We start from the raw sequence: 57,671 nt of genomic DNA on the forward strand, positions 1-57,671 counted from the left end.
TCGAGTCCATTTAGGCCCATTCAAAAATTTTTTTGTTTTTTTGGGGAAGTACTCAAGTGGCTGAAGAGGCGCCCCTGCTAAGGGTGTAGGTCGGGAAACCGGCGCGAGGGTTCAAATCCCTCCTTCTCCGTTTTTTATATATCTGGCCCGTTGGTCAAGCGGTTAAGACACCGCCCTTTCACGGCGGTAACACGGGTTCGAGTCCCGTACGGGTCATGCTGAGACGTTTTTAACGTCTCTTTTTTTTTGCGTTAAAATAGAATTTTCATAAATTTTTATGATAAATAAGGTATTTATTAGTGACACATGCTTTTTTTCTGTTATAATCAGGTCGTTGCAAGTTCCCGATAGGCTCTGAAAAAGCTCAGAGATTCCTTGTAACCGAATAAAAATTAGGGGGAATATTTATAATGGAAGAACGTCGTTTATTTACATCAGAATCAGTTTCAGAAGGACATCCAGATAAAGTTGCTGACCAAATCAGTGATGCAATCTTAGATGCGATTTTGGAAAAGGATCCGAAAGCCAGAGTTGCATGTGAGACATCTGTGACAACTGGGCTTGTTTTAGTTTTTGGAGAAATTTCTACGAAGGCTTATGTAGATATCCAAAAAGTTGTGCGTGAGACGATCAAACGGATTGGCTACACAGAATCTAAATTTGGTTTTGATGGGGACAATGTTGCTGTTTTAGTCGCGATTGATGAACAATCACCGGATATCGCACAAGGTGTGGATGATGCCTTGGAAACGCGAGGAAAAGAAGAATTATTGGATGATATCGGTGCTGGAGACCAAGGCTTAATGTTTGGGTTTGCAGTGAATGAAACACCGGAATTGATGCCTTTACCTATCTCACTGAGTCATCATTTGGTGAAACGTTTAGCTGATTTGCGTAAGTCTGGAGAAGTAGCCTATTTTGGTCCTGATGCAAAATCTCAGGTTACCGTTGAATATGATGAACAAGGCAAACCTCAACGGGTGGATACCGTTGTCATCAGTACTCAGCATAACGATCAAGTAGATAATGAAACTATTCAAAAAGATGTTATGGAAAAAGTGATCAAACATGAAATTTCAGCAGAATTATTGGATGAAAAAACAAAATATTTTATTAATCCGACAGGCCGCTTTGTGATTGGTGGACCTCAAGGAGATGCCGGCTTAACTGGCCGTAAGATTATCGTTGATACGTATGGTGGTTATTCACGCCATGGTGGTGGTGCTTTCTCTGGAAAGGACGCAACGAAAGTCGACCGTTCGGCTTCTTATGCAGCTCGCTATATTGCTAAAAATATTGTAGCTGCTGAATTGGCAGAAAAAGTTGAAGTACAGCTTGCTTATGCGATTGGGGTTGCTCAGCCAGTTTCTATCTCAGTCAATACTTTTGGAACGGCAAACGTTTCTGAAGCTGATTTGATTGCTGCAATTCGTGAAAATTTTGATTTGCGTCCAGCAGGGATTATTGAAATGCTTGACCTATTGCGTCCAATCTACAGTGATACAGCTGCTTACGGTCATTTTGGTCGAACAGATGTTGATCTGCCTTGGGAGCATACAGATAAAGTGGCTGCGTTAAAAAATAGTTTGAATATCGGATAAATCGTACAGACATAAATTTTTATGGAGTTCACGAGGCGGTTTCTATTGATCATGGATCGGTAGAGCTGCCTCTTTATTTGCTTTAAAATTGGTTTATTGAAAGAAATAGTAGGAATATGAGATAAATTTGGAGGAAAGAATGAACAGAAAAACGAATGTTAAGGTTGTGACGGTGGGGATTTTTATCGCGACGTTCATGTCGGCGATCGAAGGGACGATCGTGACTACGGCAATGCCGACAATTGTAGGTAGTTTGCATGGAATTGAAATTATGAATTGGGTATTTTCGATTTATTTATTAACGAATGCAATGATTACCCCAATCTATGGCAAGTTGGCTGATAAAATCGGACGTAAACCGATTTTTATTGTAGGTATTTTGTTGTTTGTTTTAGGATCGGCATTATGTGGTTTGTCGAATGAGATGCTGACATTGATTATTTCCCGCGGAATTCAAGGCGTGGGTGCTGGAGCCATTATGCCGGTGTCATTGACGATTATTGCGGATCTCTATGATATTGAAAAAAGAGCGAAGGTGTTAGGGTTAACCAGTGCAGCCTGGGGGATCGCCAGTGTCTTTGGTCCGCTGGCTGGTGGTTTGATCGTAGATACTGTTGGTTGGCACTGGATTTTTATCATTAATGTACCGATTGGGTTAGGCTTGATTGCTTTACTACAATACTTTTATATTGAAGAGAAAAAGATTCGTCAAGCTAAGAAGATGGACATCTTCGGGAGCTTGTTTTTGATGCTGACTTTAGTCAGTTTGTTGTTAGGCTTTCAGTTGTTGGGTGATGAAGGAATCTCATTAGCAGTGATCGCTTTATTTGCTATCAGTATTGTTTCACTGATTTTGTTTATCCGAACGGAGCGCCGAGCGGAGGACCCAGTAATTAATTTGCAATTATTTAATAATCCGACTTTTGCCAGTGTGAATGTGGTAGCGGCTTTAATCAGCGGGTTCTTAATGGGCTTAGATGTGTATATTCCAATGTGGATGCAAGGTGTATTGGGAAAACCGGCGGGACTGGGTGGTTTGGTGCTAGCACCGATGTCGTTGGTCTGGATGTATGGCTCCTTTTTATCAGGCCAGTTGCTATCTAAGTATTCGGCGAAGCGGATCATTGTGATCGGGCTGCTGATTATTTTATTAGGCGGAGGGACCTTAGTGGCATTGCCGCAGCAAAGTCCCTTCTGGCTCTTCTTTATTATTACTGGTGTTTTAGGTGTGGGCTTCGGCTTAGCGGTTACGACAACAACGGTGGAGGCCCAAGCCAGTGTTCCAAAGGAAGAAATTGGTGTCGCCACTTCTTTCAATACATTGTCTCGCACGATCGGACAGACGGTTATGGTTTCACTTTTCGGAATTATTCTGAACATAGCCAATGCTCAGCAGCTGACACGTGCCGGAATTCGTGATCAGGATATTATGAATCGGCTGATCAATCCTCAAACGGCGCTGCAGATTGAAGTGGGGCTAAGAACAGAATTACGAAAGGTTCTCTTTGATAGTCTTCATTGGATCTATGTAGCTGGTCTGCTATTGATTATTTTTGCTTTGATTTTTAGTTTTATGGTGGGTAAGCAATCAAAGCGTGTTAAACTAAACGGACAGGAATAGAACAGGAGGATTTTGATGGCCTTTTTACAAGTCAATGTGTATTCAAACGTTTTACAAATGGAAGTGGCGATGAATGTTATCTTGCCACAAACAACCCATAAAAATATCGGAACCGAAACGGTCGGGGTGACAGAGGATGTACCGGTGATGTATTTGCTTCATGGAATGGGGGGCAATCACAGTGTCTGGGAACGCCGAACATCGATCGAACGTTATGTGGCAGAGTATCAGATGGCGGTGATAATGCCGTCAACTGATTTAGGCTTTTATACGGATACCACCTATGACATGAATTACTGGACGTTTGTTTCAGAGGAATTGCCAATGATCGTTCATGAATTATTTCCGCAAATTACGAATAAGCGGGAAAAAACCTTTGCGGCGGGACTGTCGATGGGAGGCTATGGCGCATTGAAACTTGGTTTAGCGAAGCCGGAGCATTTTGCGGCGGTGGCGTCTTTATCCGGAGCAGTTGTTTTAGCTGATGTAAAGAGTTTATTACTCGTACGTAATGAAGCGTATTGGCAAGGCGTTTTTGGTCCCTTAGATCACATCCAAGGATCAGTTAACGATCCCTTGAGATTATTGGATGAGTTAGTAGCAAGTGGCCAAGAAGCGCCTCGCTTTTTCTTGGCTTGTGGAACCGAAGATGACTTGTATCCAGCTAGTCAATATATGGCTCATAAACTGGAGCAAAAAAATCTGGTGGTGACGTTTGAAGAAGGTCCAGGAAAACATGATTGGATTTTCTGGGACGCTTGGATTCAACGTGTTTTGGCTTGGTTTAATGAACAATAGTAAAAAGGTCAAAGAAATCTGATAGTCGGATTTCTTTGACCTTTTCATATTTTATCTAGACTCAATCTTTACGGATTTTTGAGACGTGTTTGCTGCGGCCGCCAATTTTCGCGGCGAATTGATCGGACTCTTGTTTACTTGTGAATACGAGCAGTTTTCCAGGGTCTTTTTCACGGGTGCGCTGACCTTCTTTACCAATGTAACCATGTAGAACTTTGACAACATACATAAGATCACCTGCTTTTTTAAGTTAGATTATAGTATACGGATGGCTGAAGAGAAAGCAATTCTTATGCCTATAGGGGTTACTAAATAAGGAGCTGGGACATTAATTTGTCTCAGCTCCTATTTACGTATAAACGGTGGTGACAGAAGTAGCTTCTTCGGAACTAAGCCGAAATTTCTTGGAGCTGAACACTCTTGTCCTAACCTCGTTTTTATGAGCCATTTTATGCGCGGGCTTCGACGCATAATAAAATGGGCGGGTTGTTTTTTTGATTGATGAATTGATAATTCAAGACGCTGTATTTTTCTTGCGGCAGGTTTTGGCAATAATTGAGAACTTCGTGTTTTTCGGCTTCACCGCCGGCATGGCCATAATAAATCACTACGATCATGCGCCCACCGATAACTAAACGTTTTAAAATGGCATCCATTGCTTTTTTAGTTGTTTCAGGCAAGGTGATGATCTGTTTATCCCCCTTAGGTAAATAGCCGAGATTAAAGATTGCGCCTTTGATCGGTTGCTCTGCTGGAATTTTTTCTTCGATGGTTTCATGTCCAGCGAGATAAAGGGTCGTCTGATCGATGGCTGGACCTAATTTTTCCCGTGTATTCTTTAAGGCTTGTGCCTGAATATCAAAGCCGTAGACGTGACCGGTTGCTCCAACGAGCTCTGCTAAGAATAGCGTATCGTTGCCATTACCCATCGTGGCATCAATGACCTGATCGCCTGCTGTGATAATTTCTTTTAATAATTGATGACTAAAGCGTAAGGCTGTTAGTAGCATGCGTGAATTCACCTCGTAACGCAAATTTTCCTTGGTAAGAGTCGCGGCGAATCAATTCTTGGTCAATCGCGTTTAAGACTTCCCATTTTTTGAGACTCCACATTGGACCGACTAACGAATCCCACGGGGCATCGCCAGTTAAGCGATGAATAATGATGTCTTGCGGGATCATTTCTAATTGGTCGCAGATCACCGAGACGTAATCGTCTTTACTCATTAGCTGCAGCCGCCCTTCGGCATAATCTCGTAGCATCTTTGTGTTACGCATCAAATGAAGCAAATGTAGCTTGATTCCTTGAACATCGGAATCTAAAATCGTGCGCCGAACATTTTCCCGCATCATTTCTAATGATTCCCCCGGCAAGCCATTGATTAAATGGGTGCAAACATTGATATTGTGTTTTCGCAGACGAGCTACCGCATCTACATAGGTAGGATAGTCATGGGCGCGATTAATCAGGTCACTAGTTTTTTCATAAGTCGTTTGCAAGCCAAGTTCGACCCATAAGTATAAGCGCTGATTCAATTCGGCCAAATAATCTACGACTTCCGGCGGTAGACAATCCGGTCGTGTGCCGACAGACAAACCGACGACACCAGGAAGATTCACGACTTGCTCGAAGCGTTCGCGAATCACCTCGACCGGTGCATGGGTATTGGTAAAGTTTTGAAAATAGACGATGTATTGATCGACGTGAGGCCACTTTTGGTGCATCATGTCAATTTCTTTATGAAATTGCTGCGGCAACGGATCACTTGGGGCGACGATCATGTCGCCGGAACCAGAGACACTGCAAAAGGTGCAGCCGCCGTGTGCAACGGTTCCGTCACGGTTGGGACAGTCAAAACCGCCGTCCACCGGTACTTTAAAAATTTTCCCGCCGAATTCTTGCCGCAGCGCGTAATTCCATGAATGATAGCGTTTGTTGTCATCGTCACTATAAGTAAAGGTCATTTTTTTCTCCTAATCGTTTGCAGATCGTAAACTAATTTTTTTTCTTTGTAATAGGGATAGGTAAATAAGAGCCAGCTGCTGCCAAATAAGAAGCCGGCGAGCACATCGCTGGGATAGTGGACACCGAGATAGATCCGGCTGACGATGATGCTGAAGATCAGTAAGCCAAGCACGATCTGGACAAGCAAGCGAGGAACTTTTTCTTTAAAAAATAGTCCTGCCACAAAAATCAAGGTGCCGTACAACAAAGTGCTGGCAGTCGCGTGGCCGCTGGGAAAGCTAAAGCTGTGTTCTGTCACTAAATGAGGCAGGATCGTCGGCCGAGCACGGTGGAAGAACAACTTTAACAAATGGTTGCCGAGCCCGCTGATCAACGCCATGCTCAATGCCAACCACAATGCCGTGATTTTTTGCTGATTGAAATAGAACAAAGCGACAAATACGATGGATAAAATCACCACGGTAATCGGATTGGCGAATTTTGTTACCCATAGAAAGTAGCTGTTCATTTGCGGGGACAACCCGTGAACCGCGTGAATGATCCCGCGGTCAAAGCCGTTTAGCGTCTCTGGATAAAAACGGATGATATAGCACAATGCCGCAAAAAACAGCAAAGCGAAACTGCCAGTTAATTGGTAGATGGATTTATTTTTCATAAAGTTATTTGATTCAACCTTTCTTTAGCTGAAGATTTATTTTTGATCCGCAAAACTTGCGAGTCGAACTGGGAACTATTATAACATGATTCCTAGCGGGGACAATTTTTTTGCGGCCTTCTTAAGGCGAATTCAATTGAATAATATTTTGGAATCTGCTAAGATAAAACTACTTTGAATATTATTGCTTGGAAGAGGAGTAGTAGAAGCGAACGCATTTCAGAGAGCGCACGGGGCTGAGAGTGTGCATGCGGACATTCGAACTTACCTTGGAGCATGATCGATTGATCCGGCTAGAGACCGTTAGCTCTTTAGAGGTCTGTCATCGACAGATAAAAATAGGTGGTACCACGTTGATAACGTCCTATGAAAGTTCTTTTTGAGCTTTCGTAGGGCGTCTTATTTTTATTCAATGGTTGGCTGATTCCACCGGATGATTAATGTATACAAATAAGTTCATATATTAGGAGGCGCAACATGAGTTACGAGCACAAAACGATTGAAAAAAAATGGCAAAAATACTGGGCGAAGCACAATGTGTTTAATACCCAAGATGATCCGGAGAAACCAAAATTTTATGCCTTAGATATGTTTCCTTATCCGTCTGGTCAAGGCTTACACGTAGGGCATCCGGAAGGGTATACAGCGACAGACGTGATTGCACGCTTGAAACGGGCACAAGGCTATAATGTGTTGCATCCAATGGGTTGGGATGCTTTTGGTTTGCCGGCGGAGCAATATGCGCTAGATACAGGCAATGACCCAGCGGAATTTACGAAGAAAAATATCGAGACTTTCAAGCGTCAAATCAATTCACTTGGTTTTAGCTATGATTGGAATCGTGAGATCAACACGACGGACCCTGAGTATTATAAATGGACGCAATGGATCTTCGAACAAATGTATGAAAAGGGCTTAGCTTATGAAGCAGAAGTGCCGGTTAACTGGGTACCTGAATTAGGCACCGTTATTTCTAATGAAGAAGTGATCGATGGCAAGAGCGAACGGGGCGGCTATGATGTCATTCGCAAACCGATGCGTCAATGGATGTTGAAGATCACAGCTTATGCGGATCGTTTACTAGATGACTTAGACGCGCTAGATTGGCCGGAAAGTATCAAAGATATGCAACGAAATTGGATCGGTCGTTCGATCGGTGCGAATGTGTCTTTCAAGATTGAAGATAGCGAAGAAAGCTTTACCGTCTTTACGACTCGTCCGGATACATTGTTCGGTGCAACTTATGCCGTCTTGGCACCAGAATTAGACTTGGTCCAAAAAATCACAACGCCTGAACAAAAAGCGGCGGTTGATGCTTACATTGATGAAGCATCGAAAAAATCGGAATTGAATCGGACGGATTTAGCCAAAGAAAAAACCGGTGTCTTCACTGGCGCTTATGCCATCAATCCAGTCAACGGCGAAAAAATGCCGATCTGGATTGGGGATTATGTCTTGGCTTCTTATGGAACCGGCGCAATCATGGCGGTTCCCGCTCATGACGAGCGTGACTATGAATTCGCGAAAACATTTGGCCTACCAATCGTGCCTGTTTTAGCAGGCGGCGATGTCGACAAAGAAGCCTTTACTGGCGACGGTACCCACATCAATTCTGAATTCTTAGACGGCTTGAATAAACAAGAAGCTATCGATCAAATGGTCGCTTGGTTAGAAGAACACGAATGTGGCAAAAAAGAAATCAGCTACCGTTTACGTGACTGGTTGTTCTCTCGTCAACGTTATTGGGGCGAACCGATCCCCGTGATCCATTGGGAAGACGGGACGACCGGCTTAGTACCTGATTACGAATTGCCGTTGGAACTGCCAAAAACCACAGACATCAAACCAAGTGGTACCGGGGAATCACCGTTAGCGAATATCGACGAATGGGTCAACGTGGTTGATCCAATCACCGGGAAAAAAGGGCGCCGTGAAACCAATACGATGCCACAATGGGCCGGCAGCTCATGGTATTACTTGCGCTTTATCGATCCTCATAATAAGGAAGCTTTAGCAGATTATGAAAAACTAGAACGCTGGATGCCAGTCGATCTTTATATCGGTGGAGCAGAACACGCGGTGTTGCATTTATTGTATGTCCGTTTCTGGCATAAATTCTTGTATGACATCGGTGTAGTGCCAACGGATGAACCATTCCAAAAATTATACAACCAAGGCATGATCTTAGGACAAAGCTTCCGTGACAGCCGTGGCGCGTTAGTCCCAACCAATAAAGTCGAAAAACGCGACGGCAAATGGTTCAACGTTGAAACGGGTGAAGAACTAGAAGAAGCGCCAGCGAAGATGAGTAAATCATTGAAGAATGTCGTCAACCCTGATGATGTCGTAGAAAAATATGGTGCAGATACCTTGCGGATGTATGAAATGTTCATGGGCCCATTGGACGCTTCGATTCCTTGGAGTGAAAATGGCTTAGAAGGCTCACGTAAATTCTTGGATCGGGTATGGCGTTTGATCGTCGATGAAAATGGCAAAATGCGTGATCATATCACCACCTTAAACGATGGTTCATTGACGAAAGTCTACAATCAAACGGTTAAAAAAGTTACCGAAGATATGGAACACTTGCATTTGAATACCGCAATCTCTCAGTTGATGGTCTTTGTGAACGATGCCTATAAAGCTGAAGCGTTAACCTATGAATATGTTGAAGGCTTCGTCCAATTACTAGCACCGATCGCTCCCCATATCGCCGAAGAATTGTGGGCGATCCTAGGACACGAAGGCGGCATTTCTCATGTGGCTTGGCCAACCTATGACGAGGAAGCTTTAATTGAAAATGAGATCGAAGTGATCCTACAAGTCAACGGCAAAGTCCGGTCAAAAGCGATGGTAGCTGTCGATCTAGCTAAAGATGAATTAGAAAAACTAGCAATGGCAGATGAACATATCCAACGCAACCTCGAAGGTAAAACGATTCGTAAAGTGATCGTGGTGCCGAATAAATTAGTCAATATCGTAGCCAATTAAAGAATTAGAGGTTGGGACAGAAGTGTTCAGCTTCAAGAAATTTCGGCTTATTTCCGAAGAAGCTACTTCTGTCACACCGTTTATACGGGAATAGGAGCTGAGACAATTAATGTCCCAGCTCCTTTTTGACCTTATAAAGCAAGGATAAAATTTTCACCTAAATAAATCGTTTTATAGCAGGTAGATCGATGTCTGGCTTCATGAACTAGCTTTAGCTGGGGGAGGTCGCGAAAGCCTTTCTTAATTTTGAAAAAAATATTTCTTGGCCTGAAATTATGCTAGCATGAAGAAAACGGAAAAGAGGGATTTGATGGCACCATTAACGGAGTTGTTAGGGATTCAATACCCGATCTTGCAAGGGGCGATGGCTCATATTGCCCGTTGTCCATTGGTCGGCGCAGTTTCTGAAGCGGGGGGACTGGGAATTATCGCTGCTGGCGGTTTAAGCGGGACAGAACTACGAGAACAAATTCGTAAGACACAGCAACAGACGAAAAAACCATTTGCGGTGAATTTGATGCTGCAAATGCCAAACATCGCGGAACAGGTGGAGATTTTGATTGAAGAAGACGTTAAGATCGTCACCACCGGAGCCGGCACTCCAAAACCTTATATGGAAGTATTGAAGCAAGCGAGGGTCAAAGTTTTTCCGGTCGTACCGTCAGTGAAGCTGGCGCAAAAAATGGAACAGCTGGGAGCAGACGGTGTGATCGCCGAAGGAATGGAAGCCGGCGGACATATTGGTGAAACTACGACAATGACTTTACTGCCACAAGTAACGCAGGCGGTGAAAATTCCGGTGATCGCCGCTGGCGGGATCGGTGACGGTCGCGGTCTGGCGGCGGCTTTTGCGTTAGGCGCACAAGGAATTCAACTGGGAACGGCCTTTTTAACTGCTATGGAATGTCCGATCCACGAAAATTATCGACAGGCGATTATCCAAGCGGATGTTACCGCAACTACCGTGATTCGCAACCAAGCAGGTGGAGCGCTGCGAGGCTTGAAAAATGCATTGACGGAAGCCTATCTGGAAGAGCCAACGAAGGATGTCTTTTCATTAGCAGCGTTAAAGCGGGCCGCCGATGATGGAGAAATCCAGCAAGGAATGGTAATGGCTGGTCAAGTTGCCGGTCTTTTGACAGAAGTAAGATCTGCACAAGAAATTATCGAAACGATTTACAAGGAAGCAGTAGCAATCAGTCGCAACAGTGGGATAAAGTAAAAGGAGCTGGGACATTAATTTGTCTCAGCTCCTATTCCCGTATAAACGGTGTGACAGAAGTAGCTTCTTCGGAAATAAGCCGAAATTTTACAAAAATTTGAGGAGCACCAAGTAGGAACACTCAACATCAACGCTAGAAGCGGTGTGTTTCCTAGTCATTTTCGGAAATTCCTTCTTATTTCTTGAAGCTAAACACTTCTGTCCCACCCTCTTTGATAAATGCTTCTGCTAAATGATAGTCGCCTTCATAAGGAAGATTTTCTCCATGGACTGTCATATATTTGTCGGTCCCTTTGCCGGCTAGGATGATCGCGTCATTGGGTCCGGCTTGTTTGATGGCTGCTTCAATCACTGCTTTGCGGTCAGCCTCAAAGCGAACGACCACGTGTGGATTATTAATGGCTTGCTGAATTTCTTCGGCGATCTTTTCAGGCGCTTCGAAATTTGGGTCGTCGCTAGTCAAAAGTGCCACGTCGGCATATTCACCAATAGCTTGGCCTAAACCTGCGCGCCGGGACTCGGCCTTATTGCCAGTCGAACCGGTGATTACGACGATCTTGCCGTCTGGATGCTGTTCTTTGGCGAAGGACAGCAGTGATTTCATACTTAAATAATTATGGGCGTAATCAACATAGATATGAGCGCCGTTAGGTTTTAATAAAAGATTCATGCGACCGGGAACTAATGCTTTAGCCAAGCCTTGGCGCCCTGCTTGTTGATCAGCACCGACTAAGGCACTGGCGATCAAAGCGGCTGCGGCATTTTCTTTATTGAAATCGCCAGCTAATAAAATTTCATAATCGCCGTCTAATTGGAAGCGATCATTTTTACTAGTTAAAGCAAAGGTCAGCGGATGTTCCAATGGCTGAACGTGGTAATCAGCTTTCTCGTTGCCGTAAGTAATTACTGGTAGTGATTGTTTTGCTGCCAGTTCTTGTAATAAATCAAAATGATCAATCTCATTTTGCAAAATGACTTGCCGTGAATTAGCGATTAATTGGCGTTTACAGTAGAAGTAATCTTCAAAGGTCGGATGTTCGATAGGACCAATATGATCCGGTGAGATATTTAAAAAGATTCCGACATCAAAGGTAAGCCCATAGACTCGCGCCACTTTATAGGCTTGGGAAGAGACTTCCATGACTAAGTGAGTCATGCCATTTTCCACCGCTTCGGCCATCATGCGATACAAGTCTAACGATTCCGGGGTAGTTAATTTTGATTTGAAAAAAGTCACGCCGTCTAAGGTTGTATTCAAAGTAGATAAAAGAGCGGTCTTTTTATTCGTCGTAAGATCTAAGATTTGTTTCGCAAAATAGGCCACCGTTGTTTTGCCTTTAGTACCGGTGATACCAATCAGTTGTAATTTTTTTTGCGGATAATCGTAAAAGGCCATACTCAGGACAGCCAAAGCTTTGCGAATGTCCGTTACGATGATCGCTAAGTCTGCCGGTACTTCGTAAGGCTGTTCGGCGATGTAACAAGTCAGACCCGCGCTGAGTGCTTGTTCAAGATAGCTTTGTTGGAAGTTATTGCCTTTACAAAAAAATAAAGTGTCTTGATCGACTGCTCGTGAGTCGTAGGAAATAGCTTCAAAGTTTTTTTCTAAGGGAGCCGTCAACGTCCATTGTGTCGGCGTGATGAACTCTCGTAATAAATGTTCTTCCTCAAGGATCTGTTGAATTTGGGTAAGTGTCAGCATGTCGAGACCTCCATAATAATAGTCTAGGCTATTATAGCATAGCTGAGAACAGAAAAAGTAAAGAGTGATTGTCATGGGAACGATTTCGTTTTACTATAGAGTAATGAATAGGAGGAGACCATGAAAAAGACACGACCGAGCGATCTAAGCTACCAAGAAAAAATGATCCAAGGCTCTGCTTGGCTTTCGGTAGGAAGTATTTTTTCCCGCTTGATCGGCGCAATTTATATTATTCCGTGGTACGCCTGGATGGGAGAAAACGCCCGTGCGGCAAATGGATTATTCAATATGGGCTATACCTTTTATGCGTTGTTTATGATGATCTCCACGGCGGGATTGCCTGGAGCAATCGCCAAGCAAGTCGCCCGTTACAATTCCCTAGGAGAATATCGCACGAGCCGCCGCTTATTGATTAAGGCATTGCAGGTTACGGCGATCTTAGGCATCATTTTTGGTGGGCTAATGTTTTTATCCGCACCATTGTTAGCGCAATTATCTGGCGGCGGTCAAGCCCTAATCCCGGTGATCCAGTCTTTGAGTATCGCGGTGATTGCTTTTCCTTGTATGAGCGTCTTACGAGGCTATTTTCAAGGCCAGCAGGATATGCGGCCGTCAGCGATCTCGCAAGTCGTGGAGCAGGTTATTCGCGTCGTCTATATGCTGTTGAGCGTTTTTATTATTATGAAGGTACTGGATGGCGATTATTTAAATGCGGTGATTCAATCGACCTTCGCAGCGGCGGTGGGAATGATCGGCGCTTATGGGGTATTGCTGTTTTATTGGTTCAAGGACCGAGAACATAGTGATTTGCAGCTGAATTATAGCTTGAATAAGGTGACCATCGACACGAAAAAACTATTGCTGGAAACGGTGCGGCAAGCAATTCCATTTATTTTATTAGGCGGCGGGATCACTTTTTATAAACTGATCGATCAAGTGACTTTTATCCATACGATGGATGCCAATACGAATTACAGTCACAAACAATTAGTTGATCTCTATGCCTTGTTTAGTGCCAATCCAGATAAATTGACAATGGTGGTAGTCGCGTTAGGAACCTCTTTGGCATTGACTAGCTTGCCGATGTTGACCGAATTATTTACCCAGCGAAGACGGCCGGAGCTGGCCAAGCTGGTGAATACCAATATTCAATTATTCGCCTTTATTATGTTGCCGGCTATCACAGGCATGATCCTGCTGGCTTATCCGCTAAATACCGTCTTCTATTCCGCGGATGTTTTAGGAAGTAAAATCTTAGTTGTTGCCTGTATTACTGGATTGATCTCTGCCTTGTTTATGATGTTGTCCACCACGCTGCAAGGAATCTCACATAGTCGCATCGCGGTGCGCTATTGGCTGGCTGGCTTATTGCTAAAAGTGGTGATCCAAGTGCCATTGATCCAGCTGTTTGAGGTTTACGGTCCCTTACTGGCGACGGCTATCAGTCTAAGTTTGACCTGCGGCTTGTCTCTTTGGAAGTTGCGCAAAGTCGTGCGGGCGAATTATCATTTAGCCTTTCGTCGTTGTATCTTAATACTGATTTTGACAGTGTTGATGCTGATCGTTGCGTTAATCGTGCGACAAGTCAGCTATTTAGTCTTAGACCCAGCATCTCGAGGACAGGCGTTGATTACATGCTTGTTGACGGCTGGAGTAGGCGGCTGGGTTTATTTTTATTTGACACTGAAGATTCGGTTAGTCGATAAATTAGTGGGACCACAAGGAAAAAAATGGCGACATCTATTAAGAATAAAATAAGAAATACTTCTGCTTGCTATGGTGAGTGGAGGTATTTTTTTGTTATAAAGTCTTATTGGAATTCAAATATCAAAAAAAATATTTGCAAAATAATTCAAAAAAAAACAGCGACGGCCTCTTAAGTTTCATTACAAAAAGATTTCAATGTTGCTGAAAATAATTTTTGTAACACAAGAAGAAAACAGTTACAAATGCTATAAAGCGTTTGATATCAAGAAATTCTTCAGTAGTAAATAAAAATAATATATTTCAAAGCGACACACGAAGAGAAGTTTTGTTACATTGTTTCATATTATTGTAATGAATTGTCACAATAATATTACCCATGAAATACAAAAGGATGATAAAGTAGCTCTCGTAGTCAATAAGACAGAAGAAAAAGACAAGATGAAAATCGGAGGAAGTTATATAATGAAATTAGGGAAAACAGTTCTTTTTAGTACAGTATTAGCAGCAGGCGCAGGGTTAGCGATGGGAGCTACAGATGCACATGCTTCAGAAACTTATACTGTTCAATCAGGCGATACGTTATCAAAAATCTCTCACAAATTTGCTGGGAATGATAGCTTAGTTAATACTATCGCTAAAGCAAACAAAATTTCTAATGTAAACATGATCTTTGCAGGTCAAGAATTGACCATCGATGGTGACGCAAAAGCTGAAGCAGCTCCTGCACAAGAAACAAAGGCAGCAGCACCAGTACAACAAGCAGCGCCAGTTCAAGAAACACAAACGGCTCCTGTGCAACAAACACAAGAAGCAGCACCAGTACAACAAACAGCGCCAGTTCAAGAAACACAAGCGGCTCCTGCAGGAAATTCTTCTTCAGCTAAAGAATGGATCGCACAACGCGAATCAGGCGGCTCTTACTCAGCAACAAACGGCCAATACATCGGACGTTACCAATTGTCAGCTTCATACTTAAATGGTGACTACTCTGAAGCAAACCAAGAACGTGTAGCTGACCAATATGTGACTTCTCGCTACGGTTCATGGGAAGGCGCTCAATCTTTCTGGCAAGCAAACGGATGGTACTAAGATAAAAATAAGTTGAACACTCAAGTCCTTACGACTTGGGTGTTTTTTTAAGTAGAATAGAGAATTTTTTGCAAAAAACACTTGACAATCTCTAAATAAAATGTGAATATAATGAGCAAATAATGAAGCGTTGAAGAGAAGAGTAATTGATAAGTCAGCGAGTACAGAGACCTCGAAGGGTGAGAACGAGGATTGCGAAAGTCAATGAAGATGAGCTCTGAGCATTTTGTTTCGTTCACGCGAAGCAAACGGGAAGCGACCGATATATCGCCGGGTATCAACAGGTACCGTTGAGGCATTTTCCGTGAGGATGATGTAAACGAGGGTGGTATCACGAAAACATTCGTCCCTTTATTTGTTGCAGTAGCAATAAGTAAAGGGATGGATGTTTTTTTATTGTTCAGAGTTGGTTCTTCGATGCAAAAAAAGAAAAAATGGAGGAATTTTTTATGACTAAACGTACATCATCACCTTTTCGCTTTGACATCGTAGGCAGCTTTTTACGACCGGAAGAATTAAAGTCGGCACGAGCAGATTTTGAAGCGGGTGAACTCACTCAAACAGCTTTGACTAAAATTGAAGATGCCGCAATTATCGATCTCATCCATAAGCAGGAAAAAATTGGGTTAAAGGCTGTTACTGATGGTGAGTTCCGTCGCAGCTGGTGGCATTTAGATTTCTTCTGGGGACTTCAAGGTGTTGAATTTTTTGTTCCTGAGCATGGATACTTTTTTCATGGCGAAGAGACGCGTCCGGGAACAGTCATTGTTACCGGAAAGATTTCAGGCGAAAAACATCCCTTCGTCGAGCACTTTAAATTTACCCGGGCGCACACGAGTGAGGGGATCGAGGTCAAACAAACGATTCCTGCTCCGGCTCAAATTTTGGTGGAACTATTACGACCGGATGTACTTCCTAAAGTTCGTCAAGTTTATCCCGACAACGAAAGCTTGATCGAAGACATTGTCACAGCCTATCGCCAAGTAATCGCTGATTTATATGCCGCCGGCGCTCGCACGATTCAGTTGGATGATTGTACTTGGGGTGTTCTAGTGGCTCCGTTGCCGGCTGGTTTTATCTCAGAGGATGAGAAGCCGGAAAAAGTTGTCCGTCAAGAATTAGCACAGCTGTATTTGGAAATCAATAATGCGGTTTTAGTGGATCAGCCGGAAGATTTAACATTGAACACCCATGTGTGCCGGGGAAATTATCACTCAACGTGGGCAGCTAGCGGCGGATACGAAGACGTGGCGGAGCCCTTATTCACTGATGAGCAGGTCGATGCTTATTACTTAGAATATGATAGCGAACGCTCTGGCGGTTTCGAGCCTTTAGCGAAGGTTACAGGAGCGAAGAAAGTCGTTCTAGGGCTAATCACTTCAAAAGATGGGAAGCTCGAAGCCCGGGAACAAGTCATTGCTCGCATCATGAGGCCGCACAGTATCTGCCGTTAGATCGTTTGTACTTAAGTCCGCAATGCGGCTTCGCTTCAACGGAAGAAGGAAACATTTTAACAGAAGAGCAGCAATGGAAAAAAATTGCGTTGATTAAAGAAATCGCTGAAGAAGTTTGGAAGGATTAATTAAAAGGCTGAGACAGATTTTGTCTCAGCCTTTTAATTAGAACTACTTTTACCACAGTCCCGGAAACGCTTGGACTGTGATTTGTTGATTGCTAAAAGGATGGATCAGATGCAGCTCATAGGCGTGGAGCATCAAGCGACCGTGGGGATTTTTACTGTACAGAGGATCACCAACTAAAGGATGTCCGATACTGGCAAGATGAACCCGGATTTGATGGGTTCGGCCAGTCTCTAGCTGGCAATAAACGGCAGTTTGCTTGTTTAATTGGTGAGCGACGGTCACATGAGTCACTGCCGACTTGCCGCCTTTTGGATCGATCCGTCGTTTGCGGCGATCGTGGCGGTCGCGACCAATTTTTTGATTGATGGTCTGATCGTTTTTGAGAACGCCATGAACGATTGCTTGATAGCGACGATAGATTTTTTTCTGTTCTAATAAGCGGCCTAAAATAGGTAATACAAACGGATTTTTAGCAAACAAAATCGCGCCGCTAGTTTCTTTGTCTAAGCGGTGAACGACATGGGGCTGCGTGTTCGGCGCTAAATAAGCGGCTAAATGGTTTAATAAGGTATCTGTTTCCTCCGGCTGATTTGGATGAGTCTTCATACCGGCTGGTTTATTGACGATGATCAAATGCTCATCTTCATAGAGAACGTGGATTTTTGTCTTATTGCCTAAGCTGATGTGTCGTTCAGGATAATCACTTGCTTCCACAGTGATACCGATGATATCGCCGGGATGAACCGGCATTTGGAAATGACATAGTTCGCCGTTGACAGTGATGCCTTTGCGGGTCCGAATAAAATGGCGAACTTTTCTAGGTACCAGCCATTCGTTTTCTAATAAGTCTTTGACGGTCATTTCAGTAAAATCATCAGGCAGAGTCATGGTAAAATTCATCAGGTTACTCCTTGTAAAAAATTTCATTGGACTTATTGTATCACTTTTAACGGATATTTAAGAAAAAAGACAGTAATTCCTTGAGGTGTCATGCTAAAATAGCTCCATGTGTGTATCGGTCTCAAGCCCCACGCAGCGAGAGGAAGATTTATGGTACACTGTGTCTGAATTTTGTAGAGAATGGAGATCGAAAAATGGATTTTCAGGAATTTTGGCGCAAGTTTAAAGATGGAGCAAAAGTTTTTTGGCGACAGTTTCGCAGCGGGACCAAAACCTTTTGGCAATGGATCAAGCCTTACTTGATTCGTTTTCATCACTGGCGCAAACGTATTTGGAAAAAATATCATATTAATAAAATTTTGCTCTTATTAACGTTAGTCGTTGTTTTAGTCATGAGTGTCTATTTATTTATTTTAGCGAAATCAGTGGACGTTGAAACATTACAATCGAGTCTGAAACAATCGACCGTCGTCTATGACGAAAAAAATGAACAGGCCGGTAGTCTTTACGGACAAAAGGGAACTTATGTGGAGAGTGACCAGATTTCCCAAAATTTAAAAGATGCCGTCGTCTCCACCGAGGACCGCAACTTTTATAATCACCATGGGTTTGACATCAAAGGGATCGCACGGGCGGCTTTAGGGCTAGTCACCTCTGGGCATATTACCGGTGGCGGAAGTACCATCACCCAGCAGCTGGCGAAAAATGCCTACTTGAGTCTCGATCAAACGTTGGAACGAAAGGCCAAAGAAATTTTTATGGCGATCGAGATTGAAAAGAAATACGATAAAGATCAAATTTTAACGATGTATCTGAACAACGCCTATTTTGGGAATGGTGTCTGGGGCGTGCAAGACGCTGCCCGGAAGTATTTTGGGGTAGATGCGAACCAAGTGACTGTCGGCGAAGCGGCAACAATCGCGGGAATGCTGAAGGGTCCGGGGATTTATAATCCGATCGATCATTTAGATAATGCAATCAACCGACGAAACACGGTACTGTCGGTGATGGTGGAAAATGGTAAATTGACTCAAGAACAGGAAAATCAGGCGAAAGCCACTGATCTTGGCTCGGAGCTGAGTGATACTTATACCTCTGCGGATGCAGGTTATCGATATCCTTCTTATTTTGACGCAGTGATCGATGAAGCAGTGGAAAGATATGGCATGTCGGAAAAAGATTTACTGAACAAAGGCTATAAAATCTATACCTCATTAGATCAGGATTATCAAAAGCAAATGGAAGCTGTCTATCAAAATAATGCAAACTTCCCAGCCGATGCCGCAGATGGAGCGATGCCGCAATCTGCTTCAGTAGCCTTGGACCCTAAAACCGGCGGCGTCCAAGCATTGGTGGGGCGACGGGGCGAGCATATTTTCCGCAGCTACAATTTCGCGACTCAGATGCAACGTTCACCAGGTTCAACGATGAAACCGTTAAGTGTCTATTCGCCAGCGCTAGAATCTGGCTACAAGCCTGACAGTATCTTAAAAGACGAGCCTCAGTCCTATTACAAAGCGAAAAACTACGATGGCACCTATCAAGGTGAAGCACCGATGTATCAAGCAGTGGCGCAAAGTTTAAACTTGCCAGCAGTATGGCTATTGCATGAGATAGGCTTGAACAAAGGCTACAATAAAGCAGAAGAATTTGGCATTCCTTTAAGCAAATCGGATAAATATTATGGTCTAGCGCTAGGTGGTTTGGAAAAAGGCACGTCACCGATGCAAATGGCAGCCGCTTATGGTGCTTTTGCTAATCAAGGCCGAGTGTATCAACCGCACTTAGTAACGAAAATCATTGATTCTACTGGCGCTGTTTTAGTCGACAATAGCTCACCGAAATATGATCAAGTCATCTCGAAGGAAGTCGCCAATGAAATGACCAGTATGCTGTTAGGTACTTTTTCAAACGGAACAGCTGCACAAGCGGCACCTGCTGGCTTCACTGTTGCCGGCAAGACCGGGACAACCGAAACCAATTTTGACGCGAATAAAGTCAACGACCAATGGATTATTGGTTATACACCAAATGTCGTGATCTCAACTTGGTTAGGTTTCGAAAAAGTCAGCGAGACGCATTATTTAAGCGGTACGAGCGGTTCGGAGGTCGGTCAGGTCTTCAAGGCGGAGGCAGAATCGATCTTGCCATACGCCGGTCAATATTCCTTTGATGTAGCTGACGCCTATGCGACCGGTGGAAAAGTTGTGGCTGCCGATCAAGTCAATCAAAATGGTCAAGATGTGGATACGAACAAGTGGCGCGAAGAATTGAAAGATATTGGCGGCAAGGCCAGTGAAGGAGCAGCCAGCTTCTTTGAAAAAGCCAAGGAAGGCGCCAATAGGTTAAAAGAAAAAGGTCAAGAATTGTGGCGTCAGTATCAACCAGGAAATTAGGGTATGAACCCGTTTCCATTCATGTTACAATAAAAAAGTAACTTTTATAGAAAATGAGGGATTAAATAATGGCAAATATTTACGATTCAGCAAACGGATTAGAACGTGAAATCCGTGAACTACCAGAATTCAAATCTTTAGAAGAAGCATTCGCAGAACTTAAGAAAAATGAAGCAGCATACGCAGCCTTTAAAGACTTCCAAGCTTTCCAACAAAGCTTGCAAGAAAAACAAATGCGCGGCGAAGATTTCAGCGATGAAGATGCTGAAAAAGCACAAGCGTTAGCAGAAAAAGTTCAACAAGAAGAATTGATTAACGAATTAATGGTGAAGGAACAAGCCTTCAGCGTGATCGTTAACGACTTGAACCGCATCATCATGACACCGATCCGTGAATTGTACGAAGGATAATTGAATAGCAGAAAAAGAGTTTGTGACCATTTACGGTTACAAACTCTTTTTGAATTATTAAGGGAGTATAATTTTTTACCATTGAAAAGACTGAATCAACAGCGTTAGCAGTGGCCTACTTAGCGCACGAGCTTGTTCGCTTATTGCTAAAAAAAGCTGAAGGAGATCGTGTAGCCTTTCTTACGAACAATATTGTAAGGTGAGGAAAAAGACCAGAAATTTCACTTGGAACTTGCTATACTTCCAACTATAAGGCTATAAGGCTATAAGGACGGCGAGTGAAAAATGAAAAAAAGTATTTTGGCGGTGGCAACGGCTGTTATCGTGATAGCAGGCGGCATGATTTGGTACACCCAAGGAACGAGTCACGAAACAGAGAAGGCTGTCTCAGCGGACACAGCAAAAGCTTCAACCAGCTCAACGATAAAAGAAACCGTAGAATCGATTGAGCCAAAAAAAATTCCAAAAGTTACGTTGCCAGTGACGGACAACCAAGAACTAGATGCTTTCTTAAAGGGACAGCGTTTTTCCGGGACAGCTTTGGTGGTTCGAAAGGGTCAGGTTATTTTGAATCAATCTTATGGTTTGTCGAATCAGGAAAAACAAATAAAAAATACAACCACCACTCGCTATTATATTGGTTCTGCCCAAAAGGCGATCATCGCAACCGCAATTTTACAATTAGAGCAGGCCGGCAAGCTAAGCATCAATGATCCGATAGCCAAATATTTGGCTAATTTTCCGAATGGACAGCAAATCACCTTGCAAAATCTTTTGAACCACACCAGCGGACTGACTGGACGGAAAGAAGGCAGCGAAAAGATTTTACCGCAAAAGATCGTGGAAGAGATCGAAGCTGCCGGCAGTGACTCGGCGATTGGAACCTGGCATTATTCAGACAGTAATTATGCCGTATTGGCTTATTTGGTGCAACAGATCAGTCATCAAAGTGTCGCCGAATATGTCCAAGCTAATATTTTTAAGCCTGCGAATATGCAAGATTCCGGCTTTTATCAAAGTACCGATCCAATCGAAAATTTAGCAGAGAGCTATAAAGAAAAAAATGGTCAAGTCGAAAAAGCGGAGCTACCGGATCTTTCTCAATTATTCGGAGCAGGCGATATCTACACGACAGCGACAGATTTTTATTTATTCGATCAAGCTTTGATGCAAGGAAAGTTGATCAATCCAGCGGAGCGAGAAAAAATGCTGACAGCCGGCAGCGACTCGACTTATGGGATGGGCTTTTATGTCAATCCCGGCAGCTATTCTAGTCATGGTGTATTGGGCGGCTTCAATACCATCAATACTTTTACTCATACCGGATTGACGGAGATCATTTTGTTAGCGAACACGAATCAAGTAGACTCCTTAGGTCAAACCGCGGATCATATTTATGAAGTATTGAATCAAATGGAATAAAAAAAGTTAGAAACGGTCACTCGTTAGGAGCGGCGTTTCTAACTTTTTTGACTATAAAGAAAGTATAAAATTTTCAAATGAATAAATCGCTTTACAGCAGGCGTATTCAAGTCCGGCTTCACGAACTAGCTTTATCGGCAATAAGCCAAACGATTTCGAAATTTGAGCAGCATCAAGTAGAAACTGTTCAACGTCAAAATTAAAACTTTGTGTTTCTCAGTCATTTATCAAAAGTTTGGTCTGATTGCTCAGCTGACTCCTAATTAGGGAATCATTTTTCTACTCTCAATAAAGCAAGCAGAAAAACTGGCAAAAAGCTGAGGGAGTTCGCGAAAGCCTTTTTTACTTAAAAGAATTTTTTGAATTGATCCATCAACCCGTCAAATTTTCCTGACTTCAATAGCACTTTGGCTTTGTCATAGTAATCGCCTAATTCATCTTTATGGTCTTCGATAAACTCTTTAGCTTTCTCGATATTTCCTTCATTCAATAGTTCTTTGATTTTCTTAACTAGTTCGTCTTTGTTCATCTGTCTCGCTCCTTTTTTGTGCTTTCATTTTAGTTGATTTTGCTTTTTTTTTCGAGGATTTACCATTCCAATATCTTCAGTGAAAGACGAACAAACTTTCGTTTTTTTATGGTAAAATAAATAGGATTAAGTTTCAGCTGTTCTCTCGAAATCGGTAAGAGTGAGAAGGCTGTTACTAGCTACTTTGGATTGATAAGGAGGAGAGGCAATGAAATTTTTACACGCAGCGGACCTGCATTTAGATCGCTCCTTTGAAGGGTTGACGAAGGTGCCGGAAGGCTTTCAGCAAGAACTGACGGCGGCCAATCAAAAAATGCTGCAAAATATTGTTAATGCGGCGATTGATCAAGCGGTCGATTTCATTTTATTGGCAGGGGATACCTTCCACCAAAATCGCCCCACATTAAAAACACAACGCTATTTCTTTCAGGAGATGGGCCGCTTAACAGAAGCGCAGATCCCGGTCTTTATGAATTTTGGTAATCATGATTTTTATCAAGCAGATCGTTATTGGTTTGCTTTTCCTGAGAATATCCAACTATTTGTGGATGAACAAGTCGAAACGAAACAACTAGTGACTAAAGCGGGAGAGCAGATTGCGATTACCAGCTTTAGTTATCAGCATCCGACGATTGAAGCTGCAATGATCGAGGACTTTCCTGTTAAAGGCGCGGTCGATTTTCATATTGGAATTTATCATGGCGGACAAATGCCCTACGCCCCGGTTCAATTATCGGAGTTATTAACAAAAGGCTATGATTATTGGGCACTGGGACATATTCATGTGCCGCAAGTTTTAGCGAAAGAACCTTACGTGATCTATCCTGGAACACCCCAAGGGCATACCCAAAAAGAAGTGAACTTGGCTGGAGTGACACTGGTGGAATCGCAGGGCAAACGTCTAAGTTGCCGGACACTTTCGGTTGAAGCCATTCGTTGGGAAAAACGTAGAATTTCTTTAGCCGGTCTACGGCAACCACGAGAAATTTTTTCATTGGTGCGAAAATTATCCGCAGAGCTACCTACCTTGTTACATTTGGAATTTAGTGAGACAGAAGGGATCGGTGATGAGTTAGCTTATCAAATTGCTTCAGGAGAATTATTAGAAGCGCTACAAGAGGAAGTCGATTCAGGGATTTTTCTCTGGCAATTGACACTAGCTGATGCTCCGGTGACGCGACCTTATTTGGCGGTGGAAAAAAACTTGATTGATCAGCTAATAGCTACTTATCAGGAGCCGGCTGTATTTAGCGACTTACTAAGTGAATTGGAACAAAATCCGCAGCTACATCGCTTAATGGATCAAGCATTTAAAGCGACTACGATCGAAGGATTAAAAGAAAAAATGGCGCAAAGCTATCAATTTAGGAGGGAAGCTGATGTGGATTAAAAAAGCGGAGATCACCAGCTTCGGCAAGTGGCGCCAGCAGACGTTTTTATTTGAAGCAAAAAATCAGCTGGTTTACGGCTTGAATGAAGCCGGCAAATCGACGTTGTATCAATTTATCCAAGCGATTTTATTCGGTTTTCCTACCAAGCGTAAAAAGGGTCAAGATTATACCCCCAACGATGGCAGCGGCTTTGGCGGCCGTTTGCTGCTGGTTCATCCAGTTTACGGAACGGTGACTGTTGAGCGGTATAAAACGAAAAATAAAGGCAAGGCGAAGATTTGGCTAGCTGATGGTCAACAAGGAGAAGAAGACTTGCTGGAAAAAATTCTCTATCCGTTAAACCTTCAGCTGTTCCGCCAAGTTTTTACGTTTCAACAAGAACAACTGCAGCAATTAGAAACACTGAACGAAGAAAATTTGCATGAGGCGTTGATTTCTCTAGGGCTTTCCGGCAGCAATGAATTATTCGAACAACGTTTGCAGCTGAAAAATAATTATGAAAGTCTTTATCGCCCCCGTGGTCGTAAACAACCCTTGAATTTAGCATTACAAAATTATCAAAGCTTGCAACAAAAGATCAAAGAAAAGGAAGCCCAAGAAGCGGGCTATCAGCAATTAGTCCGACAAGCCGATGAAGAAAAACTGCAAGTGTCTCGTCAAGCCGGGAAGAATCGTCAGCTGCAAGAACAGCAACTAGCCTTGGAACAGCAACGGCTGAATTGGTCTGCCTATGCGGAATTCTTAGCGCTGAAAAAAATGAATCTGGATTTGTCAGCGACTGAGACGGAGCAAGCACAACTACAGGAATTTTATCAAGAATACCAGCAATTAATGAAGGAACAGGAAAAATTACACAGCGCCTTGCAGCAGCATAGCGGCAACCAGGAATCAGCCCGTTACTATTTCTATTTAGAAAACGAAACGAAGATTCAGCAATTATTGACTGAACAAGTCGCTATTAACCGAATGCTAGATGAAGAGCAACGGATTGCGGTGAAGCTGGCGCAAGCCAGTGAACTTCCGGCAAAGTGGCAGCAAACGCCGCCACGACCATTTTCTGATGAGGCAGCGATTCACCAGCTGTTCGCCTCGTTACGAGAGGTACAAAAAATATTTGGAGAACAACAAATTCGGCAGCACTTAGTCAAGGAGCAGCGTGATCAAGCCGAAGCCAGTCTCAATGACTACGAAAAAAAGCATCCGGAACTTTTTAATCCCCAAAAGGATGTTCCATGGCTGTTGATCGCGGCGGGTGTAGCAATAGCGGTAGCCTTCATACTGCCACTACCCTTTCGCTACCTTTTGATTGTGGTGGGAATCGTTTGCGGAATCGCCGGCGGATTGAAGCGTAAGAAGCCGGCAGACAAAGGAACTTGGCAAGAAAAATTAGGCCAGTTGGATATTTATGAAGGCCAGCTGGCGGAAATCACTGAAAAAAATGCTTTGAGTCAGCAGAAAGAGCAGCAGCTGCTTGCACAAATTCAAAAAGAATTGCAGCAACGAAATTTCACTAGCGGAGTTCAGGAATTTTCGGTCATCCAAGAAAATCAACAAGCTCAAAATTATTTAGCCCAGCTTCAATCTAGTGCGGAACTGGGAGAACGACAATCCGCTTTGCGTCAAAAGTTGATGCAGCAAGAGCAACGCTTTGACTTTTTAGCCGAGTGGTTACCATTGCATGAAAAAAATTTATCAGAGAAGTTTGTAACATTAGCTACCTTTGTGAAGGAAATGGAGCAGATTCGTTTTGCTCAGACTTATCAGGAAAATACAGTCTTGCAACAGCGTATCCATGAAACGCAAAAGCAGCAGCAACAATTATTAGAACAGCAGCAAGGCTTGTTGGAAAAATTTCAATTGGCGTATCCGTCAGAGATCCCAGCCTTTTTACAGCGGGAAACAGAGCTTAGCCGTAAGCAAACACGTTTGCAAGAATTGACGAAAAGCGTGGCGCCATTGTTTGCTGAAGAGACTAGCCTGGCAGAAATTGAGCAGTCTTTGGGTAGTTTACAACAGGAGCTTCAAACGGGGGAAGCCGAGCTGTTGAAGTTGCAAGAACAAGAACAACGCTCCCGTTTGCAGATTCAGCAAATGCAAGCTGATGGCACTTTAGATACGTTTTATCAGCAGGCCAGTCAACAGCAGGCGCTAGTTGAAAAATTAACGACGGAGTATGCGGTGGCGAAGCTGGAAAACCAATTGCTGCAAGACATCGCGACAGAGCTGTCGGAACAACAACTGCCGGAATTATTAAAGCAAGCGACTAGTTATTTCCAACTGCTGACCAATAATGAACACAGCCGCTTAGATTTTGTTGAAGGACTATTGACGGTGGATCAGTTGAGCCTCTATAATCTTTCCACCGGGACGAAAGATCAGGTGATGATGGCCTTTCGTTTTGCTTATTTAGCTTTGCAGCAAAACCATCCCTTGTGTCCAGTGATGATAGACGATGGCTGGCTCCATTACGATCATCAGCGGAAATATCAATTTGCGAAATTATTACAGCAATTCAGCGAAAATTATCAAATCATTTGTTTGTCATCTGACCAAGAAATGGTAAGCTATTACCAAAAGCTTCACCAGCCAGTCTGGGAATTGAAGGGAGTTCAACGATGAAAAAGATCAAAGAATTAACGGTTGACGAGCAATTTGAAATGTATGTACTGATCAAAAATGCCGATGTCCGTTTAGCTAAAAATGGGAAAAAATTTATCGCCTTTACTTTCCAAGATACTTCAGGAACAGTTGACGGTAAATTTTGGGATGCGTCAGAAGAAGAAATCAAACGCTATAAAGCCGGCCAAGTTGTCTTACTAACAGGGAAGCGGGAGATGTATCAAGGCAATCCACAAGTCAAGATCATGCACTTGCGAACGACCAAACCAGAGGAGCCTAATGATCCGGCTTTATATATGGAACGGGCACCGATCAAGCGTGAAGAGATGGAAGAAGAAATTAATCAGACTTTATTTGAAATTACGAACGCTCATTGGAATCGGATCGTTCGCTATCTTCTGAATAAATATCAAAAAGAATTTTTCGAATTTCCGGCAGCCAAACGGAACCATCATGCCTTCGCCGGTGGTTTAGCGTTTCATACATTGACCATGCTGCGCTTAGGTAAAGCGATCGCGAAAGAATATCCGCAGCTGAATGCGTCACTGTTATACGCTGGGATCATCATTCATGATCTAGGAAAAGTCATTGAGTTGACCGGTCCGTCCTCTACTGAATATACGGTTGTGGGCAATCTTGTCGGTCATTTGGTATTAGTGGATGAAGAAATCACCAAAGCCTGCATAGAATTGAAAATTAATGACGCGGATGAAGATGTGGTCATTCTACGTCACATGGTGCTTGCTCATCATGGCTTGTTAGAATACGGTTCGCCAGTTCGTCCCCGGATCATGGAGGCCGAGATTTTGCATCAGATCGACAACATTGATGCTTCAATGCAGATGCTTTCCAGTGCTGTCAAAAACGCGGAGCCAGGCACCTATACCGAGCGGATTTTTGGAATGGATAACCGCAGCTTTTATGTTCCAAAAGATATTTAAAGTAGCAGCTGCGCCGATAATGTGGAACGTAGGAGATTGTGATAGCAGTGTTCAGCTTCAAAAAATTTCGGCTTATTTCCGAAGAAGTAACTTCTGTCGTACCGTTTATTCGTAAAAAGAACCTGTGACAAGCTTTTTGTCACAGGTTCTTTTGTTGTTTGTAGTGAAGGCTAGTTGTTAGGAGTAAACGTAGATGATTGAGACGAAACGATTATACCTGCGGGAGTTGCAAGAATCGGACCTGCCTGCTCTAAAAAAAATCTTGCAAGATGAGGAAACGATGACGGCATATGAAGGGGCCTTTGATGATCAAATGGTTCAAATTTGGTTGGATAAGCAATTAATGAATTATCAGCGGGACGGTTTTGGGTTATGGGCGGTAGTTTTAAAAGAAACGGAAGAAATGATCGGGCAATGCGGCTTGACGTGGCAGCTCGTTGAAACAGACCAGGTTTTAGAGATTGGCTATTTATTTCAGCGCGAATTTTGGCACCAAGGCTATGCTATTGAAGCGGCGCAAGCGTGTAAAAAGTATGCCTTTGAAAAACTACAGGTACAGGAAATTTTTTCGATTATTCGTGACACGAATCGAGCTTCAAAAAAAGTGGCAGAAAGAAATGGGATGAGCCAACGCCAAAAAATAGTCAAACATTACCGTGGAATGGACATGCCTCATGACGTGTATTCGATTCAAAAATAAGGGAAATGGCTCTGTCCCGACTTAAAATGAAAGTCGTGTTAAGATACTGATAGAGAAAAAATTCGCTGTTAATGGTGTTTTGCGACAAATGAGATGAGGTGAAACCGGATGAAGAAAAAAACAGACATTCAAACGGTGGAGGAAAAATTTGACTTTGATACAGTGGTGATTCCCGCTGATTTAGTTGGTTTGACAGAGGCCGAAGTCCAACAAAAAATCCAACAAGGTCAGACCAATCAAGTGGAAGAAAATTTACTGAAGTCAGACAAAGAAATTATTAAAGAAAACACAATCAATATTTTTAATATACTGAACTTCGTTTTGGCATTGTTGGTGTTACTCGTGGGCTCACCAAAAAACACGTTGTTTTTCGGCGTAGTGGTGATTAATACATTGATTGGGGTCATCCAAGAACTGCGAGCGAAGCACACGATCGATAAATTATCCGTCTTGGCCAAAAGCAAAGCTGTCGTGTTAAGAAGCGGTCAGCTCCAGCAGATCGATCAGGAAGCGATCGTCTTAGGCGATGTGCTTTATTTACGCAACGGCGATCAAGTGCCGGTGGATGGTAAATTATTGGTAGGCGAGGGCGTCGAAGTCGATGAATCCTTACTGACCGGCGAAGCGGATCGCGTTCAAAAAAGTCAGCGAGATCAATTATTCAGCGGGAGCTTCGTTACAGCCGGTGAATGTTTTTATCAAGGAACAGCGGTGGGAAAAGAAAACTTCGCGGAGCAATTAACAAGTGAAGCGAAGGCGAAAAAAACGGGCAGCTCTGAGCTAACTAAAGTGTTGAGTCGAATGATCGCCGTCTTGACGATCGTGATTGTTCCAGTAGGACTAGGCTTATTTTATAGTCAGTACCAAGCCTCAGATTCGATCAAACAAGCGGTACTAGGCACTGTTGCGGCTTTAGTCAGTATGATTCCAGAAGGTCTGATGCTATTGACGAGTGTCGCCTTCGCGGTTGGAGCGGCGAACTTGGCAAGAAAAAAAGTACTAGTTCAGGCGCTGCCGTCGATTGAAACATTGGCACGGGTAGATGTGATTTGTTTAGATAAGACCGGCACCATCACAGATGGTACCTTGAAATTTGAAGAGGCATTATTAGAAGATATTTCAGACAGCCGGCTAAATACTATCATGGGCTCATTATTGAATCAATTAAAGGATCAAAACGCGACTGCTAAAGCGTTACGGGAAGCCTTTCCTACTAGAGATGAGTGGCAGGCGGAAAAGGTCGTGCCTTTTTCTTCCGCTCGTAAATGGAGCGGTGTCACTTTTAAAGAACAAGGCAGCTTTGCTTTTGGCGCACCAGAATTTATTTTCAAAAAGCTTTCAGCAGAAATGCAAAGCAAGCTTCAACCTTATTTAGAAGCGGGTCAGCGGGTCTTGGTACTAGTCGAGTATCCTGGACTGCTAGAAGAAAAAATGATCGAAGAACCGCGTTTGTTGGCGACGCTGATTATTTCAGATAATTTAAGAGAAAACGCGCGGGCAACCTTTGGCTACTTTGTTCAACAAGACGTCCAATTAAAAGTGATTTCTGGGGATCATCCTTTGACCGTTTCAAAAATCGCTCAAAAGGCTGGGATTCAAAATGCAGAAGCCTTTGTGGATATGTCCAGTCTAGACGAGCCAATCGATTATCCAACATTGGTTAACCACACGACCGTATTTGGTCGTGTGACGCCGAAGCAAAAGCAGTCTTTGATCCACGCCTTGAAAAAAAATCATACCGTCTGCATGACCGGAGATGGGGTAAATGACGTCTTGGCATTGCGGGAAGCAGACATTGGCGTGGCAATGGCCAATGGTAGTAGTGCGGCTCGTGCGGCGGCGGATGTTATTTTGCTAGATTCAGACTTTGCTCGGATGCAAAATGTGTTAAATGAAGGGCGGCGAGTGATCAATAATATTGAACGAGTGGCTTCAATGTATTTAGTTAAAACGATTTATTCATTGATCTTGGCGGTGATCTTTATGATCCTGACCAACCCATATCCTTTCGAGCCGGTCCAATTAACTCCAATCAATGCTTTGACGGTGGGGATTCCCTCCTTCTTCTTGGCCTTAAAACCAAGCTATGAACGAATCAAAGGGGATTTCTTGAATAATATTTTCCGTGTTTCATTACCTGGCGCGTTGACTGTAGTGAGCGCGGTAATGATTATTCAATTAGCGGCGCTTTTATTTCATTTAGATTATCAAGCCACTTCGACGATGTCGGTCTTTTTAACCGGCTGTGTTGGTCTTTTAGTCTTATATAAAGTGTCATTCCCACTAGACAAGAAAAAAATTGCATTGATCGCGGTTTTAAGTACGGCCTATCTCAGCTGCTATTTATTCTTTAGAGAATTTTTTGACTTCGACAAGCTTTGGAACCGCAATTTATTTTTTGTGATTCCTTTGACCTTTGGGATTTACTGGTTGTTTAAAGGCTTGACCTTCGTGATGGACAAGTTGGTGGCGTGGCGCATTCGTTGGCAAGAAAAACGCAGAGCGAAAAAAAATCCGACTTCACGTGTGCTGTAAACAAATTAAATACATGAAATGATAAAAAATCCCGGAAAAGGCTTTCTTTTTCGGGATTTTTGGTATAATGAACTAAAAGGCCAATAGAAAGAAAATTTGATTGAAAGAAGGGACGCAGTAATGGAACTAACGAAATTGCAAAATGGCTCAGACATTCGTGGAATCGCTATCACGACAGAGGATAAAATGAAAAATCTGGGGACGGATCAGGTCCGTTTGATTGCCCAAGGGATTTTGAATTGGTTAACGGATAAAGGGATCGAACATCCATTTAAAATCGGAATCGGTCACGACAGCCGCTTGACGGGACCAGAATTAAAAGCGGCGATGATCGACGTTTTTACAGCGGCGGGCTGTGAAGTGTTGGATTTTGGCTTAGCGACGACGCCGGCTTTATTTATGGCGACTCAGTTTGAGGAATTCGCCTGTGATGCGGGCATTATGTTGACAGCTAGCCATTTACCCTTTTATTTCAACGGTATCAAGATCTTCAGTCAAGCTGGCGGCGCGGAAAAAAGTGATATCGCCTTCATTCTAGCTCATACCGAAGCGGCAGAAAAAGCGGCGGGCAACGTCAAGTCCGCGGATTTATTGTCTCGTTATGCTGACGATCTAGTAGAAAAAATTCAGCGAGGCAGCGACAGTGATCGGCCTTTGGAAGGCCTGAAAATTGTGGTCGATGCTGGTAATGGGGCGGGCGGTTATTTTGCCGATAAAGTACTCGCGGTCTTAGGTGCAGATACGACCGGTTCCCAATTTTTAGAACCGGACGGACATTTTCCGAATCACATTCCCAATCCAGATAATAAAGAAGCCATGGCCAGTATCAAGCAGGCCGTGTTAGACAACCAAGCGGATCTCGGTGTAATCTTTGATACCGATGTCGATCGGTCGGCGATCGTTTCGAAAGATGGGCAAATGATTAATCGTAATAATTTGATCGCGGTCTTAGCGGCAATCGTTTTGCAGGAGCATCCCGGCAGCACAATCGTGACGAATTCGCCAACTTCGGATCATTTAAAAGCTTTTATCGAAGAAAAGGGCGGACAGCAATATCGTTATATTTCCGGTTATCGCAACGTGATCAATAAAGCGATTGAGTTGAATGCAGCTGGGACGGATTGCCAGTTAGCGATTGAAACAAGCTCGCACGCTGCTTTTAAAGAAAATTATTTCTTAGATGATGGTGCTTATGTGATTGCAAAAGTGTTGATGCTCTTACCGAAACTGCAAAAAGAACAGCGAGCGTTGACGGATCTAATGGCGGAATTGGAGCAGCCCGTCGAGACCTTAGAAATTCGCTATCCAATCAGCGGAGAAGAGTATCAAACAATCGGACAGCAAATGATTCAACGCTTCCGGGAAGAATTACCAAAGCACGCCGGCTTCACGGAAAATCCAGAAAATCAAGAAGGGGTTCGTTTCTCGGTCAACGATCCTTATGGCAAGGGCTGGATGCTGTTACGTTTAAGCTTGCATGAGCCACTTTTGGTGATGCAAGTAGAGAATGACCAAGCCGGTCAGATAAAGCGGCAATTGCCTATTTTCCGTGAGCTATTAGCACAAGAAAGCAATGTCGATATCACAAAGCTGGATCAACAAATAAACAAGTAAAATTGCTTGCAAAAATCGCTCCTTCGTCTGATGATAAGCATTAGATGAAGCAGCGATTTTTTTTATTAAAAAGGAGCGAGCAAGATGAACATTACACTTGATGAAGCAGCAAAGGAAAAAGTCTTGAGCCATTTAGATAAGGATAAATTATTACTATTGACCTTTGAAGATGGTGTGGGAGCATATTCTCAACATGCCATGATCCATATGCAGACACAATTTTCGATTAACATTATCTCACAAGAGATGGAGAAGGCGGATTATGATGAAACGATTCCTTCAAATGTCGGCGATTTTTGGATCAAAGGCTATTCAAAAGAAGATTTGCAGGAAGAGATGACGATCAAGTTCAATCCCCGGCTCAGCACCTTTAGTTTATCTGGAGAAGGCGGCTTGATCGACGACAATCTAGGCTTTATTGATTTTACTAAAAATTAAAAGAAGAAGGATCGTCTTTCATTTTTTTACTTTTCTTTGATATGATAGAACAAAGCTTTTAAGCAGTCATTGAGTGAACTTGAAAGCCGATCGATAGAAGGAAGTGGAAGCATGGCAAAGATCATGATCGTAGAAGACGAAGCGGTGATCCGTCAATTAATTGGTGAAGAATTAACGAAATGGAAGTTTGATGTTTTTCAAGTGACGGACTTTAATCAAGTCTTTGACGAGTTCGAGCAAGCGGCACCGCAGCTGGTTTTATTAGATATTAATTTGCCAGTCTATGATGGTTATTATTGGTGTCAAAAAATTCGTGAAGTTTCGAAAGTTCCGATTATTTTTATTTCTTCCCGAAATACTAATATGGATCAGATCATGGCGATGAATATGGGAGCGGATGATTACATTACCAAACCCTTCCAAGTCGATATTTTAGTGGCGAAGATCAATGCGTTATTACGTCGTTCTTATAATTACGCAGAAAGCGGCGAGGAATTAGAACACAACGGGATCAGCTTGAACATTGATAACAGCAGTATGACGATCAATGGAGAAGTAGTGGATCTAAGTAAAAATGAATACCGCCTGCTGTTTATCTTAATGAAGCAGCACGGAAAGATTTTGAGCCGCGATAAATTGTTACGGGCTTTGTGGGATGATGAGCGTTTCGTCGATGACAATACCTTGACGGTCAACATCAATCGCTTGCGTCGTAAAATCGAACAAGCTGGCATTGATGATTACATCCAAACAAAAGTCGGACAAGGCTATATTGTCCCGTAAAAGGAGCGGCTATGACATTTTTTAAGTATTTAAAGGATCGCCTGCTAGTTTTTGTCGGCTGGGCACTGTTAAGTTTATTGCTAGTCTTTATGATTTGGCTGACGCCTGGGCTGCAGGGCTTTTGGGAAAATCTTAGCTACTTATTGATTTTACAATTATTTTTGCTGTTTCTTTTTTTCACGATCGACTATCAGCGACGAAAAAAATGGTTCAAAGCCTTTGATGAGCAAGAAGAATCCCATTTGCAGCATTTTGTAGCTGCAGCGACCACCAACGAAGAGCAGCTGTTGCAAGAATATGTGAATCGGCAAGTGCGGGAACATCATCTGACGATGGAGCAATTATTGGATAGTCAAAAGGATCAGAAGGATTATATGGATTCTTGGATTCATGAGATCAAGGTACCGCTAGCGGCAGTGGATTTGATTTTAAATTCGATTGAATTTGATATTCCTGATGATAAATTTGTCCTGCTGCAAAATGAGATCCAGCAAATCGATGAATACGTGGAGCAAATTTTGTATTACTCTCGTTCAGATGAATTCGTCAACGATTATTTGATTCAAGAGTATTCCTTGAAAAAAATCATCCAACCCATCATTCGCAGTCAAGCTAACTATTTTATCCAAAAAAATCTACAATTAACCTTATCTGAAGAGGACGCTAAAGTCTTAACCGACGCGAAATGGATCGAGTTCATTTTTCGCCAGCTACTAAGTAACGCCATTAAGTACACCCCGAATCATGGCGAGATCAGTATTACGATTGCAGTCAGAAGAGGCGGCGTCGCCTTGAGTCTGCAAGACAACGGAATCGGTATTCCGCCAGAAGACTTAGGTCGGATTTTTGATAAAGGCTTTACCGGAGAGAATGGTCGTAAGGCCCAGCAACACTCCACTGGACTGGGTTTGTATTTAGCCAAGCGTTTGGCAGAAAAACTAGGTGTAGGATTGACTGCTGAATCGACGATGAATGAAGGGACCACAATGACCCTGTTCTTCCCCCGATTAGATTATTATCATGAAGAACGTTAAATTTTTGGTTTTTGATTGCCAAATTTCCTTTTTTTCGCTAAACTGTTCCAGTTGTGAATTGAAGGGAGTAAGGTTATGAGTATTTTAATTGCCCTAGTGCCAATGGTGGCGTGGGGAAGCATTGCTTTGGTAAGCGGAAAATTAGGCGGTGACGCCAATCAGCAAACCTTAGGAATGACGATGGGCGCTTTTGTCTTTGCATTAGTGACCTTTTTTATTGTTCAGCCGGCAATGAGCGGTTGGATTTTGTTAATCGGTTTTTTGTCGGGGCTTTTTTGGTCGGTTGGTCAAAACGGTCAATTTCACGGGATGAAATTCATGGGAGTTTCGGTGGGCTTGCCCATTTCAACCGGGTTTCAATTAATTTTGAATACCGTCGCCGGTGCTGTATTCTTTCATGAGTGGACGAAGACCAAAGATTTTGTCTTAGGATTTATTGCTTTAGCTTTCTTAGTGTTAGGGGCTTATTTAACGGCTCGCAAAGATGACGAAAGCGGCGTAGAGACGGATAATGGCATGTTGAACTTCGGCAAGGGCTTTCGTGCGCTGATTTTTTCAACCTTGGGCTATGGTGTCTATACGATCATCATCACATGGGCAGGGCTTAATCCGTTGGCGATCATCCTGCCACAAAGTGTCGGTATGCTAGTGGGCGCCAGCTTCTTTGCTTTCCGTAAAGCCAAAGTCGATCGCTATGTCTGGCGCAATATGGCTTCTGGATTATTATGGGGCATCGGGAATGTTTGTATGCTGCTAAGTGTCCAAAATATCGGTTTAGCCATCGGGTTCTCATTGTCACAAATGGGGATCATTATCTCAACGTTGGGTGGGATCTTCCTTTTGGGAGAACACAAAACGAAAAAAGAAATGTATTATGTGATTATCGGCTGTCTGCTGATTATTGTCGGCGGCGTCGTGTTAGGATATATGAAAGCGTAGAAAAACGTATTAACTAGAACGTAAAAAAATCAGCCTGCCGAATTTCGGTAGGCTGATTTTTTATCGGATCTTTCTGGATTATTGTCCAGAGTTCAATTCCATTAATTTTTGTTTCAAATCGCTTTCCATATGACCAATTTCGATCTCGGCAGCTTGTCGACGTTCGCGACCTTCTTTTTGGATACGTAAAGTTTCTTCTAACGTTTCCACAAGATCGTTTTGAGTTTGCTGTAAAGTATCCAAATCCACGATTCCGCGTTCGTTTTCTTTGGCGGTCTCGATGGTTGAAATTTTCAGCATCTCTGAATTTTTCTTCAATAGGTCATTAGTTGTTTCTGATACTTGACGCTGCGCTGTGACAGCATCTTTTTGACGGAGCAAGGTCAAAGCAATGGCTACTTGGTTTTTCCATAAAGGAATCGCCGTATTGATGGAAGCTTGGATCTTTTCCGCTAACGCCTGATTCGTATTTTGGATTAAACGAATTTGGGGCGCTTGTTGAATCGTAATTTGACGTGCCAATTTTAGATCATAAGTCCGTTTGTCTAAGCGATCTAAAAATTGTGAATAGTCGTTTACGATTTGGACATCCATTTGATCACCTGAGGCTTGGGCTTTTTCTGTCGCGGCGGGGATCGTTGTCAGCTTCATTTCTTCAATCTTCAATTCGGCCGCTGCAATATAGATGTTCAAAGCATCAAAATAATCTTTATTCTTATTGTAAAGTGTTTCTAACATCTGGTTATCTTTTAACAATCCGTCTTTTTCGACGTTTAGCTTCATAGCGATTTTGTCGATTTGAGCACCGATCTTTTGATACTTAGTAGTAATCTCATAAATCGATTGCTTAACCTTGCCAAACATTTTTTGGAAGATATTGCCTTCGCCCACACGTAATTCATCAGGGTTGGCTTCGTTTAGGCGGTACATTAATTGGTTCAATGAATCACCGATGGGGCCAATGTCCTGTGATGAAACGGAATTCAGCATCGATTGCGAGAATTCACTTAATTTTGTTTGAGCGGTCGAGCCGTAGCTGATGACTGCTTGCGAATCATTGACGTCGATTTTTTTTGCCAACTCTCGCGCTTGCGCTTGGCGTTCTTCCGGCAATTTGTCCACTAAGCGGTCGGCTTGTTCCTGCGACTGCAAATGTGAAAGTTCCTGCTGCTGAACCGGGGTTAAGGCATCGGTGCCAAAAGGATTGCTTAATAAATCGTCTAACGTACTATCAACTGGTTGCGTCTGTGTTTTATTTTCTGGTTCCACTCTGGTTCCTCCTGTTCGAAAAAAATCTAGCTTAAGCTAGATTTTTTTGTTAATAATTAGAGTATAACTTGTTTACAACGGGAAAGCATATTGAATCAGCTTTACAAACTAGCTTTTTGTTTTATTTTGTTGACAAATCAGGATCATGGTCAAGATTTTTTTTCGCAATGGAGATTTCAACATCCATGTCTTCTAAATCTTCGGACACGAATTGTTGGTAATCCTTCACGATTAAATCAGCCATTTGATCAATGATCTGCGCACTTTCTTCTAGTTTACCATAAACTTCTTTTGACTTAACTTCGTGACTGTTGATTTCGACATAATGATCGGTCAAATCAACAATGTTCGGTAAATGGGTATAAAGAAATTGACTAGCCTCTGGTAATCGAGTGGGCTCTTTTACCAATTCTTTGAATAACGCCTTTGCTGCTTTCAACGTATCGTGGCGTAAATCAATGGCTTTTAGCTTCGCGCTTTTCTGAATATTCTGTTGTAAACGTAAAACTTGTTGTTTTGAAAGATTCATCGTTTCACGGAACAGTTCGATTTCACTTTCGCTCATGCCATTTTTTTTGTAATACGCTTCTTTTTCCTTCGTCAAAAATGGTATTTCTTCTTTTTTACGAGAACCCGTTTTCCTTCCTTTAAAGCCGCTATAAATTAACCATCCACCAACAGCCAGCATTAAAAAGACGATAAAGTCGCCGAAATCCCCTTCAAAAAAGCAGAGAATACCGATTGCTGCGATGATTATCGGGAATAGTTTTCTTTGCATAATAATCCTCCTAATCTGTAAAAACCCTTCACATTTATTTATCCAAAATACTTGATTTCTTTACACGCTCATCATAGCATGAATTTCTATAGAATTAGTATGGGACTAAAGATGGATTTTTCATATTTAGAAAAAACGTAAGAAATTTCTGTGATACAATAAGGCAGAACCGTCGAGAAAAGGTTGCTGACCTGTTCTGATACTTCTTTCAGAAGCGCCATAGAACGGTCTGCGGCTTGACATAGAACTAATTTTTCCACGAAAAATTAATTCCTTAAGATGAAAAAAGAGGGAAGGTTGTTGTTATGTTAGAGTATAAAGATTTCGAAGAAAAAACAATCAATCGTAAAGAATTGTTTAAGGGAAAGATCATCGAAGTATATTTGGATGAGGTAGCGTTACCGATGGGAGGAACAGCCAAGCGTGAGCTGGTTTTTCATCATGGCGGTGTCGGCATCATTCCGATTACGAAAGAAAACAAACTAATCATGGTCAAGCAATTTCGTAAGCCGTTAGAAAAAGTAGTTTTAGAGATTCCAGCTGGAAAAATCGATCCGGGCGAAGGCCAGCACCCTGAAAAAACCGCGCTGCGGGAATTGGAAGAAGAAACGGGCTTTACAACCGAGAAGTTGACCTATGTAAATGAAATGTATTTATCTCCCGGCTTTTCCAATGAAAAATTATATATTTATGCCGCTACAGAATTGGTTAAAGTCGAAAACCCGTTGCCGCAAGATGAGGATGAAGTTTTAGAATTATATGAACTGACTTTGGAAGAAGCGAAGCAAGCGATCGTCGATGGGGCTATTTGCGACGCGAAGACTATTTTTGCGGTCAATTATTGGGAATTGTTGATCTGTAAAGGTGAAAATTAAAAAAAGAGGATGTTCGTTCCACTTTTACTTGGGAGGAGAGGATGCGCATGAGTAAATCACCTCTGGTGACGCGCAGCGAAATGAGAAAGCGCAAAGAAGCGCAAGAACGCTTGGCCGAGGAACAACGGCAAGCAGCTGAACGAGTGTATGAAAAAAAGCAAAAAGAAATCAGCAGTGTGTATCGTAAAGAACTAAAAAAGAATAAGCCGGTCACCAAGAGTCGCAGTAGCGAGCGGGCCAAACAAAAAGAACGTGGCAGTTTTTTGAATAAAGCGATCATTTTTGTTTTATTACTATTAATTGTAGTAATGCTGGCGGTATTCTTTATTTAATTAATTGGAGGGAAAGAACGATGAAAATTGGAATTATCGGCGCGATGGAGCCGGAGGTCAAAGCATTAAGAGAAAGCTTGGGTCATCCTGTATCATGGGAGCAATCAGGAGCTTTATTTATTTCAGGGAGTCTAGGAAATCATGAAGTGATCGTGGTACAGTCAGGGATCGGAAAAGTTTTAGCTTCTATTACTACGTCTGTTTTGATCCAACAATACAAAGTCAACATGGTCATCAATACCGGAACAGCAGGTGGGATTGGCACCGGCTTAGCAGTAGGAGATATAGTGATCGCAGATAAAGTAGCGTACTTTGATGTCGATGCGACAACTTTTGGCTATCATATTGGACAAGTTCCCGGCATGCCGCTTTATTTTGAAAGCTCAACCTATTTGAAGAGCGAAATGCTGGAAGCCAGCAAAAAAATGAATCAGCAGGCTCAAGTAGGCTTAGTTGTTTCTGGCGATAGTTTTGTCAGCAGCGCCTCAAAAATCTATGAAATCAAAGCGGCCTTTCCGGATGCCTTGGCAGTGGAGATGGAAGGGGCTGCCATCGGACATACCGCTGCACAATTTGGTATTCCCTTTTTGATTGTACGAGCAATTAGTGATACAGCGGATGGGGAAGCAACGGAGACACATGAAGAGTTTGTTAATCGGACTGGGACGTTATCTGCACAATTAGTCACAGAATTTGTTAACCATTTAGTTTAATTAACAACGACGACAGATTAAATTAGTAAAAATTTGACTAGGGGGAAGAATCCATGCGGGCTTTACTTTCAATTGATTATACTAATGACTTTGTAGCGACAGATGGGAAGTTAACGACTGGGAAAGCCGGTCAAGCTATTGAAACAGAGTTGGTTGACTTAACCAAAAAATATTTTGAACACGGTGATTTCGTCGTCTTTGCCATTGATGGGCACGACCCTAATGATCAATACCATCCGGAAAATAAATTGTTTCCGCCGCACAATGTGATTGGAACAAGCGGTCGCAAGTTATATGGCTCCTTGGCAGATTTTTATCAAGGGAATCAATCAGCTGAGACGATCTATTGGCTGGACAAGCGGCATTACTCAGCTTTTAGCGGAACAGATTTAGATATTCGTTTGCGGGAGCGGGGGATTACGGAGCTTTGTTTGACGGGTGTCTGTACTGACATTTGTGTTCTTCATACGGCGGTGGATGCTTACAACCTCGGCTATCAATTAATGATCCCGGAACAAGCGGTAGCCAGCTTTGATCCTACTGGACATGCGTGGGCCTTGACGCATTTTAAAAATACGTTAGGCGCAACTATTATTTAAAAGAAAAAAACTGTTCCCCACCTTGCATAGAGGAAGATGGAGGACAGTTTTTATTTTACATAGGTCGAGATAAAGTTGGTAAAGTCTTCGATCACACCATCTTTTGCTAATCCTTCTGCTTCAAAAATTCCGCGGTTTTTACCAAAAGGATCGATGGCGACGATCGTTCCAATTTGCGCCCGTTGTGCGGCTTGTAATCCAGAGTAAGAGTCTTCAATGACTAAACAATCCGCTGGTGCTAGCTCAATTTTTTTAGCCGCGATCAAAAAGATATCCGGCGCGGGTTTACCGGGAAATGTTCCATTATGATAAACGATTTTTTCAGGATCAAACCATTTGGCCAAAGCAAAAGTTTCCCAATAAAAATCCATATTAACCTTGGGTGAAGCAGAGGCGATCGTCATGGGGATTTGGTTAGCCTTTAGTGTATCCAATGCTGCTTCTAAGCCTTTTGTAAAATGGATTCTCTCAGGATGAGCCAGAACGCGTTCACGATAATAAGCTTCTTTTTCATCGGATAACTGTTCCACTTGCTCATCCGTTAAGTCGGCAGAAATAAAGTGACGTAAAATAATATCGTTGGTTTTTCCATGAATCGAGTGAATAATGTCGGCTTCACTCAATTCTTGTTTTGAATATTTTTTGATCAAATTGATCCAAGCTTCCTCATGAAGATCGGAATCTAAAAACATCGTTCCGTTAAAGTCGAAAAGTATCCCTTGCATGTGTTGCCCTCGCTTTTTTATTGATAGTCTTAGTTTAGCACTTTTTGAAAAAAGAAGATGAAAAGATAGCATCATTTGCATCTTTATTTTAATCGTTTTATAGTGTTAAAGAATGAATTGATGGAGATGAATTGAATGCTAGACTATTTAGTCATTGCTCTTTGTGCGTTTATCGGCGGTTCTGCCCGCTACTGGTTAGGTGTTTTTTTGCCAGCGGCTGGGGGCTTTCCGATTGGAACGCTTGCAGTAAATTTAATCGGCTGCTTTATTTTTAGCTGGGTTGTTAAACATATTATGAATGATATCGATATTTCGGGACGTTTGGTCTTAGGCGTTGGCGTTGGCTTTTGCGGGGCACTGACGACGTTTTCTTCTTTTGCTTTAGACACGATGAAATTGGTCCAAGCGGATCAAATCGGCTTGGCCTTTCTTTACTTAGTTTTGTCTTTTGTCGGTGGCTTAGCGATGACCTTTTTAGGTGAAGCCATCTATCATAGAAAGGCGGCTTAGCGATGACTGAGACTTTATTAGTTGGCAGCGGTGCGGCAATAGGCGCGATGCTACGTTTCACCTTAAACAATTATTTTGAATCTCAAACGAAGCGTTTGCCAAGATCGACCTTCTTTATTAATTTGACTGGTAGTTTGTTATTAGGGATTTTCTTTGGCTTGCACTTGTCCAATTCCATGTATCTTTTTTTAGGGACAGGAGTGATGGGGGGCTATACGACTTTTTCTACCTTTAATTTTGAGCTATTCGTCCTTTGGAACAATGACCGGTTGATGTTTTATCGCTATTTGATTGGCTCCTATGGCCTAGGCTTGCTGTTGAGTTTTATTGGGATCGTGATTGGGTCGAAAATATAATAAGAAATAAATTAGTTAACAGGATCGATTTAAATTCAAAATACCCCATCAACTCGAGAGTTGATGGGGTATTTTTTAACTTATACAAGTTAGCTAATTTTATTCCTCTTCTTCAGGAATTTTGTTGTCTAAGTCGGTTCTTACGATTAATACATCACAGCCAGCGTTGCGAATGACGTATTCGGAGACTGATCCGATAAATAAACGTTCCACAGCATTCAAACCGGTGGCACCTAGCATGATGAGATCAATTTGATTGTTTTCAGGAATTTGATTGGCGATCATAACTTTCGGAGCACCATATTCAATGACTTTGCTAATGTGTTCCACGCCGTCTTTTTTAGCCTCTGCTTCATAGTCGTCTAATGTTTGTTTAGCCATATCAGTTGCTTGTTCAGCTAAAACATTATCGAAAGAGGAAACGGTTTGAAATGCTCGTGTATCAATCACGTGTGCCAGTAACAATTCTGCTTGATTCCGTTTCGCGACGTTTACCGCTTTTCTAAAAGCTAATTCTGCTTCATTCGAACCATCGACTGCAACCATGATTTTACTATATTGTTGTTCCATCGTTCTCAACTCCTTTTCACATCTTATTTTAAAACAAATACTGAAAAAATGGTACTGTTAGTCTTTTTTTGTTTTTGCGCCCATCAAGAGTGCGAAAACCGCGGCTACAACTAAAAGTAAAATTAAATACATCATGGAATACGTCCGATTGTTCATAATGCCGATAATGATCGCCATCACACCGAGGACAGCATAGATCGACCCGAAGCGACGCAAAAATCCGAGGGATTCTGTTTGTTCCTCTTTACTAAACAAAAGTAGAAAGCCTTGAGGTTTTTTGATTAAGTAATAGCTGCAAAGCAATAAAATAAGTGCAAGTAAAAATAATAATATCCGAATCATTTTCTTCCCCCAATATAACAAAAAGCAATTTGCAGTACGCAAATTGCTTTCATTCCATAAAAAAATGGAAAATTCCGTCGATGCCGTTATTCACCCGATAGTATTGATCCCGCAAGATACAGCAGGTGGGTTCCATGGTCTAAGTATCGAACTACCAAATGAAAAGGCATGTTACCAACTTTGACACAAGACGGATCCCAAGATATCAATAAAAATGTTCGGTCAACACTGAAATAGGCAACGCGCACATCACAGAATTTCCATCTCAATCATAGCATAGTCATAATCGAGACGCAATGAATGGGGCTCTGATATAAAACATTCGTTAGCCCAAAATGTTTACGTCTTCTATACGTATATTGTATAAAAAAGGAGGATAATATGTCAAAAAAAATCGACTATTTTTTAATTGCTATCCTTATTTTCTTATTTTTAGGCCTTCCTACAAAGACCGAAGCCGCTGAACTGGAGCTAACGCCATCAATCGGAGCCAATAGTAAATTTCCTGCTAGTCCTGCCGGTTTGCAAGAATTGCTTTGGGCAATCTATCAAACAGATCCCAAGCAAAGTTATACCATCCAGTTAGAGGGGGATTTGGATTTAACGGCTACAACTGTCGGTACGCCGGAGGTTCAAGAAAATCCTACATTAGAGACGATTAATTTTACCAGTGTTCCGAATTCATTAACGTTTAAAGGTATAGATCAAGCTGTGATTTTGAGCTTGCCGGAAAGTTGTTTTTTTGGTCAAGCCCTTCAATTGAACCAATTGACGTTACAAGCATCAAAAATTTATGGCAATGGTCATCCATTAGTCTTCGAGTCCATTCAGCATCTCGGAAAGACGGAACTATTCGGTGGTAGTAATCACGACTTAGTTGGCGATCCGAAAATTATTTTTAATCAGGTTACCGGCGGCGACTGGCAAATCTGTGGCGGGAACGAATTGGGAAATCTAACCGGGACGGTTGAGACAAGAATTACGAACCTGACAGGCAATCTCACACAATTATGCGGTGGATCGTTAAGAGGAACGATCTTCGGAAATGTAACTACTGAAATAAATGGGTTAAACGGAGCGTTAGCTGTTTATTATGGTGGCGGTATCGGAGCTGATGGTGAACCAGCGACAGTCAACGGAACAATCAGCAATCAAATCAACGGCGCTTCAACGAATTTTGTACTGGGGAATTATTATGGCGGAGTCGCTTTTGGCAAGACTGGACCAATTCAGAATCGGCTTAACGGGGTTGGCAATTTTTCGACAAAAGGTGATTTGATTGGTGGATCACAAACCGGGGAAATTCTAGGAATCCCGCAAGCAATCACGACACAGATCGACACAAGTCAATTTCTTTCAGGAGAACGGAATTTTGTTGGCGGCAATCAGTTTGGTGGTGTAATCACAGGAGCTATCGACAATCAACTTTTGGCGGGGTCACTTGGCCGCGGATCTTTCATGCGGATCGATGGTGCTGGTGGGATGGATATTAAAAAAGCAAGCTTGACCAATTCCGTAAATTTTCCGCCAAGTGTAGAGCTGACCGATCCGTTAAACGTTACCTCTGAAGAAGCGGCATATGATCAATTAACCGCGGCTGAGCGTTTTTCAATGGCAAGAGAAAAGACGGCTTTTTATGTGGCGGGGGATGTAACGACGCGATTATTAGGCGGTTGTGTGAGTGATGGGGCTGGCAGAGATAAAAATATTTGCGGAGCGGGCTTTGCCGGTTTGATCAATGGAAAGGTTCGATTGGTCTTAGGAGAAAACAGCTTGGTTTACAGCAAACGTTGGGGTCAGCGGGCGCAAGAACTGGGAATCAATCCAAATTTTTTACCTGATAGTCTAAGTGCGGGCTCTAATTATGGCTTTAACGTGGCAGCTGGAGGTGGTGATAATAAAAATAATTGGGAAAATACCCTCTATGTTAAAGGTACGACTCAATTAGTTATCAAACAAGCCTTAGTGAATTTTGCCTACGGTGGAAATTTTAGCGGAATCTTAGATGGGACTAGTGAGGCTGACTTAGCCGGTGGTCAAGTCAGCCAAATTTGTGGTGCTGGTCAAACAAGTTACCGAATTTATGGGGACAGCTCGTTAAAAATATCCGGTGGTAAGGTAGAAACCTATGCGGTTGCTGGCGGGAGACTAGATCGCCGTTTAATTGGAAACTTGCGAACAGAAATTTCTGGTGGCGAGTTTGACGGGCAGATTGCTGCTACTTTTGGTGCGAATTCTAATCATTTGATTGATGGAAATGCAGCCACGATCATCATTGGCGGCCATATCAAAAAGGGGAAGGCCGACACTCAAATTATCGGCGGGGTGGCTAACGAAGGCATGATTAGCGGGAATGTTTCTTTAGTAATAAAAGACGCGGTTGAGTTGGAGACGGGTATCAGTATCAGTGCCGCTCGTCCTAAAAAGGCAACACAAAAAAATAGTATTGGTGGGGTGAACAAGCAGGTATCATTAGAAATCGCCACGACCAAAGCTTTCTCGGAAATTGAATTATTGGGGGATGGGGGAACAGCCGCGAAAGAGCTAATCAGTCCACAGCTAGATTTAACAGTGAACGCCCCCAACGGTCATTTTTCTTTGATTCAAGGGATGATCCAAAATAGTTATGCCGGTCGCCTGCTCCACGAAGTTGTACTGGATGTTCAGGCGGCAGGATCAATTGGAAAAATTATCGGCAGCGGCGATCCGACCTTTTCGAATCGCTTGATTGCCAACAGTACGGCTGAAATTTTGCTACAGTTAGGTGCGTCGCAAAAGGAATTAGCAGTTGAAGAAATATATAATTTCACTCAAGCGACTGTTTTAGAAAACAGCCGTGTATCGCTGCAGACAATGAAAAATGCTTATGGGGCTACGAATGAGAATTTTGCGACTCATTACCATCAGTTCGGTGAGCTTACTCTATCTGAAGGCGCTTGTTTAGCGGTAAATGAATTAAAAACCGGCAGTCTAGCGGCAGCCAAAAATGCTGAACTTCATTCTCCTGCTGAGGCTTCAGCGATACATTTACGAAAATTGGACCCCACAACAAAGCTGACTTGGCGTCTTTTAAATGAAAAAATGCCGCAAAAAGTCCAAGGAGATTATTTTGACCAGCAAAAAGGGTTTGCCATTATGCAGTTTGCTGGAAACGAAGGTCTGTTAACGCCGACGAACTTTATCGGCTTCGATACTGCCGGACAGGTGTACACGGGCGATACCAATGGAGAAATGGGGCTAGCGGTGGCGGCCACAATCATTGACTATCAAGCAGTCGATCAACAAGGGAAAATTATTCACGACTTGCCCTTGCAGCCTAATAATCAACCTCTACCGTTAAAAGTATGGGGAAGTGGCGACGAGTATAGTGGTGAATTGATTATTCCGGGAGAAACAAAACTTCAGCCGACAGTGCATTTTATAGGAAAAGACCATTCTTCCTTCCTAAAGGCAGAAATCCACAGTAGTGACGGGACAGTGAATCAAATTAGCGAGTCTAGTTGGCAACCGATAGAGAGCTATTATTATCAAGTATCGGCTACCTATATGCCGACGCTAGGAACACTAAAACTAGTATCTGTCCCGTCAGAATTAAATTTTGGTCAACAGTCAATCGGTCAAGCGACACGTTTTTATCCAAAAATAAAGGGCGAGTTGATCGTAGAAGATACTCGTCAAAACCAGCAGCCGTGGCAATTAACGCTGCAAGCCGACACTAGTGAAGTGGGCGAAATATTTTTTCAAGAGGCGGAAACAAGTTATCCGTTGAATGAGGAAGTTTTGGTTTTTAACCAAACGGGATCTTTAAGAACAGCCTTTGACGATTGGAATCAAAGAAAGGGCATTTTTTTAACCGTTCCACAAGGCAGGCAAAAGCTAGGAAAACATGCTCTGACCTTTCACTGGCGCTTAACAACGAAGGTTGAATGAATTTTGTTGAAAAAGAAACAAAATTATCCTAGAATGAGAGTGCACTCACTAGGAGGAAGATTCATGAACAAAAGAGAAGAGGTCCTTGAAGGCTTCAGCGAAGTATTTAACAAACGGGCGTGGCTGGATAAGGTCAAGATGGAAACGGCGTTAGCTGGTTATACGGCGTCCGAGGTTCACTGCATCGAATTTATTGGCAAGCATCAAGATCCGAATGTCACGAAGATGGCGGAGTCGATGTATATGACCCGCGGCGCGATCAGTAAGCTGACTAAAAAAATGTTGAAAAAAAAATACATCGAAAGCTATCAAAAGGCGGACAATAAAAAAGAAATCTATTTTAAGCTGACTGAAGAAGGCGAAAAAGTTTTTAACATTCATGAGCAGCTCCACAAAGAATTTGAAGAACGAGATAAAGACGTTTTCGCACCTGTTACCGAGGAGCAGTACGATGCTTTTTTAACTTTTTTAAAGCGGTACAACCAACATTTAGAAGCGGAAATAAAAAAGCAAGGTCTTACGATCAATTAAGCAGATGGACAGTCTCAATTTTTTAGAGGCTGTTTATTTTTTGATTTATTTTTGTTGACAAGGAAACAAATAGGTAGTATTGTTTCCAAGGAAATAAAAAAACAGTTTGTTTTCACGCTGCAGCTAGAAAAATTTACTGACGATCAATTACTTATTCTTGAAAGGAATCTTCTATGAATCAATCAAATAAATTACCTAAAGAAGTATTATCGGCAGCCTGGGCGATTGCCCTGGGTGCGATTGCTCCTATGCTAGACTCAACGATGGTAAATATCGCCATCGATCAATTAACCAAAAATTTTCATACGACCCTTACCATTATTCAATGGGCAATCACTGGCTACGTTTTGGCTTTAGCCATCGCCGTTCCGATTGCCGGTTGGTTGATGAATCATTTTGACGGTAAAAAAATTTTTATCGCCGCGGTGATTCTTTTCGGCTTCACTTCGATTCTTGCCGGCATCAGCTGGAGTGTTACTAGCTTTATTGTTTTTCGTCTGCTGCAAGGCTTTAGTGCAGGAATTATCACACCTTTGATGTCAACGCTACTAGTCAAAACGGCCGGTCCAGAAAATATCGGACGGGTCATGGCGATCGTCAGTACGCCAATGATTTTTGGCCCAATCCTTGGTCCAGTTCTCGGCGGCTTTATCGTACAGGCGGCTTCATGGCGTTGGATCTTTTTCATTAATGTGTTTATCGTTTTGATCGCGGCACCATTAATGCTGCGGACCTTGCCAAGCTTTGAGCCTTTTAATCGCGAAAGCAAGCTGGATATTTTTGGCATTCTTGATTTGTCGGTTATGAGTGCCGCCTTGATTTATGGCATTACCAAGGCCGCGGATCATGCGACCTTCAAGAATAGCGAATCTTTGATTTGGACGGGTGTCGGTTTGTTGTTGCTTGTGACTTATATTTTCTATGATCATCGCAGAGGGCATCAGACAGTTTTGCCGCTGACAATTTTTTCTCATCGAAGCTTTACGGCATCTAGCATCGGTTTATTCTTTGCCAATATCGCTATTATGGGTCCTATGCTGATCTTACCCTTGTTCTTTCAAAACTTCCGACATTTTTCCGCGATGGAGGCAGCAATCGCATTAATTCCCCAAGGTTTGGGAATGTTAGTGACTCGACCTTTAATCGGTAAACTCATCGATCAGCTTGGCGCTAAGTATGTTGTTATCGTTAGTTTAATTATTTCGCTGATTGGTACGATTCCGCTAGTTTTCGTCACAAATCAAACCAGTATGGTTTGGATCGCCTTGATCCTGTTTATTCGCGGGACCAGTTTTGGCGGCATCAATTTGCCGTTAACAAGCGATGCCTATACCGGATTGGCGGATGAAGAATTGCCGGACGCCGGTGTAGGGATCAATATCATTGAAAATCTTGGATCAAGCTTCGGTTCCGCAATGATCGCAACCGTCGTGGCTACGGTATTGCAAGGCGCACAGCCAACGATCGCTCACGAATTGTCTGCCTATCATGCGGGCTTTCTGGTGTCAGTCATCGTTCTGGCTTTGATCTTTCTTCCTAGCCTCTTTCTAACAAATAAAACGAATGACCCTCAAAGTTAGATTACTCTAACCTTGAAGGTCATTTTATTTTTTCTTTTTCCATTCTTCGATCCGTTGGTATTGCTGACCAAGCGCCTGTTCGTATTTGCCAGTCGCTTTTGGCTCGTAGTAATGAGCGTCTTTGATTTTGTCAGGTAAATATTGCTGATCGACCCACGCATTTTCAAAGCTATGGGGATATTGATAGCCGATTCCTCGTTGTAAATCCTTTGCGCCTTTATAATGACTGTCTCGTAAATGATCAGGGACTTCGCCGGCATTGCCCAGACGGATGTCAGTGATCGCCGCATCTAAGGCTAGATAAGCTGAGTTTGATTTAGGTGAAAGGCAAAGATCCACCACTGCATCGGCCAGAGGAATTCGTGCCTCGGGAAAGCCTAATTTTTCAGCAGCTTGTACGGCCTGAACAGTGCGAGCAGCGGCGGCTGGATTGGCTAAGCCGATGTCTTCATAGCCCATTACCATCAATCGCCGACAAATAATCGGTAGATCGCCGGCTTCGACTAGTCTGCCTAAATAATGCAATGCAGCATTGACATCGCTACCTCGGACCGATTTTTGAAAGGCGGAGATCACATCGTAGTGAGCGTCGCCATCTTTGTCATGGGTCAACGCTTTTCGTTGCACACATTCTTCGATGATAGAAAGGGTTAAATGAATGTTTCCTTCCGCGTCTTTTGGCGTAGATTTAGTCGCCAGCTCTAAGCCGTTTAAAGAGCTGCGTAAATCACCGTTGGTTGCCCGCGCCAAATGTTTCAACGCTTCTTCATCTAGTTTAACCGGATAGTCTCCAAGACCACGTTCTTTATCGGCCAAGGCTGACTTGACCGCCTTAATAATATCGGCTTCATCCAAAGGCTTGACTTCAAAAATTTGAGTCCGACTGCGAATGGCGGGATTGATGGTGATATATGGATTTTCAGTAGTAGCGCCGATCATAATGATCCGTCCACTTTCTAAATGAGGCAGTAGAAAATCCTGTTTGGTTTTGTCTAGCCGATGGACTTCATCTAATAATAAGATAACCGTACCGCTCATCTTGGCTTCTTCGGCAACGATCTGTAAGTCTTTTTTTGTATCAGTGGCGGCGTTCAACATTCGAAAGGCGTAGTTGGTGGAGCCGGCGATAGCGCTAGCGATGCTGGTTTTCCCGGTGCCGGGAGGGCCATATAAAATCATCGATGAAAGCATTCGTGCCTCTACCATTCGGCGAATGATCTTGCCTTCACCGACTAACTGCTGTTGCCCGACAACTTCATCTAAGTTGCGGGGGCGCATGCGATAAGCTAAAGGTTGTTGCATAAGAAACCTCCTTGAAATTTAATAAAGGGAGTAAAGTGTCCTTCGATAAGGTATGATCGATGACAGGTGAATTCAGCGGTGCGCTGAAGAAAATCAGTTTTTATCAATTTTGATTAGAGATGGTTAGCATTCGGCTAACTGGTTAAAACGGGTAGTCAGCTCGAGTTAAGGAAATTATTTTTCCAAGAACACGAAAAATAAATTTATCTTCGTACGCTTACCATTCTGCAAAACGCTTCTATTTGATTATAGAAATGAAAAAATGAATTTACTACTTTTCTTTTAAACTGCAAAAAGCAGAACTGGCAGCTAACTCAATGGCAAAGAGAATATTTTTCGCAGAACACGAAAAATAATTTAAACTTCGTACGCCTACTTTTTTACTAACTTGCTAAAGCAAGAAGTAAAACTAGCAGCTAGCTCGTGATAAGGGAATTTATTTTTCCAAAAGCGTGAAAAATAAATTTATCCTCGTACGCCTACCATTCTGCTAAACACTTCTATTTGATTATAGAAATGAAAAATGAATTTACTACTTTTCATTTAAACTGCAAAAAGCAGAACTAGCAAATGTATGTTCTCATTATAGCATTTTTTGCTTATGTTTGCTGGGTTTTGGGTTGTTGGGCGTAGCGAGTATTTGGATTATTGTGTATCATGGAGAAGGTGAGAAAAATGGAGCAGGTAATTAATTTTTTTAATAGTGAAACGACCGAAAACATCGCGAAATATTTATTGGGGATGTACTTGGAGCATGAGACGCCTGAAGGAAAATTGGGCGGCTACATTGTTGATTGTGAAGCGTATCTGGGACCAGATGATTTGGCTGCGCATAGTTACGGGATGCGCAATACACCACGAGTGCGAGCGATGTACGAAAAGCCCGGCACGATTTATTTATACACGATGCACACGCATTTGATTTTGAATATGATCACACAGCCTGAAGGGATGCCACAAGGAGTGATGATCCGGGGCATTGAACCGGTAGCCGGCATCGAAGGGATGATCGCCAATCGGCATGGTCGAAGTGGTGCTGCGCTTTCGGATGGGCCGGGGAAATTAGTTGAGGCACTAGGTATCAGCCGCGAGTTGTATGGTGAGTCGATTTTTTCTAGCTCTTTGCATCTTGTTCCGGAAAAACGGCGGGTACCGAAAACAATCGACGCGCTGCCTCGTATCGGCATTCCGAATAAAGGGATTTGGACCGAGCGGCCGTTACGATTTGTAGTTCATGGTAATCCTTACATAACGAATCAGCGTAAAGCTTTAATAGAAGAAAATAATGGATGGAGGAAATAAGTATGGCGAAAGAGACTATGGTTACTTATTTAGATAATTATTTAAACAAAAAAATTCCTGATTATGAATTGGCGTTGGATTGGGATACCCGCAATCACAGCTTTGAGATCGCGTTTCGGATTTATGGCGAAAATAAAGGGCAGATTGAAATTGATGACGCGGATGGCGTGGCTTCAGAAGAAGAGATCATTGAATTTGAGGATGCGATTTTATTGGTCGATCCTGATAAATCGAAGTATGATGCTGAGGATTATTTGGCAGTGATTCCTTACGAAGGTAAAAAAGGGATGAAGAAAAATGAATTAACGGCGGTCGTGGATTACTTGAAAGACGTGATTGATGACGGGCAAAGTGATTTATTAGATTTTCTTGCAGATGACAGCGATGAAGCCGTTTTTGAAATGAATTGGGATGATGCAGTCTTTAAGGCATCCATTAAACCAAGTGACAGTAGCTATCTATCCTATCCAAGTTATTAAAAGGGGCGAAAATTATGAAATGGAATGAAGTCAAAGTAACAACGGAAAGCGAGGCGGTAGAAGCTGTCTCGAATATTTTGATGGAGGCGGGGGCTTCGGGAGTCGCGATTGAAGACGCGCTGGACTTCGAAAATTATCAAGCGGATCAATATGGTGAACTATTAGATAAAGAAACGTTTTCTAGCTTGGCTGAAGGAGCAGTCGTGATGGCTTATTTTCCTGAAACGATTTTTTTACCGGAAATTTTGCCTTTCATCAAAGACAGTATCGCCAAGTTGCCAGAATTTGGGCTGAATATCGGAAAAAATCTGGTGGCAGTCAGCGAAGTGGAAGAAAGCGACTGGGCGACTGCCTGGAAAAAATATTATCATCCTGTTCGTGTGACGCGTTATTTGACGATCGTACCAAGCTGGGAGAAATATGAAGCGCAACATGAGGATGAAAAAATAATTACCTTAGACCCTGGCATGGCTTTTGGAACGGGGACGCACCCAACAACCAATCTAACCTTGCAAGCGCTAGAAACTGTTTTGCGTGGTGGCGAAACTGTTTTGGATGTCGGCACGGGTTCAGGTGTTTTGAGTATTGCCAGCTCCCTTTATGGAGCGAAGGAGATTCATGCCTATGATTTAGACGAGGTGGCGGTTCGTTCCGCACAAGAAAATGTCGATTTGAATGCTAATACTGAAAACATTCACGTGTCGGCTAATGATTTGCTGGTTGGCGTAGAGCAAGAAGCAGATGTGATCGTGGCGAATATTTTGGCGGATATCATCGTATTGATGATCGAAGACGCGTGGCGTTTGTTGAAAGCGGATGGGAAATTGATTGTCTCAGGCATCATTGAAGATAAAAAAGACATGGTACTAGAAGCCATGTACGCCCAAGGTTTTGAAGTCGACCGTATCTTCCAACAAAAAGATTGGTTCGCGATTATTTTACAGAAGCCAGAGGAAGACTAAGATGCAGCGCTATTTTATTGATCAAGCCTACCAACCAACGGTAGAACTTAGTGGTGAAGCACATCATCATATGGCACGAGTAATGCGGATGGCTGTCGATGATGAAGTGTTTCTCGTTTTTACGGATCAAACGGCGATCAAAGCCAAAATCACCGGGATTGACAGTGAGAAAGTCGTGCTAACCGAAGTGGAAAAAGAAAGTTTGCAACGAGAATTGCCGATTGACATCACCATTGCCAGTGGCTTTCCGAAAGGCGAGAAGCTGGAGTTGATCGTTCAAAAAGGGACAGAATTAGGAGCGCATCAGTTTATTGCTTTTCCTGGCGAAAGTTCAGTTGCAAAGTGGGATGCCAAGAAGCAGCAGAAAAAACAGCAGCGTTTAAATAAGATTGCCCAAGAAGCGGCGGAACAATCCCATCGCCAAGCGTTGCCGATTGTCCAATTTGCTTCGGAAAAAGAATTGATCGCTCGTTTTTCTGACTATGATACGGTCTTGATCGCCTATGAAGAATCCGCGAAGCAAGGGGAGCAAGCCCAATTGGTTCAAACTTTCCAGCAATTAACAGCCGGTCAAAAATTATTGGTCGTTTTTGGGCCAGAGGGTGGTTTGACCCCGAAAGAAATCGAACTTTTTCAAGGGGCGGGCGCAAAATTATGCGGCTTAGGGCCACGGATTTTACGAACAGAGACGGCACCGTTTTATCTTTTGAGCGCCGCTAGTTTCTATTATGAGCTGCAGCACTGATTTAATTGAAAAAGCCTACTAGAGTTTGTATAATAAGAGCAATCATTTTCAGCAAGAGCAGCAGTCTGTTGCTTACTAATTAAAGGGGGAACGTCACATGGCAAAAGAAGTTGAGTTGACTGGTCCTGACGTCATTAGGATGGTCAGTACCTACATGGGAAAAGAGCACGTGGCGTTTGTCCAAAAGGCTTACGACTTTGCTTATGAAGCCCATAAGCCTCAGATCCGTAAATCGGGCGAGCCTTACATTATTCATCCGATTCAAGTCGCCGGGATCTTGGCAGATTTACATATGGATCCTCACACGGTTGCCACCGGATTCTTGCATGATGTGGTGGAAGACACGCCAGTAACCTTAGAAGATTTAAAAGTTGAATTTGGCGAAGACGTCGCTTCATTAGTTGACGGCGTAACCAAATTAGGGAAGATCAAATATAAATCTCATGAGGAACAATTAGCGGAGAATCATCGGAAAATGTTATTGGCGATGGCGCAAGACCTGCGGGTGATCATGGTCAAGCTAGCTGACCGCTTGCACAATATGCGGACGCTAAAATATTTACGTGATGACAAACAGCGTCGAATCGCGCGGGAAACATTGGAAATCTATGCACCATTAGCTGATCGTTTAGGGATGAGCCGGATCAAGTGGGAATTGGAAGATACTGCCTTACGCTATTTGAATCCGAAACAATATTATCGGATCGTTCATTTGATGCGCAGCAAACGGGATGAACGGGAAGGTTTCGTTGAAGAAGCGGTGGATGAGATCAAGGAAGCCACGAAAGAGTTAGGGATCGAAGGCGATATTTATGGTCGCCCGAAACATATTTATTCGATTTATCGCAAGATGCGAGATCAGAAGAAACAATTCGATGAAATTTATGACCTGTTAGCGATTCGAGTGATCGTAGATTCCATCAAAGACTGTTACGCGGTACTTGGTGCGATCCATACTAAATGGAAACCAATGCCTGGTCGTTTCAAAGATTATATCGCGATGCCAAAAGCCAATATGTATCAGTCGCTCCATACGACGATCATTGGTCCTAGCGGCAATCCGGTCGAGGTCCAAATTCGAACTCACGAAATGCATCAGATCGCTGAGTTCGGGGTTGCGGCTCACTGGGCTTATAAAGAAGGCAAGACCGATAAAACGGAGGAAACGCAAGACAACCGACAGTTGGATTGGTTCCGGGAAATCATTGAGCTGCAAGATGAAAGCTACGATGCTTCCGAATTTATGGAAAGTGTCAAAGGCGATATTTTCAGTGATAAGGTTTACGTTTTCACACCAAAAGGCGATGTGACCGAATTGCCGAAAGGCTCTGGTCCGTTAGACTTTGCTTACAGCATTCATACCGATGTGGGTAATAAAACCACTGGAGCAAAAGTCAACGGTAAAATGGTGCAGCTGGATTACAAATTAAAAAATGGCGACATCATCGAGATCATGACTTCAGCCAATTCCTTTGGTCCCAGCCGAGACTGGTTGAATCTAGTAAAGACTAGCAAAGCCAAAAATAAAATTAAACGCTTCTTTAAAACCCAGGATCGTGATGAAAATGTGACCAAGGGCCACGATGCGGTGGTGAAATGTATCAACGATCTTGGCTTCATACCGAAGGAAATGCTGACGAAAGACAAACTGTCCGATGTGTTAGACAAATTCAATTTCCATAGTGAAGAAGATTTATATGCGGCAATTGGTTTTGGTGAGATTAGCGCGCTGACTTTTGCCAATCGCTTGACGGAAAAAGAGCGTCGCGAACAAATGAAGCAAAAGCAACGTGACGCCGTAGATGAAATGGTTAACAGTCCGAAAGAACCAGAAAAAATCAAGGTTCGGCATGAAGGCGGCATCGTGATTCAAGGGATCGAAAATCTTTTGATTCGCATCAGCCATTGTTGTAATCCGGTTCCCGGGGATGATATTGTCGGCTATATTACTAAAGGCCGCGGCATTTCAATCCATCGGGCTGATTGTCCAAATATTACGAAGCAAAAGGACATCCAACAACGCTTGATCGAAGTAGAATGGGAAGATACGACGAATTCTGTTCAGGAATACAATGCAGACTTAGAAGTGTATGGGTTCAATCGTGATGGACTGTTGAATGATGTCTTGAACATCGTCAGCGGCATGACAAAAAAATTAGTTAGTGTCGAAGCGAAGCCAACCAAAGATCGGCTGGCAGTCATTAATTTGACCTTTAAAATCCAAAATTTGAATCATTTGTACTCAATCGTCGATAAAATCAAAACCGTTCCCGACGTTTACAGCGTGAAGCGGACCAAAGGTTAAGCATCCTAACTAGAAAAATTTGCAGGAGGTTTTTTATGCGAGCAGTCATTCAACGGGTCAGTCAAGCAAGTGTCACCATTGATGAGCAAGTGATTGGTCAGATCGAGCGGGGCTTTATGATCTTACTGGGGATTCATGAGGAAGACACGCAAACAGACGCGGATTATTTGATTCGCAAAATTCCGTTATTGCGGGTCTTTGAAGATCCGGAAGGCAAAATGAATCAGTCGCTGCAAGACATTGGCGGAAGTATCTTGAGTGTGTCGCAGTTTACGTTGTATGCCGATACTAAAAAAGGCAATCGCCCAAGTTTTATTAAAGCGGCGCGACCAGAAACGGCGATTCCTTTGTATGAGTACTTCAATGAGGGCTTACGCCAAGCGGGACTAACTGTGGAGACTGGGGAATTCGGCGGCGACATGGACGTTGCGCTAGTCAATGACGGTCCTGTGACGATTCTTTTTGACACACGGGATAAATAACGAACGAAGGACAAAAATCTACGGGTTTTTGTCCTTTTTTTCTATCCTTCCAGCAAAAAATAAGGGATAATTAAACCAATGATTGAACATTGAGAGGAGAATATATGGAGACACGAACTGAACGAGATTCAATGGGGCCAATCGAAGTTCCGAAGGCAGCGTGGTGGGGAGCGCAAACTGAACGGAGTCGTCAAAATTTTAAGATTGGTGGGGAGAAAATGCCACCAGAATTGCTACAGGCTTTAGTTTTAGTGAAAAAAATGGCAGCGATTGCGAACCAACGAACGGGCAAACTTGAGGCCGAAAAAGCCTTAGCGATTCAAGAAGCGGCTGACTTACTGTTACAAGGCGAGAACTGGCAAGAGTTTCCCTTAGTTGTCTGGCAAACTGGCAGTGGAACCCAAAGCAATATGAATACCAATGAAGTGCTGGCTTATCTAGCTAGTCAAAAGGATTTGGCGGTTCATCCAAATGACGATGTGAATATGTCACAAAGTTCCAACGATGTGTTTCCAACAGCGATCCATCTAGCGGGAACATTGGCAATCGAAAAAAAATTATTGCCGGCGTTGCATGAGATGATCGGCATTTTAGAAGAGTTAGAAGAAGTTAACCAAGACGTGATCAAGATCGGTCGGACCCATTTGCAGGACGCGACGCCAGTAACTTTTGGTCAAGAGATCAGCGGTTGGCGCGCTGCTTTGGAGCATAACGAAAATATGTTGATCAATAGTTTGGCGGAATTGCGTCAATTGGCGATTGGCGGTACGGCGGTCGGGACCGGCTTGAATGCGTCGAAGGCCTATGAAGAAGCATTTATTGATGCGTTGAAGGAAGAGACGGGGATTCATTTTCTTAGTGAAGCCAATAAATTTCATGCTTTAGCTAATCGTGATGCGGTGGTGTTTGTCAGCGGAGCATTGAAATCATTGGCGGCAAATGCCATGAAGATGGCCAATGATATTCGCTGGTTGGCTAGTGGTCCTCGCAGCGGATTAGGTGAGATCACGATCCCAGCCAATGAACCCGGCAGTTCGATTATGCCCGGCAAAGTCAATCCAACGCAATGCGAGGCTTTAGCAATGGTGGCGGTTCAAGTGATGGGAAATGACACAGCGATCGGAATCGCGGCGTCTCAAGGAAATTTTGAATTAAATGTCTATTTGCCTTTGATCGCTTTCGATTTATTACAAAGTATTCGCTTGTTGACGGATGCTTTGCAGTCGTTCAGTGAGAATTGCTTGAAAGGCTTGCGGGTCAATCAAGAACGGATGGCGGAATTAGTGGAGCAATCCTTAATGCTGGTAACGTCATTGAATAGCCACATCGGTTATGATAAGGGTGCTGAGATCGCTAAGAAGGCCTATAACGAAGGCACGACCTTAAAAGCAGCGGCAT

49 protein-coding genes, 2 tRNA genes, 1 other RNA gene, 1 pseudogene, 1 riboswitch and 1 other annotated feature (1 of these 55 running past the window's edge) are annotated in these 57,671 nt (G+C 42.9%); of the genes and pseudogenes, 39 read left to right on the forward strand and 14 right to left on the reverse strand.

Annotation, left to right across the window (positions count from 1 at the left end; translation table 11 throughout):
• Positions 1–42 precede the first annotated feature (42 nt).
• The 5 genes from RV00_RS13600 (at position 43) to RV00_RS13620 (ending at position 4,020) form a co-directional block, all read left to right on the forward strand.
• Positions 43–130 (forward strand) — tRNA-Ser (locus RV00_RS13600).
• Between the two features lie 14 nt (positions 131–144).
• Positions 145–216 (forward strand) — tRNA-Glu (locus RV00_RS13605).
• Between the two features lie 113 nt (positions 217–329).
• A riboswitch (SMK box riboswitch) is annotated at positions 330–413 on the forward strand.
• Positions 411–1,601: a methionine adenosyltransferase gene (metK, locus tag RV00_RS13610; RefSeq protein WP_071863104.1), complete on the forward strand. Its 1,191-nt coding sequence runs from the start codon at positions 411–413 to the stop codon at positions 1,599–1,601. Its footprint overlaps the riboswitch before it by 3 nt.
• A gap of 139 nt (positions 1,602–1,740) precedes the next feature.
• A complete protein-coding gene (locus RV00_RS13615; RefSeq protein ID WP_071863105.1) occupies positions 1,741–3,222 on the forward strand; it encodes an MDR family MFS transporter in 1,482 nt (493 codons plus the stop codon).
• Positions 3,223–3,237: 15 nt separating this feature from the next.
• The gene (locus tag RV00_RS13620) at positions 3,238–4,020 is read left to right on the forward strand and encodes an alpha/beta hydrolase (RefSeq protein WP_071863106.1); all 783 of its coding nucleotides are present in this window, start codon (positions 3,238–3,240) and stop codon (positions 4,018–4,020) included.
• A gap of 61 nt (positions 4,021–4,081) precedes the next feature.
• On the opposite strand, the gene RV00_RS16475 is transcribed toward RV00_RS13620, so the two are convergent.
• From RV00_RS16475 to RV00_RS13635, 4 genes are all read right to left on the reverse strand, one after another.
• Entirely contained in the window at positions 4,082–4,249 is a 168-nt protein-coding gene (locus RV00_RS16475; protein ID WP_169818955.1) for a hypothetical protein, read from the reverse strand.
• A gap of 220 nt (positions 4,250–4,469) precedes the next feature.
• Entirely contained in the window at positions 4,470–5,030 is a 561-nt protein-coding gene (gene mnmM, locus RV00_RS13625; protein WP_071863107.1) for a tRNA 5-(aminomethyl)-2-thiouridylate-methyltransferase MnmM, read from the reverse strand.
• The gene (gene mnmL, locus RV00_RS13630; protein ID WP_071863108.1) at positions 5,005–5,985 is read right to left on the reverse strand and encodes a tRNA modification radical SAM protein MnmL/YtqA; all 981 of its coding nucleotides are present in this window, start codon (positions 5,983–5,985) and stop codon (positions 5,005–5,007) included. The genes mnmM and mnmL overlap by 26 nt, the downstream gene beginning before the upstream one ends.
• Entirely contained in the window at positions 5,982–6,641 is a 660-nt protein-coding gene (locus RV00_RS13635) for a phosphatase PAP2 family protein (protein ID WP_071863109.1), read from the reverse strand. Before RV00_RS13635 ends, mnmL begins: the two co-directional genes overlap by 4 nt.
• Before the next feature lie 180 nt (positions 6,642–6,821).
• Positions 6,822–7,011: a binding site (T-box leader), on the forward strand.
• A 107-nt stretch (positions 7,012–7,118) separates the two neighbouring features.
• Here RV00_RS13635 and leuS point away from each other — a divergent pair.
• A complete protein-coding gene (gene leuS, locus RV00_RS13640) occupies positions 7,119–9,632 on the forward strand; it encodes a leucine--tRNA ligase (protein ID WP_071863110.1) in 2,514 nt (837 codons plus the stop codon).
• Between the two features lie 283 nt (positions 9,633–9,915).
• Positions 9,916–10,854, forward strand: a complete 939-nt coding sequence (locus tag RV00_RS13645) for a nitronate monooxygenase (protein WP_071863111.1) — start codon at positions 9,916–9,918, stop codon at positions 10,852–10,854.
• Positions 10,855–11,029: 175 nt separating this feature from the next.
• Here RV00_RS13645 and RV00_RS13650 read toward each other — a convergent pair whose 3' ends face one another.
• Positions 11,030–12,556: a UDP-N-acetylmuramoyl-L-alanyl-D-glutamate--L-lysine ligase gene (locus RV00_RS13650; RefSeq protein WP_071863112.1), complete on the reverse strand. Its 1,527-nt coding sequence runs from the start codon at positions 12,554–12,556 to the stop codon at positions 11,030–11,032.
• 120 nt (positions 12,557–12,676) lie between these two features.
• Between RV00_RS13650 and RV00_RS13655 the strand changes: the two genes are divergently transcribed.
• The 3 genes and pseudogenes from RV00_RS13655 to RV00_RS13665 all read left to right on the forward strand — a co-directional run bounded on the left by RV00_RS13655 (position 12,677) and on the right by RV00_RS13665 (position 16,934).
• A complete protein-coding gene (locus RV00_RS13655; protein WP_071863113.1) occupies positions 12,677–14,314 on the forward strand; it encodes a putative polysaccharide biosynthesis protein in 1,638 nt (545 codons plus the stop codon).
• A 411-nt stretch (positions 14,315–14,725) separates the two neighbouring features.
• Positions 14,726–15,352, forward strand: coding sequence for an aggregation-promoting factor (apf, locus tag RV00_RS13660; RefSeq protein WP_071863114.1), 627 nt, complete (start codon positions 14,726–14,728; stop codon positions 15,350–15,352).
• A gap of 449 nt (positions 15,353–15,801) precedes the next feature.
• Positions 15,802–16,934: pseudogene (locus RV00_RS13665) on the forward strand (5-methyltetrahydropteroyltriglutamate--homocysteine S-methyltransferase).
• A gap of 49 nt (positions 16,935–16,983) precedes the next feature.
• Here the strand turns inward: RV00_RS13665 and RV00_RS13670 are convergent.
• Positions 16,984–17,835 carry an RluA family pseudouridine synthase gene (locus RV00_RS13670; RefSeq protein WP_071863115.1) on the reverse strand — a complete coding sequence of 284 codons (852 nt, stop codon included), beginning with the start codon at positions 17,833–17,835 and terminating at the stop codon, positions 16,984–16,986.
• Between the two features lie 194 nt (positions 17,836–18,029).
• Between RV00_RS13670 and RV00_RS13675 the strand changes: the two genes are divergently transcribed.
• The 3 genes from RV00_RS13675 (at position 18,030) to RV00_RS13685 (ending at position 22,063) form a co-directional block, all read left to right on the forward strand.
• Positions 18,030–20,231 (forward strand): PBP1A family penicillin-binding protein, encoded by a 2,202-nt coding sequence (locus tag RV00_RS13675; RefSeq protein ID WP_071863116.1) that lies wholly within the window; start codon positions 18,030–18,032, stop codon positions 20,229–20,231.
• A 68-nt stretch (positions 20,232–20,299) separates the two neighbouring features.
• Positions 20,300–20,641, forward strand: a complete 342-nt coding sequence (locus RV00_RS13680; protein ID WP_071863117.1) for a YlbF/YmcA family competence regulator — start codon at positions 20,300–20,302, stop codon at positions 20,639–20,641.
• Positions 20,642–20,926: 285 nt separating this feature from the next.
• Positions 20,927–22,063, forward strand: a complete 1,137-nt coding sequence (locus tag RV00_RS13685; RefSeq protein WP_071863118.1) for a serine hydrolase domain-containing protein — start codon at positions 20,927–20,929, stop codon at positions 22,061–22,063.
• 346 nt (positions 22,064–22,409) lie between these two features.
• Here RV00_RS13685 and RV00_RS13690 read toward each other — a convergent pair whose 3' ends face one another.
• The gene (locus RV00_RS13690) at positions 22,410–22,592 is read right to left on the reverse strand and encodes a hypothetical protein (RefSeq protein WP_071863119.1); all 183 of its coding nucleotides are present in this window, start codon (positions 22,590–22,592) and stop codon (positions 22,410–22,412) included.
• A 208-nt stretch (positions 22,593–22,800) separates the two neighbouring features.
• Here RV00_RS13690 and RV00_RS13695 point away from each other — a divergent pair, with 208 nt between their 5' ends.
• From RV00_RS13695 to RV00_RS13740, 10 genes are all read left to right on the forward strand, one after another.
• The gene (locus RV00_RS13695) at positions 22,801–23,982 is read left to right on the forward strand and encodes a metallophosphoesterase family protein (protein WP_071863120.1); all 1,182 of its coding nucleotides are present in this window, start codon (positions 22,801–22,803) and stop codon (positions 23,980–23,982) included.
• On the forward strand, positions 23,972–26,602 hold the full coding sequence (locus RV00_RS13700; protein ID WP_071863121.1) for an ATP-binding protein: 2,631 nt from the start codon (positions 23,972–23,974) through the stop codon (positions 26,600–26,602). Before RV00_RS13695 ends, RV00_RS13700 begins: the two co-directional genes overlap by 11 nt.
• Positions 26,599–27,543, forward strand: a complete 945-nt coding sequence (locus RV00_RS13705; protein ID WP_071863122.1) for a 3'-5' exoribonuclease YhaM family protein — start codon at positions 26,599–26,601, stop codon at positions 27,541–27,543. Before RV00_RS13700 ends, RV00_RS13705 begins: the two co-directional genes overlap by 4 nt.
• A gap of 193 nt (positions 27,544–27,736) precedes the next feature.
• Positions 27,737–28,243, forward strand: a complete 507-nt coding sequence (locus RV00_RS13710) for a GNAT family N-acetyltransferase (RefSeq protein WP_071863123.1) — start codon at positions 27,737–27,739, stop codon at positions 28,241–28,243.
• 108 nt (positions 28,244–28,351) lie between these two features.
• Positions 28,352–30,778, forward strand: coding sequence for an HAD-IC family P-type ATPase (locus RV00_RS13715; protein WP_084133309.1), 2,427 nt, complete (start codon positions 28,352–28,354; stop codon positions 30,776–30,778).
• 120 nt (positions 30,779–30,898) lie between these two features.
• A complete protein-coding gene (locus tag RV00_RS13720) occupies positions 30,899–32,392 on the forward strand; it encodes a phosphohexomutase domain-containing protein (protein WP_071863124.1) in 1,494 nt (497 codons plus the stop codon).
• An 84-nt stretch (positions 32,393–32,476) separates the two neighbouring features.
• A complete protein-coding gene (locus RV00_RS13725; protein WP_071863125.1) occupies positions 32,477–32,830 on the forward strand; it encodes an iron-sulfur cluster biosynthesis family protein in 354 nt (117 codons plus the stop codon).
• 111 nt (positions 32,831–32,941) lie between these two features.
• The gene (gene sapR / locus RV00_RS13730) at positions 32,942–33,613 is read left to right on the forward strand and encodes a two-component system response regulator SapR (RefSeq protein WP_071863126.1); all 672 of its coding nucleotides are present in this window, start codon (positions 32,942–32,944) and stop codon (positions 33,611–33,613) included.
• 11 nt (positions 33,614–33,624) lie between these two features.
• Positions 33,625–34,647: a two-component system sensor histidine kinase SapS gene (sapS, locus tag RV00_RS13735; RefSeq protein ID WP_071863127.1), complete on the forward strand. Its 1,023-nt coding sequence runs from the start codon at positions 33,625–33,627 to the stop codon at positions 34,645–34,647.
• Positions 34,648–34,722: 75 nt separating this feature from the next.
• The gene (locus RV00_RS13740; protein ID WP_071863128.1) at positions 34,723–35,586 is read left to right on the forward strand and encodes a GRP family sugar transporter; all 864 of its coding nucleotides are present in this window, start codon (positions 34,723–34,725) and stop codon (positions 35,584–35,586) included.
• 78 nt (positions 35,587–35,664) lie between these two features.
• Here RV00_RS13740 and RV00_RS13745 read toward each other — a convergent pair whose 3' ends face one another.
• Together RV00_RS13745 and RV00_RS13750 are read right to left on the reverse strand one after the other, a co-directional pair.
• Positions 35,665–36,855, reverse strand: coding sequence for a toxic anion resistance protein (locus RV00_RS13745; RefSeq protein WP_071863129.1), 1,191 nt, complete (start codon positions 36,853–36,855; stop codon positions 35,665–35,667).
• Between the two features lie 121 nt (positions 36,856–36,976).
• Entirely contained in the window at positions 36,977–37,633 is a 657-nt protein-coding gene (locus RV00_RS13750; protein ID WP_071863130.1) for a 5-bromo-4-chloroindolyl phosphate hydrolysis family protein, read from the reverse strand.
• Positions 37,634–37,938: 305 nt separating this feature from the next.
• Between RV00_RS13750 and RV00_RS13755 the strand changes: the two genes are divergently transcribed.
• Genes RV00_RS13755 through RV00_RS13770 form a run of 4 tightly spaced genes read left to right on the forward strand, consistent with a single transcriptional unit; the run spans position 37,939 to position 40,152 of the window.
• On the forward strand, positions 37,939–38,508 hold the full coding sequence (locus RV00_RS13755) for an NUDIX hydrolase (RefSeq protein WP_071863131.1): 570 nt from the start codon (positions 37,939–37,941) through the stop codon (positions 38,506–38,508).
• Positions 38,509–38,555: 47 nt separating this feature from the next.
• On the forward strand, positions 38,556–38,840 hold the full coding sequence (macP, locus tag RV00_RS13760) for a cell wall synthase accessory phosphoprotein MacP (RefSeq protein ID WP_071863132.1): 285 nt from the start codon (positions 38,556–38,558) through the stop codon (positions 38,838–38,840).
• Positions 38,841–38,860: 20 nt separating this feature from the next.
• Complete coding sequence (locus RV00_RS13765) at positions 38,861–39,553, forward strand: 5'-methylthioadenosine/adenosylhomocysteine nucleosidase (RefSeq protein WP_071863133.1); 693 nt, start codon at positions 38,861–38,863, stop codon at positions 39,551–39,553.
• A gap of 53 nt (positions 39,554–39,606) precedes the next feature.
• Positions 39,607–40,152 carry a cysteine hydrolase family protein gene (locus RV00_RS13770; protein ID WP_071863134.1) on the forward strand — a complete coding sequence of 182 codons (546 nt, stop codon included), beginning with the start codon at positions 39,607–39,609 and terminating at the stop codon, positions 40,150–40,152.
• Positions 40,153–40,202: 50 nt separating this feature from the next.
• Here the strand turns inward: RV00_RS13770 and RV00_RS13775 are convergent, their stop codons facing one another.
• Entirely contained in the window at positions 40,203–40,877 is a 675-nt protein-coding gene (locus RV00_RS13775) for an HAD family hydrolase (protein WP_071863135.1), read from the reverse strand.
• Positions 40,878–41,012: 135 nt separating this feature from the next.
• On the opposite strand from RV00_RS13775, the gene crcB reads away from it, so the two are divergent.
• Together crcB and RV00_RS13785 are read left to right on the forward strand one after the other, a co-directional pair.
• Positions 41,013–41,387, forward strand: coding sequence for a fluoride efflux transporter CrcB (gene crcB, locus RV00_RS13780; RefSeq protein WP_071863136.1), 375 nt, complete (start codon positions 41,013–41,015; stop codon positions 41,385–41,387).
• A 2-nt stretch (positions 41,388–41,389) separates the two neighbouring features.
• Positions 41,390–41,743 carry a fluoride efflux transporter FluC gene (locus RV00_RS13785; RefSeq protein WP_071863137.1) on the forward strand — a complete coding sequence of 118 codons (354 nt, stop codon included), beginning with the start codon at positions 41,390–41,392 and terminating at the stop codon, positions 41,741–41,743.
• Between the two features lie 99 nt (positions 41,744–41,842).
• Here the strand turns inward: RV00_RS13785 and RV00_RS13790 are convergent, their stop codons facing one another.
• The 3 genes from RV00_RS13790 to ssrS form a co-directional block, all read right to left on the reverse strand.
• On the reverse strand, positions 41,843–42,313 hold the full coding sequence (locus RV00_RS13790) for a universal stress protein (protein WP_071863138.1): 471 nt from the start codon (positions 42,311–42,313) through the stop codon (positions 41,843–41,845).
• A 57-nt stretch (positions 42,314–42,370) separates the two neighbouring features.
• The gene (locus RV00_RS13795) at positions 42,371–42,655 is read right to left on the reverse strand and encodes a hypothetical protein (protein ID WP_071863139.1); all 285 of its coding nucleotides are present in this window, start codon (positions 42,653–42,655) and stop codon (positions 42,371–42,373) included.
• 67 nt (positions 42,656–42,722) lie between these two features.
• Positions 42,723–42,916, reverse strand: a non-coding RNA gene (ssrS, locus tag RV00_RS13800) — 6S RNA.
• Between the two features lie 120 nt (positions 42,917–43,036).
• On the opposite strand from ssrS, the gene RV00_RS13805 reads away from it, so the two are divergent.
• The 3 genes from RV00_RS13805 to RV00_RS13815 all read left to right on the forward strand — a co-directional run bounded on the left by RV00_RS13805 (position 43,037) and on the right by RV00_RS13815 (position 48,696).
• Positions 43,037–46,585, forward strand: coding sequence for an autotransporter outer membrane beta-barrel domain-containing protein (locus tag RV00_RS13805; RefSeq protein ID WP_071863140.1), 3,549 nt, complete (start codon positions 43,037–43,039; stop codon positions 46,583–46,585).
• Positions 46,586–46,648: 63 nt separating this feature from the next.
• Positions 46,649–47,116, forward strand: a complete 468-nt coding sequence (locus RV00_RS13810; protein ID WP_071863141.1) for a MarR family transcriptional regulator — start codon at positions 46,649–46,651, stop codon at positions 47,114–47,116.
• 173 nt (positions 47,117–47,289) lie between these two features.
• A complete protein-coding gene (locus tag RV00_RS13815) occupies positions 47,290–48,696 on the forward strand; it encodes an MDR family MFS transporter (RefSeq protein WP_071863142.1) in 1,407 nt (468 codons plus the stop codon).
• A gap of 24 nt (positions 48,697–48,720) precedes the next feature.
• On the opposite strand, the gene RV00_RS13820 is transcribed toward RV00_RS13815, so the two are convergent.
• Entirely contained in the window at positions 48,721–49,998 is a 1,278-nt protein-coding gene (locus tag RV00_RS13820) for a replication-associated recombination protein A (RefSeq protein ID WP_071863143.1), read from the reverse strand.
• A gap of 675 nt (positions 49,999–50,673) precedes the next feature.
• On the opposite strand from RV00_RS13820, the gene RV00_RS13825 reads away from it, so the two are divergent.
• The 7 genes from RV00_RS13825 to fumC form a co-directional block, all read left to right on the forward strand.
• A complete protein-coding gene (locus RV00_RS13825; RefSeq protein WP_071863144.1) occupies positions 50,674–51,300 on the forward strand; it encodes a DNA-3-methyladenine glycosylase in 627 nt (208 codons plus the stop codon).
• A gap of 2 nt (positions 51,301–51,302) precedes the next feature.
• On the forward strand, positions 51,303–51,779 hold the full coding sequence (locus RV00_RS13830) for a DUF3013 family protein (RefSeq protein ID WP_071863145.1): 477 nt from the start codon (positions 51,303–51,305) through the stop codon (positions 51,777–51,779).
• Positions 51,780–51,793: 14 nt separating this feature from the next.
• Complete coding sequence (prmA, locus tag RV00_RS13835; RefSeq protein ID WP_071863146.1) at positions 51,794–52,741, forward strand: 50S ribosomal protein L11 methyltransferase; 948 nt, start codon at positions 51,794–51,796, stop codon at positions 52,739–52,741.
• A gap of 1 nt (position 52,742) precedes the next feature.
• The gene (locus tag RV00_RS13840; RefSeq protein WP_071863147.1) at positions 52,743–53,486 is read left to right on the forward strand and encodes a 16S rRNA (uracil(1498)-N(3))-methyltransferase; all 744 of its coding nucleotides are present in this window, start codon (positions 52,743–52,745) and stop codon (positions 53,484–53,486) included.
• A gap of 97 nt (positions 53,487–53,583) precedes the next feature.
• Entirely contained in the window at positions 53,584–55,791 is a 2,208-nt protein-coding gene (locus tag RV00_RS13845) for a RelA/SpoT family protein (RefSeq protein WP_071863148.1), read from the forward strand.
• A gap of 35 nt (positions 55,792–55,826) precedes the next feature.
• The gene (dtd, locus tag RV00_RS13850; RefSeq protein WP_071863149.1) at positions 55,827–56,273 is read left to right on the forward strand and encodes a D-aminoacyl-tRNA deacylase; all 447 of its coding nucleotides are present in this window, start codon (positions 55,827–55,829) and stop codon (positions 56,271–56,273) included.
• Positions 56,274–56,377: 104 nt separating this feature from the next.
• Positions 56,378–57,671, forward strand: the 5' portion of a protein-coding gene (fumC, locus tag RV00_RS13855) for a class II fumarate hydratase (protein WP_071863150.1). Its footprint extends 89 nt past the window's final position; the window shows 1,294 of its 1,383 coding nt (coding positions 1–1,294); it begins with the start codon at positions 56,378–56,380; the stop codon falls past the right edge of the window.

The organism is Enterococcus devriesei (assembly GCF_001885905.1).
GTDB lineage: Bacteria > Bacillota > Bacilli > Lactobacillales > Enterococcaceae > Enterococcus_A > Enterococcus_A devriesei.

Excerpts from the sequence above, each read along its gene's own strand:
- RV00_RS13810 (WP_071863141.1), top strand. The coding sequence starts at position 46,649 with ATGAACAAAAGAGAAGAGGTCCTTGAAGGCTTCAGCGAAGTATTTAAC.
- RV00_RS13815 (WP_071863142.1), top strand. The coding sequence starts at position 47,290 with ATGAATCAATCAAATAAATTACCTAAAGAAGTATTATCGGCAGCCTGG.
- RV00_RS13820 (WP_071863143.1), bottom strand. The coding sequence starts at position 49,998 with ATGCAACAACCTTTAGCTTATCGCATGCGCCCCCGCAACTTAGATGAA.
- RV00_RS13670 (WP_071863115.1), bottom strand. The coding sequence starts at position 17,835 with ATGAATTTTACCATGACTCTGCCTGATGATTTTACTGAAATGACCGTC.
- RV00_RS13645 (WP_071863111.1), top strand. The coding sequence starts at position 9,916 with ATGAAGAAAACGGAAAAGAGGGATTTGATGGCACCATTAACGGAGTTG.
- RV00_RS13705 (WP_071863122.1), top strand. The coding sequence starts at position 26,599 with ATGAAAAAGATCAAAGAATTAACGGTTGACGAGCAATTTGAAATGTAT.
- RV00_RS13740 (WP_071863128.1), top strand. The coding sequence starts at position 34,723 with ATGAGTATTTTAATTGCCCTAGTGCCAATGGTGGCGTGGGGAAGCATT.
- RV00_RS13840 (WP_071863147.1), top strand. The coding sequence starts at position 52,743 with ATGCAGCGCTATTTTATTGATCAAGCCTACCAACCAACGGTAGAACTT.
- RV00_RS13770 (WP_071863134.1), top strand. The coding sequence starts at position 39,607 with ATGCGGGCTTTACTTTCAATTGATTATACTAATGACTTTGTAGCGACA.
- leuS (WP_071863110.1), top strand. The coding sequence starts at position 7,119 with ATGAGTTACGAGCACAAAACGATTGAAAAAAAATGGCAAAAATACTGG.
- RV00_RS13690 (WP_071863119.1), bottom strand. The coding sequence starts at position 22,592 with ATGAACAAAGACGAACTAGTTAAGAAAATCAAAGAACTATTGAATGAA.
- RV00_RS13720 (WP_071863124.1), top strand. The coding sequence starts at position 30,899 with ATGGAACTAACGAAATTGCAAAATGGCTCAGACATTCGTGGAATCGCT.
- RV00_RS16475 (WP_169818955.1), bottom strand. The coding sequence starts at position 4,249 with ATGTATGTTGTCAAAGTTCTACATGGTTACATTGGTAAAGAAGGTCAG.
- crcB (WP_071863136.1), top strand. The coding sequence starts at position 41,013 with ATGCTAGACTATTTAGTCATTGCTCTTTGTGCGTTTATCGGCGGTTCT.
- RV00_RS13785 (WP_071863137.1), top strand. The coding sequence starts at position 41,390 with ATGACTGAGACTTTATTAGTTGGCAGCGGTGCGGCAATAGGCGCGATG.
- RV00_RS13635 (WP_071863109.1), bottom strand. The coding sequence starts at position 6,641 with ATGAAAAATAAATCCATCTACCAATTAACTGGCAGTTTCGCTTTGCTG.
- apf (WP_071863114.1), top strand. The coding sequence starts at position 14,726 with ATGAAATTAGGGAAAACAGTTCTTTTTAGTACAGTATTAGCAGCAGGC.
- RV00_RS13750 (WP_071863130.1), bottom strand. The coding sequence starts at position 37,633 with ATGCAAAGAAAACTATTCCCGATAATCATCGCAGCAATCGGTATTCTC.
- RV00_RS13845 (WP_071863148.1), top strand. The coding sequence starts at position 53,584 with ATGGCAAAAGAAGTTGAGTTGACTGGTCCTGACGTCATTAGGATGGTC.
- sapS (WP_071863127.1), top strand. The coding sequence starts at position 33,625 with ATGACATTTTTTAAGTATTTAAAGGATCGCCTGCTAGTTTTTGTCGGC.
- RV00_RS13805 (WP_071863140.1), top strand. The coding sequence starts at position 43,037 with ATGTCAAAAAAAATCGACTATTTTTTAATTGCTATCCTTATTTTCTTA.
- RV00_RS13615 (WP_071863105.1), top strand. The coding sequence starts at position 1,741 with ATGAACAGAAAAACGAATGTTAAGGTTGTGACGGTGGGGATTTTTATC.
- RV00_RS13725 (WP_071863125.1), top strand. The coding sequence starts at position 32,477 with ATGAACATTACACTTGATGAAGCAGCAAAGGAAAAAGTCTTGAGCCAT.
- macP (WP_071863132.1), top strand. The coding sequence starts at position 38,556 with ATGAGTAAATCACCTCTGGTGACGCGCAGCGAAATGAGAAAGCGCAAA.
- mnmM (WP_071863107.1), bottom strand. The coding sequence starts at position 5,030 with ATGCTACTAACAGCCTTACGCTTTAGTCATCAATTATTAAAAGAAATT.
- RV00_RS13685 (WP_071863118.1), top strand. The coding sequence starts at position 20,927 with ATGAAAAAAAGTATTTTGGCGGTGGCAACGGCTGTTATCGTGATAGCA.
- RV00_RS13695 (WP_071863120.1), top strand. The coding sequence starts at position 22,801 with ATGAAATTTTTACACGCAGCGGACCTGCATTTAGATCGCTCCTTTGAA.
- dtd (WP_071863149.1), top strand. The coding sequence starts at position 55,827 with ATGCGAGCAGTCATTCAACGGGTCAGTCAAGCAAGTGTCACCATTGAT.
- RV00_RS13825 (WP_071863144.1), top strand. The coding sequence starts at position 50,674 with ATGGAGCAGGTAATTAATTTTTTTAATAGTGAAACGACCGAAAACATC.
- RV00_RS13795 (WP_071863139.1), bottom strand. The coding sequence starts at position 42,655 with ATGATTCGGATATTATTATTTTTACTTGCACTTATTTTATTGCTTTGC.
- prmA (WP_071863146.1), top strand. The coding sequence starts at position 51,794 with ATGAAATGGAATGAAGTCAAAGTAACAACGGAAAGCGAGGCGGTAGAA.
- RV00_RS13765 (WP_071863133.1), top strand. The coding sequence starts at position 38,861 with ATGAAAATTGGAATTATCGGCGCGATGGAGCCGGAGGTCAAAGCATTA.
- mnmL (WP_071863108.1), bottom strand. The coding sequence starts at position 5,985 with ATGACCTTTACTTATAGTGACGATGACAACAAACGCTATCATTCATGG.
- RV00_RS13620 (WP_071863106.1), top strand. The coding sequence starts at position 3,238 with ATGGCCTTTTTACAAGTCAATGTGTATTCAAACGTTTTACAAATGGAA.
- RV00_RS13650 (WP_071863112.1), bottom strand. The coding sequence starts at position 12,556 with ATGCTGACACTTACCCAAATTCAACAGATCCTTGAGGAAGAACATTTA.
- RV00_RS13790 (WP_071863138.1), bottom strand. The coding sequence starts at position 42,313 with ATGGAACAACAATATAGTAAAATCATGGTTGCAGTCGATGGTTCGAAT.
- RV00_RS13830 (WP_071863145.1), top strand. The coding sequence starts at position 51,303 with ATGGCGAAAGAGACTATGGTTACTTATTTAGATAATTATTTAAACAAA.
- sapR (WP_071863126.1), top strand. The coding sequence starts at position 32,942 with ATGGCAAAGATCATGATCGTAGAAGACGAAGCGGTGATCCGTCAATTA.
- RV00_RS13680 (WP_071863117.1), top strand. The coding sequence starts at position 20,300 with ATGGCAAATATTTACGATTCAGCAAACGGATTAGAACGTGAAATCCGT.
- RV00_RS13710 (WP_071863123.1), top strand. The coding sequence starts at position 27,737 with ATGATTGAGACGAAACGATTATACCTGCGGGAGTTGCAAGAATCGGAC.
- RV00_RS13755 (WP_071863131.1), top strand. The coding sequence starts at position 37,939 with ATGTTAGAGTATAAAGATTTCGAAGAAAAAACAATCAATCGTAAAGAA.
- metK (WP_071863104.1), top strand. The coding sequence starts at position 411 with ATGGAAGAACGTCGTTTATTTACATCAGAATCAGTTTCAGAAGGACAT.
- RV00_RS13700 (WP_071863121.1), top strand. The coding sequence starts at position 23,972 with ATGTGGATTAAAAAAGCGGAGATCACCAGCTTCGGCAAGTGGCGCCAG.
- RV00_RS13675 (WP_071863116.1), top strand. The coding sequence starts at position 18,030 with ATGGATTTTCAGGAATTTTGGCGCAAGTTTAAAGATGGAGCAAAAGTT.
- RV00_RS13775 (WP_071863135.1), bottom strand. The coding sequence starts at position 40,877 with ATGCAAGGGATACTTTTCGACTTTAACGGAACGATGTTTTTAGATTCC.
- RV00_RS13715 (WP_084133309.1), top strand. The coding sequence starts at position 28,352 with ATGAAGAAAAAAACAGACATTCAAACGGTGGAGGAAAAATTTGACTTT.
- RV00_RS13655 (WP_071863113.1), top strand. The coding sequence starts at position 12,677 with ATGAAAAAGACACGACCGAGCGATCTAAGCTACCAAGAAAAAATGATC.